This window comes from Alteromonas sp. G4i35 (assembly GCF_054960375.1).
Genome location: NZ_JBHNZD010000011.1, coordinates 115,343 through 158,270 on the forward strand (window position 1 = coordinate 115,343; position 42,928 = coordinate 158,270).

A 42,928-nucleotide genomic window follows, 5' to 3' on the forward strand; every position below is an offset into this window, starting at 1 on the left:
GAAGCGGGTGCTCAAGCGGTAGGTCACTAGTCTATGCGCGGAATCATTCACAGCATTAGCCAATGGGCAGAGCACAAGTCTTCATGGCTTGTGCTTTTCGCCACGTCATTGGCATTAGAAATTGCTGCGCTTTACTTTCAGTATGGCATGGGTTTAAAGCCGTGCATTATGTGCATTTATCAACGAACCGCCATGTACGGTATTGTGTTGTCAGCACTTATTGTCGTTATTAAAAACAATGGCTTTACACGCATGCTTGGTTTCGCTGGTTGGGCTGTATCTGCAGGATGGGGCTTCTTAATTGCCAAAGAACACGTTGGCATTCTCAATGCTGCGAACCCATTTTTTGCCAGCTGCGAAATTGTGCCAAACTTCCCTTCGTGGTTACAACTTCACGAGTGGCTACCCGCTGTATTTGCTGCTGAAGGTGACTGTTTAGAGGATTCATGGCAGTTTTTGTCTATGGGAATGGCTGAGTGGATGCAGATTATTTTTGCTGCCTACTTTGCTGTATTCGCTATTGTGTTTGCATGTCGATTATTGGATAAGAAACCCTTTTGATCGACTTATCCATTCTACCTTCTCGCCTACCTCCAATACATACGGAACAAGGCCCCGTTTCCATTCAGCGCATTGCGGAGAAACACTGCTATGCGCTTTGTGAGGCTGGACAACAGTCTATCCATCACGTAAAACCTTGGTTTGGTTCAGCGGTTTGCCCTGTTACACCTGCACTGTCCAAGCAGTGCATCACCAACATGGAAAAGGCACGAGATACAGGGTATGGACTTACCTACTTGCTAATGCACGAAGAAAAATGCTTAGGCATGGGTATTATCAACCATATTCACCACACACACCTTACTGCCAATCTTGGCTATTGGCTTAGGCCAGACGCGTGCGGAAAAGGTTTAGCTACCGCTATTTGTGAAGCATTAAAAAAGCTCGCGTTCTCTCAAATGAATTTGCATCGATTGGAATGCTTTGTAGAGCCTAATAACAAGGCCAGTATACGTGTGGCAGAGCGAATTGGTGGTACAAAAGAAGGGCTTTGTCGCAAACGCGTATTCGGGCGCGATGCGCTGCTTTATGCCATTGTTAATGGCGATTAACGCGCGTTCTGCGCGTTAATCTAAGTCTTCTAAAGGCCAAATGGCAATATAGTCTTCGAAGTTATTCAAATCTACATCGGTTTCAAACACGGTCTTATTGCGTACCGACATTCCCTTTGCGTGCATCACGTGTTTCTTCCCCTTGTTTAACAATGGGTGCCACGACGGTATGCCCCTTCCCTCATAAAGGCGACGATAGGTGCAGCTATTTGGCATAAAAAAGATATCCTTCAGATTCTCTTTTGTCAGCTTCACGCAATCAGGCACCAGCTCCGTACGCCTTTCATATTGGGTACATTCACATTTTTTTGTGTTCAAATACGTACACACAATATTGGTATAGTGAATCTTCTCATTATCGTTAATGTGATCGGTCACTTCGTATTCTTCTACCGCGTCATCATCGATAAATTTTTGCAGACAACATTTACCACATCCATCACAAAGTGATTCCCATTCCTTTTGGGTCATCTCCTCTAAAGATTTGGTTTCCCAAAACGCTGCCGTCATTCTGCTATTACCTCGGTTTCCACGGTTAAATGATTGTCTAGCGTTGCAACAATCGTATCTTGCGAGCAAAGCTTACCTACCCCTTTGGGCGTGCCCGTTAGGATAACGTCGCCGCTGTCTAACGTAAATATAGATGACATATGAGCGATAAGTGGGATGATTTTGTGCAGCATCAGCTCGGTATGTCCCTGCTGTCTAACCACCCCGTTTATGGTTAAGGTAAAACGCAGGTCTTCCAAGTTTTCTATTTCACTTAACTGCACAAAGCCTGACAGCGGTGCACTGTTATCAAAAGACTTCGCTCTTTCCCAAGGCTGGCCTTGCTTTTTAAGCTCGGCTTGAACCTCGCGAAGGGTTAAATCGAGACCAAGTCCAATACCCCATATCGCGGCTTTTACGTCATCTACACTCGCATTCTTCAATGATGATTTTAGCAGCACAGCGACTTCAAGCTCGTTGTGACACTCGCCTTTGTCGGTAGGAATGGCAATAGGCTTCTGCATATGACATAAGGCAGCCTTTGGCTTCATAAACAGCAAGGGTGCTTCAGATACGGTAGAATTCATTTCTTGAATGTGGTCGAGGTAATTTCTACCTATACACACTACTTTACTAACGGGTAGTGATATTTCATTGCCTTGAGAATCGATGTGACGATAAGCCATTAGTAACCTCGTTTTATCCGCTCTGATAAATACCCAACCGAAACGCCAAAGTATGACGAGCGGTTCCACTTCATCAGTGTGTGAAAATTGTTATACACCAAGTAAATTCGGCCTTGCTCACCATCTGGCATAATAAGCGATGCACTGATTTCTGCATTGGGGAGTTCATTTCCGTTGTAGCGCTTGACGCCATTCTGCTGCCAAAAGGCCAACGGCTTCATGTTAGATTTCGCTAACCCTGAAAAAGGTACTGGTTTGGTTAGTATTACTTGGCGTCCCCACGTCCCTTCACTATCCCAACCTTCAGATGATAGATAGTTGGCGATTGACGCAAATACGTCTGCCTTGGTCCCCCAAATATCCTTTCTGCCGTCGCCGTCGTAGTCCACTGCGTAATTTAGAAAGGATATGGGCATAAACTGTGTTTGTCCCATCGCACCGGCCCAAGAGCCTTTAAGCGCCTCTACAGAGATATGCCCTTCATCTAGAATCTGAAGTGCCGCAAAAAAATTGTCTTTAAACAGCTTTTCTCTTCGCCCTTCATACGCCAAAGATGCCAGTGCAGACAGCACACTAAAGTTGCCCTGAATTTTACCAAAGTTAGACTCATTACCCCACAGCGCAACAATAAAGCGGGCCTGAACCCCATATTTTTGAGCAATTTCGTCAAGCAGTACTTTGTGTTCATTGTACTGCTCAACCGCCTGCTTCACTTTCCAGTCGGGCACTCGCGTTGCTAGATAATCATCTAACGTAATTTTTTTCTCTGGCTGGCTTTTGTCAGACTTGACCACCGTGGGCCTGAAAGTAATGTCAGCAAACGCTAAATCTAATTTAGTCTTATCTATGCCCTTTTCGGCCGCTTCTTTTTTCAGTTGAGCAACGTAGCTTTTGAAGCCCGTCTCACTAAGCCCACTGTCATTACTTGGCTGATTTTCGGCATGAACTGTCAGTGAAAAGCTTAAGGTTATACTCGATAAAACTAGGGCAATATTGCGCGGTTGAGGAAATAAGCTACGGTTTTTACGCTTAGCTATAAAGGTAATTCGGTTAACTAAGCGGTTTAGAGTCTTTAATAACATGGAAATTTAAAACTTCTTATCGGGCGTTTTTGACAGCCCAAGAGATTCACGGTGTTGCTCTAGCAAGTTATCTTCTTTTGGCGGCATTTGAAGGTAAAAGCCTTTTTCATTAAGCTCGTCGATAAGTTTTTGCTTATCAACCATGCCAAGTTTCTCGCGCTTTTCTAGGGCGATGATAGTCACTAGCTCTGGACGACCAAACTTTGCCATAAGCGGCTCTGGCACGTCTTCAAAGTGGTCTTTCTTTGGCACGTACAAATACATGCCGTCTTTCTTTCGCGTTTTATAAACTGCGCATAACATAGAATTTTTACTCTTTCTTAATTCGTTTGTTTAGTTCTTTTGGGGTCACTATGCAGATTGAATTGGCCAGAGAACATACACCTCCCACCAATACTGCTACCCATATTGCTTTTAAGGCACTATTGGGCCGGAGCGTCGCCAAGTAGACGAGTTACGTGAGAGCGAAACAATGGCTCTCTCCACGTCGACAGTACATCGGGCATTAGTCCCTGCACGCGGGTCTCATCAACCGAAAACCAGTACCATTTTAACAGTTGATTCAGCTGTTTTTTAGAGGCAATAACATCACTATTTACAGTATTGTCTTTCGCTATCTGGTCGCTGATAACTTTAAGCTCGGCCAGCGTTTTTTTGTACTTGGCGATATCAATTAACCGCAGCACAACCGGAAGTCTGAGCTTTTCTGGTGTTTGCGCGTACTTTGCTCTCGCCTCTTCAATTAGCGTGATGATGGTGTCGCCGTAGCGGCGTACCGATTGATGATTCACGCCGTTAATACGCGAAAGGCCAGATTTACTATCGATAAGACGCTGCGCCGCTTCAAACAAATGCCCTTCTTTGAACACGAAGTTTAGGGCCAGATCTTTTTTTCGTGCGGTATTCAAGCGCCATGCCGCTAGTGCCTGTAATACGGTGAGCTGCTCGCTGTTCAATCGCCAGTTATTCTTAATGCTTAAGTACGCAAAATCTTCAGGCATTTGAGCGCGCTTCTTATCAACTAGCAAAGCGATCTCTTGGTAAATCCAGTGCACTTTCCCCGCCTCTTGTACTTTACTGGCTAACTGTTGGTAGCAAGGCAGTAAATACAGCACATCATTCGCTGCGTAGCTAAGCTGCGCTTCACGTAGAGGTCTGGCTAACCAATCGGTTCGCGACTCCCCTTTGTCCAAACTGATATCACACAGCAACTCTACAAGCTTTGCATAGCCAAGTGACGGTCCCATGTCCAAAATACTTCCCGCAAGCTGCGTGTCGAACACAGGCGTTGGTACGGTATCAAAGGCGGTAAGGAACGCCTCAATGTCTTCAGAACACGAGTGCAGTACTTTTACGACTTCGGTATTCTCCATGAGATCGATAAATGGCTGCATATTGTCTATGGCGAGCGGATCAATGAGTACCAGCTGATGGCCATCATAGAGCTGGATAAGGCCTAAATGAGGAGTGAGGGTTTTCGTTCTTACGAATTCGGTGTCTAAGGCTACCGCCTCTTGACGCTGTGCGGCAGTGCACACTTTTTCGAGTTGTTCAGATGTTGTAATTAATTGATATTGCATATTTTTGCACAGTAATAAAAAAGCCGGCTTACGCCGGCTTTCACAAAACTATTTCAACGAAATTAGTCTCGAAGCTCCCGACGCAGTATTTTACCTACATTGGTTTTTGGTAAGTCGTCTTTGAAAACAACTTGCTTAGGCACTTTGTAACCCGTTAAGTGATTACGGCAATGTGCGATAACGTCTTTTTCAGTAAGTGAGTCGCTGTTTCGAACTACAAACAATTTCACAACTTCACCACTGACTTCATGAGGAACCCCAACCGCAGCTGCTTCAACAATGTTTTCATGCATTGCAGCCACTTCTTCAATCTCGTTAGGAAACACGTTAAAGCCTGAAACTAGGATCATATCCTTTTTACGGTCAACAATATAGAAGTAACCTTCATCATCTACCGTTGCGATGTCACCTGTGGCTAACCAACCGTCTTTTAGAATTTCTTCTGTTGCTTCTGGTCGGTTCAAATATCCTTTCATTACCTGAGGGCCTTTCACCCACATTTCACCAGGCTCGCCCTTTTCGACAGGGTTACCGTCGTCGTCAAGGAGCTTGATGTCTGTAGAAGGGACCGGCATACCGATTGCACCTTTATAAGCTTCAATCTGTGGCGGGTTAACCGCTACCACAGGCGAACACTCTGTTAGCCCATAGCCTTCAAGAAGCACAGTACCGGTGACCTTTTCCCACTTTTCTGCAACAGGGCGCTGAACAGCCATACCGCCACCTAAACCAAACTTAAATTTGCTGAAATCAAGTTCACTGAATCCAGGCGTATTTAACAGGCCATTAAACAATGTATTTACGCCAGGTAAAATGGTAAACGGATATTTGCTAAGTTCGTTTACAAAAGCCGGCATGTCACGTGGGTTGGTAATAAGCAAGTTACGGCACCCGTATTTAACGAACATCAAGCAGTTCGCCAGTAGCGCAAAGATATGGTAAAGCGGAAGCGCGGTAACAACAAAGTCTTCGCCTTCTTCAATCACTGTTTCTAAAATTCCCGAGACCTGCTCAAGATTAGCCACCATATTGCGATGAGTAAGCATGGCACCTTTAGAAACACCCGTTGTGCCACCTGTGTATTGAAGAAACGCTAAATCGCCGCTATCGATATCTGGGCGTTTATATTCAAGAGATTGCCCTTTTTTAACCGCAGACATAAACGATGTCGTTTCAGGTAGATTAAACGAAGGCACCATCTTTTTAACGTACTTCACTACTGCGTTCACGATCCAGCGCTTAGGTGCCGGAAGCATATCGCCTAAAGCGGTCAGAAAGACTTCTTGTAGATTTGTATCTGCGATGACTTCTTCTAGAGTACACGCAAAGTTTTCAACAATAACGATGGCTTTTGCATTAGCATCATTTAGTTGGTGCTTTAACTCACGAGCTGTATAGAGAGGATTTACATTAACCACAACCATCCCTGCGCGCAGAATACCAAACATGGCAACAGGGTATTGAAGAAGGTTGGGCATCATAATTGCCACAGCATCACCGCGTTTTAGTCCGCTTGCCTGCAAATAAGCGGCAAACTGAGCTGATAAAGTATCTAACTCTTCAAACGTGATTGAATGCCCCATATTAATGAAGGCTTCTTTGTTTTTAAACTTCTTTACCGACTGCTCGAAAATGTCTACTACAGATGCGTAACGATCGGCATCAATTTCTGCGGAAACGCGAGGGTCGTAATGCTTAAGCCAGGTTTTTTCCACCAAAACCTCCTCTACTTTATTCTTATACTATTTTATAAGCGCATGGGGAGCTGCACTTATATAACTGGTCTGATAACTTGCGAATAGTATAGGATGTGTAAAAAAAAATAAACGGCACAATTTACAATTGCTCAACAAAATGACGAATTAATACCCCTACATCGTCAGTATTTTCCATGTGAATATGGTGGCCGCCTACTAATTGTTCGTATTGCGCATTTAAAAACCACCCCTTGCGATTGGGGAAAACAGTCTCAAGGTTTTTAAAACTGTTAGATGCACCAATAAAAAGAATTGGGCATACAATAGCACGCATTAGCGATTCTGCCTGCTTTTCTGTGAGTCTTAGTGTAGATTTTGTACGAAGCTTCGGGTCGCTCGACCAGAAGCAATGTCCCCCTGCATCTTGGGTCAAATTTCTCGATAAAATAGAACGCGCGTGTTCGGCAGGAATATCTGATACCTTGCACCTGGCTTTAACTGCGTCGTCTAAATCAACGATTCGCAGTTTATTTCGCGACTTCGCGTGACGACTCATTATTGCGTCACGCATTTGTGCTGCGGTTGTTTCTTCAGTTTCGGTAAGCGGCCCACAAGCATCAATACTTATTACAGCAGTGACTTTTTCCGGAAAAAGTGCGGCGAAAAGGCTCGCTAGTATTCCGCCGAGAGAGTGTCCTAATAAAATGACTTCTTCCCACTCTTGAGATTCTATTAGCGCATAAAGGTCTTGCAGGTAATCAGCTTGATTGTAATGTGCGCCTAGTGCACGGTGACCAGAACGACCATGACCAGCTAGGTCTAGCGCAATAAAACGGTGAGTTTGTAGGTAGGGTGCTAACAGCCGTAAGCTCTCTGCGTTATCCAAGTAGCCGTGTAAACCAAGTACGACTTTGCCGGCACCTTGATTATCTAACGCAGCTAAATGTAATGCCCCAATGTTAAATTCTGTTTCAATCATCTTTCATCCTTTGCGGCAATAAATCGCCGCGCGCTTTCCATGACCGTCCTAAAAATAAAAAAAAGGCGGCAATATTATGCCGCCTCCATGATGAGATTTTTACTTCGCTTTATCCTGCCTTGCGGGCTGTATCGTTGCCTTTGTCTTGCTTCGTGTAGACTTAGATTTAGAAGGAAGCGTGGCCTTGCTCGGCGCATTTTCGTAACGAATTACGCGCGTTCGATTAAAATGCGGATACATCCAAGGGCCATTGAAGCGATAAAAAGGTGAATACCAACCTGTGTGGTAATTGAAGAAGTAAGTATTTACATCATAAACCTCTTGCTTCCTCCACATGTGGTAGTCATCGGCAATGATCGTCGGATAAATGTAGGGCTGCTCACCCACCATGCCCGCAGTTGGAGCGGTAACTGTACCTAGAAACGTTGCCGCACGCCCTTCTTCAAAAACAATTGGGTCGACGAAGCCATCAATTTGTACTTTGAATCGACCCGACGTCTCTCCATTTGTTGAAGGCTTGCCATAATGATTTAGCGGAAAATGAGCGAGTTCAATGAACGTTTTGTTGGGCTTATTTTCAACACCAACAATCATTCCTCCCCATCTGGCCTTTTGGCCTTGCGCGTTCGCCCCCGACGTAACCGCTTTCGAATAGCTAACTAGCTGCGTTCCTTCAGGCACTTCTATGCTATCTGGGACTATTGTGCAGCCCGCAAATAAAAAGACTGTAAGTAAAACTAAATACCGAGACATCGACGAGCTCCTATAAATCCTAGAAAATGCTGCGTTTGAATAAAAGTCAGTCTACAAGCACTGGGTTGTTTAAAAAATACAGTAAAATTTCGATTACAACCCGCCTCTACTTTCATGTATCTCTTTATGAGAAAAAGAAAAACCGAATACCAACAACCAAACATTAGCATTTATACGAATGGACAACCACTGCCGTTCAAACACTATGTCGCTTAAATGAGATAGATCATCCCAACCAACAATTTGTAGAGTATACACGGTAAGCTTTTGTTCAAAATACACAGCGGGTTTTAACAATTTGTTAAATTTATCTACGGTGTGAATTATGGTGCTTGGAATTGAACTACGCGTAGATGTCCACGCCGAACATAGATTGAATAGACTCGCGTTGCTGCTGCTTTTCAAAGCTTGTGTATGACGCTATGGCATTTTGAGAATACGTGTTGCCATCTTCACGAATAAATTGTTGGTACGCTTTGGCGTTATCCGTTCCCTGTTCGTCGGGCGCAACAACAATCGCCCTAGCAGACGATTCGCTTTGCCCTTTACTTTGCTGTTCAGGGTCTTTGTTAATTTTAGCGACACGGCCTTGCGAAGGTTCGGAAGACGGTACAGCGAAATTATTATTGATAATCATACAAAGTTAACTGAGGCAAGAATCGTACCATTGGGAAGCGAGCTTTAACCTTAAGACTCGCTCCTCTTTTCCCGTTGCTCGATTTATTTATTGTTAGTAATGGGCGCCCAATATTTGGCGGCGTGTCGTTACTCTCTGCCAGGTAATTTTTTCCACGTAACTTTATCGCGCAGATATACAGGTTCTACATTCACAGCGTCAGATACTTCGCCTTTACTATGTGCATCTATTGCAAGTTTAAGCATGTATTGCGCGTTTGGAAGTGTGATGTCAGACGCTACCTCACCACATACTTCAGACTTCCAGTTATCAAGCTCCTCGTAGGCAGACCAGCCGGTGCCAGCTGCAATTACAGTCGCGCCGTTTTCTTCTCTAAGTACTTTTAGCTGTTCAATAGCCAATTCGGGCGGACAAACTTGCTCTTCAGTGCAAAGTACAAGCCCATTTTGCGACTGAGAGTAAACCGCGAAGTACACTTCACCCATACGCGCATCAGACGCGACGGCAATCAATGCATCTTTATGCTGAGTTTTAGACGCTACTTCAAACGCCATAGCTTCGAGCGTACTCACGCCCGCTACTTTTAAGCCTGTCCCTAACGCTAAACCTTGAATCATTCCCGTCGCTATGCGAACACCGGTAAAGCTGCCTGGGCCTCGACCAAAAGCCAGTAAATCTAGGTCGCCCAGCGAAACCTTTGCTTCTTTTAACACCTCATCGACCATGGGAAGAAGTCGCTGACTATGCTGCTGAGGGCATATCTCGAAACGCGTTATGACGGTGTCTTTGAATTGAAGCGCAACCGAACAAGCTTCGGTTGCGGTATCTATAGCTAAAATGTTCATGTTTATCTCTTATTTCATATAAGCTGAAAACGGGGCTAATGGCGTAATACACGCTTACCGCTTTTTCAGTGCTTTAACTTAGGCTTCATCAATGCCGGCTAAAAATTTTTCCACTTCGTCCAAGCTTCTTGTTCTTTTCATATCTGGCAAGCTTCCGACGAAGGTTTTGGCGTAAGGCTTCGTCACTAATCGATTGTCACATATAACCAGCACGCCTTTATCTGAAGGATCTCGGATGAGTCTTCCCGCGCCCTGCTTTAACGCAATAACAGCTTGGGGAATTTGAATAACACCAAACGGGTTTGCTCCACGTTTTTTTACATCTTCCATACGGGCTTGAAGCAGCGGGTCATCAGGTGACGCAAAGGGCAGCTTATCAATCATCACGCAAACCAAGTCGTTGCCGCGCACGTCTACTCCTTCCCAAAACGCGCCTGTGCCCATTAATACCGCTTTTTCATCTGCAAGGTACGCATCCAGCAATGCTTGCTTGGTGGTAGTCCCTTGCACCAGTAGCGGATTATCTATCTCATCTTCTAACTTCTGCGCAATTTCTCGAAGCATAGCGTGACTAGTAAACAACAAGAAACATCTCCCGCGACTTGCTTTGATTAGCCGTTTGGCTGTTTCTAGCAAAGTTTCGCGCATAGCGTAGCTGTTTGGTTCTGGTAAATAGCGGGGCACGCACAGCATGGCCTGTTCAGGATAATTAAACGGGCTATCTAATCCTAACGTTTCTGCGTCTTCTAAGCCCATGCGGCGCTGAAAGTGATCAAAACCGCCGTTTACCATTAAAGTTGCAGAGGTAAAAATCCACCCGCGCGGCGGCGATGATACGAAACGTCTGAATTTAGCGGCAATTGATAAGGGCGTTAAATGCATAATGAGGTGGCGCTGAGTAGTTTCATACCACAAACTTACATTTTCTTGCTTATTGTCGCTTAACGCATCTAACTGCTCTCTTGCAGCCACAACACGTTCGTACATGTTGTCTAAATCTTTATCGCGGCCAATATGTAGCTTACACACTTCATGCAGTACACCTAGCGCTTCGGCCAGTTTGCCCACCTGCATGCGCACGTCGTCACGATCTAACGCCTCAGCCCAGTTGCCGCGTTCAGCCGTATCTGGGAATAATAACCGTAAGTCAGAGGCAATCATCCTGCATTTGTCAGCCGCTTTATCTAGCTGCCCAGCATCTTTTAGCACTGTTCTAAACAACAGCGTGATATCTTTCGCAATATCGTGAATTTGTCTTGTCGAAAGTGACTCGCCAAAGTAATCGCTGGCAATATCGGGAATTTGATGAGCCTCATCAAAAATAATCGCATCAGCTTCTGGGATAAGTTCGCCAAACCCTGTGTCTTTCAGTGCCATATCAGCAAAGAAAAGGTGGTGGTTTACCACAATAATATCAGCATCCAGCGCCTTTCTGCGCGCTTTTACCAAGTAGCAATCTTCATAATCTGGGCAATCGCGGCCCAAGCAGTTATCCACTGTAGAGGTAACCAGCGGTAAAACACGGGCATCTTCGGGAAGGGTTTTAAGCTCCCCCATATCACCTGTTTTCGTAGTACTAGACCAACGTTTCACTTCTGAAAGCTGACCCAATACCTCTTTTTCAACCAGCGTAGAGTTGCCGCTGTGCTGCGCTACACGGTGTAGACAAAGATAGTTTGAACGGCCTTTTAACAGTGCAGTTTTTCGCTTGCTGCCTAAGGCCTTTTTTACCAGCGGTAAGTCGCGGTGAAATAGCTGCTCTTGTAAGTTTTTAGTCCCTGTAGAAACAATGGCTTTTCCGTCGCTCAACAATGCCGGAGCGAGATAAGCGAAAGTCTTTCCCGTTCCCGTACCGGCCTCTACTATTAAACTACCTGTGGTATCAATAGCGCGCTTAACCGCCTTTGCCATTTCAGTTTGAGCTTCGCGAGGTACAAACCCCTTGATAGCACCTGCAAGGAGGCCATCTGAAGAGAATACGTTATTTATTGTGGGCATGGTTTAAGCGCTGTCATTACTTTTCTACTTTAGGCCGCGCATTATGCCAAAAAGCCTATGGAATGCCCATTAAAGGTTTGCATTTTAGCGTCAGCATTTGCTACCTGACGCCTTTTAGAGTCAAAACAATTGTTAAATTTTTGATGAAAAGAATTTGTCTTCTAGAACAAAAAAATTAGCTTTTTAATCTTAACACTTAGGCGCAATATCCAGCTCGTAAATGTTTATACTCAACTATTAAACGAGGTAATTATGAAAGGTTTACGCTTTATAGGTTTAGGCTTAGTAGGTTTAAGCGCAATGGCGTTCTCTGTAATTGCAGCAGCATCAGACGAAGCACCTGCAGAGCTGGTAGCGGAATTAACCCAGTTCTGTAAAGAAATCGCTGAAGAAGAAGGCACAAAAGGCAAGTCGGAAGACGTATTTGTATTAGAGTGCGTAAATGATGAGCTAGAAGCTGAAGGTTACCAGAAACTGAAATCTTTAAACTGATCTATTAAGGTGAGTTACTGATTCACTTTAACTGAATGAATGATAAAGCCTCGCCAGAAATGGCGGGGCTTTTTTGTGCTCTGCTTTTGAAGTGCCTTTTCGAGTTCCCTAGCATTGTATATAGCAATGCATGCAAAGGTGGCTTTAGTTGAACGCATCAGCGTTCGAAAAATGCATCAACCAAATCGGCGAGCGACTCCTCTAGCTCTTCTTCGAAAGCATCGATATCAATACCAAAGCTATCCATATACTTAGCCGCATTGTCACGGGAAAGTACGGCATTTTTTATCTGGAATTCAAGCTCTGGCAGTGTCTTGTCGTAGCGGGGCTTAATGGTCCATCGCAAACAATGACCATGGTTGTCTTTTAGCTTTTTTTTGGCAAATACACAAAACTCCTCGACGTAGTCAGCACCTTGCGGCCCAAGACATCCCGGTTCTATGCGGTACATTACCAGCAGCTTTTTATATAGCGGAAGTCGCGTTTCCATCACATCTTCAATTAGCTTAAAGAGTTGATTATCGGAAAGTTTGGAGGATTTTGCCAGCCAAGTAAGGGGAGATTGCGAGAAATTTCACACTCCCCCGTGTCATTACTCTGCAAGTTCAGGATCTTTTATGAACAAGATATCCATGATGATTGCAGGATCCCATTCGCGCATTTCTGCTTCGCATTTCAATCGAATTTCGTCTAACTCACTGATCGTTGCAATCGAGAATGCGTCATCCACGATAATATGGACTAACAGATAGACATCCCTACCCCGCTTACTAATTCGCACTTCCACATGTTCGTATGGGACGTCAGCCAACGTTTTTTTGAATTTTTTCTCGATTACCGCCGAGATAGCTTCAGGCGGCGCTTTGTTAATTACTTCATTAAGGCTTTCACGCAAAATCTTAAAAGGCACCGGCAACATTGCCGAGCCAAGAATAATCAATAAAACAGGATCAACGTACGGCGACAGCGTTCTATATTCCGTCAACTCCAACGCGTAGGCCAAAATAAAAGCGAACAAGATGGATGCACTTAGCACGCCGTCTATCATCCAAGTGTGAGAATCCACTTTTACTAAATCGGACAGTAAATGCTTACCTTTTACTCGCATGTACAGAGAGATACTAAAACAGCCAACCGTTGCCACAACACCGTAGACCATACCAATACCATACTCAGCTGCGTGCCCACCTGCTAATAAACTCTGAACAGAGCTCGCGACGGCATACACACACGTGGCAATGATAATAAGCGACTTAAACATGTTTAGCGTAGGTTCAATTGCCGTGTAACCAAAGTGAAACCGGTCATCGTCAGGACGTTGAACCAAATTGGCCACTTTAAGCGTTAGCATTGACATAACAAAAGCGATTAACGAGTACGCGGCATCAAATAAAATAGCGCCTGAGCTCGTTAAAATGGCAAAACCAAGCGCAATAATGACAAATGCGCCGGCAATATAAAAAGAAAGCGTTAATAGACGCTTTTCTTCAAGGTGATGGAAGCCAATGTCCATGAAAATCACTTCGAAATTAAGGTGCGCGGATTCTACTCCGATATTTTAAAAAAAATAGTGCTTTAAATAAAATATTGCTATTTTTTTAAGCAATTCAGTGATACATAGCGCCTATATTATTTCGACTCAACGCACTGCGTTTTTAGCACCCGTTTTAAACTATGAAAATCGTTACCCATCCTTCTATAAAAAGTTACTTTGATGCTGATGAAAGCCGGCAGGAAGTCGAGCAAGCATTCTCTCGAGGGCTTGCTTATGCGGGCCATTCCCTAATGGTGCCAGAGAAGTTTAGCTATCAAGTACTGCCTCACTTTAACGACCGTTATGCGTTGTTTAATCAAGGAGAGAATTATGAACTTATATCCAATGTTTGCTTACATCGACAAGCTCAACTTCTTGAAGGGCAAGGCCGGGCACGCAGCATAGTTTGTAAACTTCACTGCTGGGGCTATGACAATACAGGCCAGCTGAAAGGTGCGCCCCACTTTAAGGATGCCCCTAGCGGTCAGTTGAAAAAGGAATCATTGTCAGTGTGGAACGGTCTTCTATTTCGAGGGCGATCTCCTAATATGGACTTATCTGCCCTTGGGCTTGAGGACTATCTCGACTTTACCGATTACTTTTACGCCGGTTCTGAAACCACGGAATATCAATTTAACTGGAAGACATTCATCGAAATCTATCTAGAGAACTATCACGTGTACTCCATGCACCCTGGGCTTCGCCAGTTTGTTAAACCCGATGATTTAGAATGGTCGTTTGGCGATGATTTTTCAGTTCAAAAAGTTGGGCTAGGCGACCAGCTTACCAAGCGCACAACACCGCGTTACAGAGAGTTCCAAGACGCATTATTGGCACGATTCGGGCAAACACTTCCTCGCTTTGGCGCAATATGGTGCTTTTTGTACCCTAATATTATGATTGAGTGGTACCCAGATATTATTGTCGTCAGCACGATTTACCCCAAGGGTGCGAGCGCATGTGTAAACCACGTTGAATTTTATTATCCCGAAGCACTTTATAAAGATATGCCAGACTACTTTGCAGCGGAAAAAGCGGCCTATATGGAAACAGCGGTAGAAGATGAAGAAGCCTGCCTATTGCTAGAAAAAGGTCGACGAGCACTTTATTTATCAGGCGAAGAAGAACACGGTCCCATAGAACCGTTTTTAGAAGCGGGCGTGGCGCACTTTTACGATTGGCTTGCTAAACAGTAGCAATCTTAGTGCTCTAAATAGTGTTATTTCACAAAAAAGGAGTTTTGATGAACAATTACAAAGGGTCTTGTTTGTGCGGTTCGGTAACTTTTAAAATTGAGGGTGATTTTGACAGTTTTTATCTGTGCCACTGCAAACATTGTCAAAAGGATACAGGTTCGGCCTTCGCAGCCAACCTGTTTTCAAGTTCGGCTATGTTAACTTGGGCATCGGGTGTTGACGCTGTAGTCAACTTCACGCTCGAGAACACGCGTCATAGCAAAAGTTTCTGTAAAATCTGTGGTTCAGCCCTTCCGTGTACTCAACTCGGTGACATTCTAGCCGTACCCGCTGGGTGTCTGGATACAAAACTACTGATTAAACCTACTGCACATATCTTCGGCGTAAGCAAAGCTGCGTGGGAAGAAAACTTAGAAGCCATTACAAAATTTGAACGTTTACCGTAACAAACATTGAATACTCATTCGAAACCTAATGGCTTTATACTAAACAAAATTCGCTGCTTGAATAACGGCAGGTCGATTGCTGCTCGCATTCACAGCATTCTCCGCTTAACGTGTTCCATTTTTGTCAAAAATAGCGAGTAACTTTTTCAGAAAATTCTATAGATCTCACAATTCCGCATGTCGTCACTCAACCTTTCAAAAAACATAAGCCAATGATCTAAAGATACTTTATTGAAATGGCATATGCTGTGAATAACTCCATGTGAATACTCTCCTCCGTTTTTAAGCAGTATGGAGGCCGAAAAACCAAGGAGTTAGATATGAAAAAGTTAACAATTGCTACACTAATCAGCGCCGCACTTTCGACTGCCGCGTTTGCCGGCAATGGTATCGAAAAAATAGACACCACATTTGCCGATTTGGATAACGATGACAACGGCTATATTTCACGAGAAGAAGCTGACGACGATGAGATTTATGCGCACTTTTCCAAAATTGATACCAATTCAGACATGCAGCTTTCAATTAAAGAGTTCAATGCTCATGTAACGAAGCACCCTCAACATTTCGATGACGACGTGCTTGCAACGGTAAAATCGATGAAAGAGAGTATGGGTACAAAAGGTACAATGGAAACGGAAGTTAAAGTTGATACTGATGTCGATGAAGTGGTTGCCGCGACGAAAGACAAAAGGCTGACTCACGAACTAAGAGCTAAGACTGAGTTGAAGGCTAACGGAAACTTAGAAAAGACAAACGTTGACAACGTCGCTGAAGATACTGTTGTTCACGATAATACGGTTATCGCAGATGAAGCGGTCATTGCGCGCAGTAAATTTGAGATGATGGACGCTAACAGCGACGGTAAGCTTACTAAAGCTGAAGCCTCGCGAAGTGGTGTAACACGTGATTTTGATAATATTGACGCAAATGACGATGAATTAATTACGCGTACGGAATTTAAGCGTTATCAGAGTAAGTCTGAAAGTAACTCAAGTGATAGTTCTGAAGAGTAATGACTAAGTTGTACTAGCTCAGATTAGATCTGAGCTAGATTCTTTAGCATCTAACTTTCGGGTGTTGACTTAATCACTTCCTCGATTTCACTGTTACCACTCAAGCGTGCGAGATCGATAAGATAACCTTTTTCTAGCTTATCCAAAGTGTGTCCTTCAAGTCGCGCTTTTACCTCTTCAACATCACCATTGGCAATAGAAGTTTTAAGCGCTGCATGATTATTTAACGAGCGGTCTTCTGTTTTTTCAGCTGAATCATTCACAGTCATCGTTCATCCTTACTTTTCACTTAGTAAAAAACATTAGTGCTTTTTACCTTTTGTAGTTAAAGATGACACTAAACGATCACACCGTTATGCCACCCATATCTCGAACTGCCAAGGCGTGAGTTTACACACTGAATCAGCTCCGAAGATTTTCTTTTCGTCGCGCTCCCAGTGCGCATACTCACCTTCAAACAATGGTTCTTCAAACGTTACATCAAGCTGCTCATTTGAAAAGTTAATCACAACGAACACTTTTTCATTTTCATTACAACGTACAAAACTAAAAACCTTATCCATCTTAGAGTTTGGCACCTGTATCATTCTTGCCCCGTACTCTCCGTTCCCTAGCACGGCTTTGGACTTTTTAATAGCAATTAGCTTGCGGTACAAGTTGCCTATTTCATGTTTTTGCCAGTGTATTGGATCGCGCTCAAAGAACGCTAAACGCTTGGTTTCCCCGGCTTCTTGTCCGTTGTGAATGAGCGGCATACCTTCACCTACCACAGACAACGCAATGCAGGCTTCAAGCGCATCACCAAATTGTTCGCGCTGAGTGCCATCCCAGGCATTTTTGTCATGATTACTAACGAAGGTCATTCTGTAAGCGGAGTGAGGCCAGCTGCGTTCGTTCCACGAATAATACTTGCGCAACCTATCCAGCGAACATTGTCCGTGTGCGAGTTCGTGTAGCGTCTCGTTCCAACTCCATGCGTATGTCATATTGAACGCATTTTCGTGAAGATCTCGATTCTCCCATTCAGCCAACATGAAGACTGGTCTGATTGCGCTTAGCGTTTGCACTGCTTGCTGCCAAAAATCGTTGGGGACATACCCCGCTACATCACAGCGAAACCCATCAATGTCGAACTTTTCAACCCAATAACACAACGCGTTAATCATGTATTTGCGAAGGCCAACGTGTTCATAATCAAACTCTATGATATCGCTCCAATCCCACCACGGAGATGGACGAAAATCTCCTTTGTAGTCTTTGGCGTACCACTCGGGGTGCTGTTCAACCAAAGGATTATCCCACGCACTGTGATTTGGCACCCAGTCTATGATGACTTTTAGCGAAAGCTTGTGCGCTTCATCCACCAGCGCTTTGAAATCCTCTTCGCTACCAAATTCAGGGTTAATGGCCAGATAGTCTTTTACTGCATAGGGACTTCCAAGCTCTCCCTTTTTATTCTTTTCACCAATAGGGTGTACAGGCATAAGCCAAACAATATCAGCGCCAAGTGATTTAATGTGGGATAACCCCTTTCTCACTCCTTCAAAATTACCTTGCTCTGAAAACTGTCGTGTGTTGACCTGATAAATAACAGCGTGAGATGACCATTCTGGCTGAAGCACGTTATATCGTTTCTTAGGAACAGGATTGATATCCATATTATCTTTCCTTATCGAGATTAGCGTTTAGAAGAAGAATCTGGTTCTGCGTCGCGTTACTTTAGGCTTCAAATTGCAGCGAGCTGGGCTTTTAACTGCCGCAAGCTCGTGGCTTAAAGAATAGGTAAACTTGTAACACCTAAAATTAGTACCCAAATACCGAAAAAAAGTTTTAGACGCTGAACCGAAAATGCTAAAACAACAAACTTTGCAATCGTTCCACCGACTATTGCACCTGCCCCAGCAAACAAAACAACCTGCCATACCACAGACTCGCTTATAAAAGCGTGATATGGCAATGCAGACCACACAGCAAAAGCCGACAAGATAACCGCGCTGGCAATAGACAAAGTTACATTAAACCCTCGAATTATGAGGTAAACAGCGACTAACTCTCCTACTCCTACCGAAAGCCACGCGGTGATAATGCCGCCTAAAAAACCAATGAAAGGTAAAAGCAAAAGATCTTTCGTATGTAAGTCTTTTTTGAAATGGGTACGCTTCATTAGCGGAATAGAAGCAAATATTGCGATTGCTAATAGAATAGAAAAACTACCAAAAGCGATGTGAAGGTTATTGGCCCCCCCCCACAAATGCTCTAGAAGCCTTGTACTTTGAGAAGAATACTGAGCGAATCCTATGCCGCATATTGACGAGGGAACCGTTAACATCAGTACACTGGGTAATGCCTTCCAATACTGATCATACTTGTGTTGGTGTTTATAATACGCGGCCCAAGTTAGTGCCCCCGCGGTCATACCACAGCATTGGATGGCGAAACTCGTTGCCACAACGCTTTGCGCAGAAAATGACAGGTAGTTAAAAAACGGAACGAAAACCACGCCACCGCCAGCTCCAGTGGCATTCGCAAATATAGCACCAATAACGCCAAGAACGCTGAAAAGCCCGAACTCTTTAACAAGCTCAATAGGGGCTGGTTGCGCTAGCAAACTGCCGATCCATAAAAATAAAAGTACTATCAACGCTGTTTTACCAGCGTTTTGCTTGATGAGAGAAATCACATACGTCCTTAAGGCAGAAAATACGGCAAGTTACACGGCATGACTTTTCTAAGTACGCAGCCAACTAGCACCTGTACAATTTTCAAACTATTGTTATCCCACTACGTATAAGGTTTTACTTACACAGATATCATATACAGCATTTTAAAAAACATGGTTGAAGTATCTACATTTGAGCACCAGGTGCAACTGCATCTTTCGCCAAACCGCTCAGCAACATGGCAACAGACAAAGCACCTTATTGCAGCTTTTGCCCTTTTTATCAGCTCGATAGCTATTGCTTGGTCACTGGCCGGTGCGTGGGTCATATTACCTTTTGCAGGATTGGAGGTCGGGTTACTGGCACTGATTATGTATTTGGTTTCTAAAGCAACATACCGCTGGGAGACGCTCTTAATTTCATCAAACAGCATTCAAGTCACTAGCTCAAACGGTATCAGCATAGAATTCTTCCGCCCTGATACGTCCTTGTACTATAAAAAAGACTTGAGCTTAAAATGTGCGCCACAGCTTGTGCTACAAGCCCCTCTGCAGCAATTTGAAGTGGGATCATTTTTAAATTTAGAAGACAAAGAGCGTGTTCATGAATGTATGCAAAAGGCGGGGATCGCAGTATGTTCGAATAAGTGGTGGTAATTCGTGTTGCTTTGAAATGCAACCAATGCGTAAGGCTCCTTATCGTGTATGACACAAAATTAATGATCATTGTGGCTATTTTCGACTAATTAGATATAAGACGCAGCTAAAACGAGTTGCGACCTAATGAGGGTTACACTATGAACTTATACATCGAGTCACTAGAAGGCGGCAATTACCTCGCATCAACCGGTATGGGCGCCTCACGCACCTTGGTTCGCGACAACAAGTCGCAACCTAAAACGTTTCACTGTTTGAACGAGATTAGGGAGCATTTTGACTCTCAAGCCTTTGAGAAAGTTTGGCTCCGTCAAAGCACACCGTATGAAGAAATGGTTGGTCAAACCGATCATCCCGGTGCGTTAGAGCTTGAAATTGAGTGGTAGCGACTTGCAGGTGTACTAGCAAGTAAGACCAATAGTTTTCAATGTTCCATGCATCACTTAGCACGTTTTTTGCGTACAACTAATGTGACGTAAATTAAAACGGTATTTTATTGAATTAGAAACAGTAAGAATGGTCTTCTTCTGTAGTTAATAAAATACCTACATGCTAAGGAGAATTGCATGAAAATAAGTAAGTTAGCTATTAAATCTGTGTTTGTGGCTGCCGTGTTAGCCTTGACGGCGTGCGCTTCGATGGGCGACGGAACTGTTGCTGAAAAGCGACAAGCTATTTTAGATATGCAAGATAACGCGCTTGCCCGCCTTTATTCTGAAAAGCCCGATACGCGCTCTCAGGTAAAAGACGCTGCCGGCTACGCCGTATTTACCAATGCTAACATCAACGTATTCTTTGTGGCGGCGGGCACAGGCTATGGTGTTGTAAACAATAATGTAACCGGCGCAAAAACATATATGAATATGGCCGAAGGTGGCGTAGGCCTTGGCTTAGGCGCAAAAGATTACCGAATTGTTATGGTTTTCCACACACAAAAAGCGATGAATCACTTTATTGAAAATGGATGGACCGTAGGTGGTAACGCGGATGTAGCAGCGAAAGCCGGTAACAAAGGTGCATCTGCAGAAGGCGAAGGCTACTTGGGTAACGTCACAGTGTATACTATGACTGAAAGCGGCCTTACATTACAGGCCACTGTTAAAGGCACGAAATTTTGGGTAGATAAAGAACTAAACTAATTCTGCCCTAACTATTCCTAACCATATTAGCGATTAGCGCTCCAACACACCGAAGGCCTCTTAAATGCAAGAGGCCTTTTTATTTTTTCTGCACAACTGCCCGCTACCGCTCTAAATCTTTAGGCTGTCTGAATCACAGTAATAAGCAGTGTCGTGTTCCCATAGCTTCTCTTACCACCGCCGTGTATACGAAAGTCTAAATTTAGGGGGAAACCCTCATAACTGAATTGAACACTCGTGACTACGCTTTACTTGTAAAAGGCTCGCTTAGCAGCACGCTAAGCCATAAACGAGGGTTTCATCATGCAACCACACAACAACAAAGTGATAAGAGCAGTAGTAAGAACAATATTAACGAGCGCATTGTTCGCTTCGGCGACGGTAGGCTTTTCAACTAACGCGGCAATTATAGGCAGCAGTTATGGGAATGCAGTCCATGTCGATCTTTCCATTACAAGTAATGTAGGAGGTATGGTCTCTGCAATCGCTAACTCAACTATCAACTTAGCTCATACCAGCGGTAGTGCTCCTGAAAATTATTCTCAGATTGACACTATCATTGGCGCAAGCTCAGATGCTTCGGGTACGTTGGGCAGCCCCATCGACGTTACAGAGTTTGATGGCGCGCTATCCACCGCCATTATTGAAGGTGAATCTCAATCGTCTTTAACGAGTTTTGTTCCGGCAAGCTTTTTTACGTCAGGCCGCGGAACCATAAACGACCTTAATCTTGACTTATTTTCAGACTTACTTGGAATAAGTGGCTTTTTAACGCTAAGTGCTGATGTACTTTCCACAATCTCGCAAATTGACGGAAACGCCACGACCGGCTCAAACGTGAATCTATCTACAGCAGGTTCATCAGACATCGTGGATGTGGAAGTGAATCTTTGGGGAAATACCGTAACGGCTACTGCACTTGAAAATCAGTCTCTCTTTGCAGGTTTGAATATCGCTGACTTTGGCTTGGGAATATTTGTTAATGAAGTCGAAAAGTCGTGTTCCAACACCTCTTGCACAGAATCACGCAACGCGGTTAGAGTATCTTTTGATGATTTCTCACTAAATGCATTTTACGATGCACTATTCCCTGCTGGCGGGCCGTTAACCGGGCCTGTGTTTAACTTGACCAACAACCCGATTGTCAACGGCGAGATCATTTTAGCTAGCTCGTTTGCTACAACCTCTTCTTCAACTGAGGTAAGTGCACCCTCTACATTTGCAATTTTTATTTTCGCAGTAAGTTTATTGAGTGCAAGAAGATTTAATAAACACAAAATGCTACAGAAATAACGTTTGAAAATCTCAAGGCAGAAGGAGCAAGTCTACGGTTTCTCTCTTTCTTGCCTTGAGAATCATATCGCTCACATTTTACTGAGCACGGTTTTCCTCAATCTGCATCCACTGTGCTCTTGTACAATTCTCGAGAAGCTCAAATGCTTCAACAACCACATCTTCTCCTTGTATAAATGGATGTGCCTGATTATCTTTCCTATCCGTTAACGCCTTAAGCTTATCTCTTGTTCCGTCTCTTCCAGGGTGATTTGACAAAAATACATCAATATTTTGTTCTTTCACCAACGCTTTCATTGCATTGGCCGAGTTTGTATAAGACTTTATTCTTGCGACATCCGGACCATAATTGAGCCCTGTGCCGCCCCATAATACAGCGCGATGCCGTTCATCTCCATCGATCACAGGGAGAACGATAGTAAGCGTACCCGGTGTATGTCCAGGCGTTACATAAAACGCTAACTCAGTGCCATTCACGTTGAGTACATCCCCATCTTCAATCAGTAAATCTTTTTCAGGTTTTGCTCCCCAGCGATAGCTTGCAAACGCGTCGTTTTCTAACACGTGCCACTCAATTTCACTCATCACAATACGTGGACTATAAACTGATTTAATCAGCCCAAAACCACCGTAATGATCGCCGTGTCCATGAGATATGATTAGATGGGAAACAGGCTTATCTCCCAACCCCAGTGCCGAAAGTCCATTAAGAATATACTGTTGAGCTTGTTGGTTATTATTTAGCGCGTCTACTAAAACTATACTTTCGCCCGTATCAATTGCCCAACTTGCTACGTTGCCAGCGCCGACATAATAAAGGTTATCGAAGACCTGTTGAGGTGGAATTTGACGACGGACTTTAGCATTTCCTTTTACTTCGCTAACACCATTACTGCGCTTGGATCTCTCGCGCCTATTTTCGCTAATAACGAACATATTCCGCGGCTCTTGACTAATATCGCAAAGACTCGCCAATCCAGGAAAATGCTTAGCACTTTTCAATCCTTTATCCGCGTAATATTGCGCAGTGTATGCATCGGCTGAGTAAGTATTATTGGACATCCAAACCGCCAGAAGCATTATTGCAAGCTGCCATATAGACTTTTTTATATTAACCATAACGCTTTCCATTCTAGGTATATAAAACCACGTTGTTTTACGATGTTGATTTTTTCACTGTTTGGGACAACTGTATTCAGTTTGCATTAAACCATAAACAATATTTTGCATAAGCACTTTTAATTGGGCATATTTTAAACACAACTGACGAAGGGATTTCTTATGATAATCGTGGTGTTTAATCAAAAAGGCGGCGTAGGCAAATCGACCATTAGCACCAATTTAGCTGCGCAAAGCGCTAAGCTGGGTCATAAGACCTTATTGGTAGACTTAGACGCTCAGGGAAATAGTACTCACTACGTGGGATTTAACGCCAGTGAACAAAGCCTTACCGTGGCCGATATGTTCAAACAAGTAGTTGGCATTTTCAGAACAGCCAAGAAGCCTAACGCGTTCGTGCATGCAACGCCTTATGAAAACCTCTTCGTTATGCCTTCTTCTTCTGCGTTGGCAGAAGTCGAGCGAGAGCTCGAGTCACGATACAAAATTTTTAAACTTAAAGACGCGTTAAAGGAGTTAAAAGACGAATTCGACAACATTTTTATCGACACGCCTCCTAATTTTAATTTTTATTCTAAAGCGGCACTTATTGCTGCTGATGGCTTTTGCGTCCCTTTTGATTGCGACGACTTCTCGGCACAGGCGATTGAGCGTTTACTTGAAAATGCGATGGAACTAAAAGAAGACCACAACCCTGAACTGCGTTTGTTGGGTATTGTTGTTAATCAATTCAATAGCCAAGCAAAGCTTCCAAGAGAGTTAATTGAGACACTTAAGCAGCAAGATTTGCCAGTGTTAGAAAGTTATATAAGTGCCACGGTAAAAGTGAAAGAGTCTCACTCTAAGCGAATGCCGCTGCCTTTTTACTTATCTAAGCACAAAGTGACGAATCAAATTGCGGCTTTATTTGAAGAACTCAATGCGAGCAAAACCTAACGCTAACAAGTTTCGCTAAACATCAATATCAATATGCTTAAGCCCACCCTCGCTGTTACCTCGCTCTTTATCTTTCGAGTTTTCAGCTGATTTTTCGATAATCTCAGTTCGCTTCACGTCTTGAAACTGATCGCGCTCTTCTTCACTGAAATGCTCGGACTTTTTGGTCTTTTGCACTTTCTTCACGCGGTCGTCCGTCTCAATCGGCACTTTTGTGTTGCGAGGCAAAATGGGAAACAGTAGATCGTTGCTCATACGCCCTCCAGAAGTTTGCATTTGTCTCTATAACTTATCGGCAACGAGTTGCCTAAAATTACGGTTCAAAACTAATTCATAACGAATTGTTTTATTATATACACATTAAATTAGAGTTAATGTGCCAAAAGAGTTCACTTTAGCCTTGCAAATCCTAATTCAAAACGCTAATGTTTCAGCCGTTCGAAATTAGGAATTAAAATTTTCAAAATGATTAACTGCGCGACGAAACATCACCATCACCACAAAGCATAACCTTTCAGGTTCGTGCTGGAAGGTCTATGTATCCTTCCAGTGGCGCAGATAAAACAAATTCTCGACCCTCGGAAGGAAACTTCCGGGGGTTTTTCGTTTTAGGCGCAATCAAAAGTTAAAACACAACGTGTAAGGAACGTTTCAATGAGTAACAGCAAAAGACTTCGAATTGCCGTACAGAAATCAGGTCGATTGAGCGATGACAGCATTGCCCTACTGAAAGCTATAGGCATTAAACTCAATATTCGTGATCGCCTGCTGATTGCGCATTCTACGAACCAGCCTATTGATTTGCTTCGCGTGCGTGACGACGATATTCCAGGTCTTGTTATGGATGGTGTAGTAGACCTAGGCTTTATTGGCGAAAATGAGCTAGAAGAGAAAATGCTAGAGCGTAAAGCTGCGGGCAAGCCATTCGAATATGAAGTATTGCGTCGTCTAGACTACGGCGGCTGCCGCCTGTCTATTGCGGTACCTAATGAGATGGATTATCAAGGAATCCAGTCGCTAGAAGGCAAAAAAGTAGCAACAACTTACCCCTACCTACTTGAGCGCTACTTCAAAGAACAGGGCATAAATGCAAAGGCTGTAATGCTACAAGGTTCTGTGGAAGTGGCCCCACGAGCAGGTGTAGCTGACGCTATCTGTGACCTTGTATCTACCGGTGCAACCCTTGAAGCTAACGGTCTTGTTGAAAAAGACGTTATTTTCCGCAGTAAAGCGGTACTTATTAAGCGCGCTGATGGCGAGCTTAGCGACGAGAAAGAAACACTGGTTAACCGACTAATGCCACGTGTTGATGGCGTATTACTAGCAAAAGAAAGCAAGTACATCATGCTACACGCACCAAAAGCGTATTTAGAGCAGGTGAAAAGCCTACTTCCAGGTGCTGAAAATCCTACGGTTCTACCACTTGCTGGAAATGAAGAACAAGTAGCTATCCACGTTGTTTCTACAGAGACCTTGTTCTGGGAAACCATGGAGAAACTTAAAGCCCTTGGTTGTAGCTCTATTCTTGTAATGCCAATCGAAAAAATGATGGGCTAAAAGGCAGGCAATTATGATTACTTGGTCATCTCTTTCGGTAAATGAGAAAAAACAGGCGCTAGCCCGCCCGGCTATGGCCAATAGCCAACAGTTAAAGCAGACCGTGGGCGACATTATCGCCCGCGTTGAAAAAGAAGGCGATGAGGCAGTACTTGATTACACACGTAAATTTGACTGCCCAGACTTAACTAGCCTTGTACTTTCACAAGAAAACATTGATGCTCTTGCTGCGAAGGTAACGCCAGAGGTAGCAAGTGCTATCGATACTGCGTTCAACAACATAAAAATGTTTCACGAAGCGCAAATGCCTAGTGATATCGCGCTAACCACAACGCCTGGTGTTAAATGCGAGCTGCGCTTCACCGCCCTTGATGCAGTGGGTCTTTATATTCCAGGCGGCAGCGCGCCGCTTCCTTCTACCGTATTGATGCTAGGCGTACCTGCATTGGTGGCGGGCTGCGAAAATAAGCTACTTTGTACTCCACCAAACAAAGAACAGCTTATCGCGCCTGAAATTGCGTATGCGGCCAGAAAATGCGGCATCGACAAGATCTTCTTGTGTGGTGGTGCCCAAGCAATCGCCGCTATGGCCTTGGGAACAGACAGCGTTCCTCAAGTAGATAAGATTTTTGGCCCGGGTAACAGCTTTGTGACTGAAGCTAAACAGCAAGTAAGCCAACGTGCTGATGGTGCAGCTATTGATATGCCGGCCGGCCCATCAGAAGTGTTGGTACTTGCTGATGAGTTCGCAAACCCTGAGTTTGTAGCGGCCGACCTGCTTTCCCAAGCCGAGCACGGTCCAGACTCGCAGGCTATTTTGGTGTCTAACAGCGCTACACTTATTGAAGAAGCAAAAGCCGCGGTTGAATGTCAATTAGCAACCCTATCACGCGCTGAGATTGCACGCCCTGCTATGGAAAATGCGCGTTATATTTTGGCTGATTCCATTGAGCAAGCCATTGAAGCAAGTAACGCCTACGCTGCTGAGCACTTAATTGTACAAATAGAGAATGCCCGTGATTATTTGCCACAAATTAAATACGCAGGCTCTATATTCCTAGGCCCGTGGTCACCAGAATCTGCAGGTGATTACGCGTCGGGCACTAACCACGTACTGCCAACTTATGGCTATGCTAAGAATTACTCTAGCCTTGGATTATTAGACTTTATGCGTCGCTACACTATTCAAGAACTAAGCGCAGACGGCATGCGTAATTTAGGCCCTGCGATTATGGCACTTGCAGCTGCCGAGGGCTTGGATGCACACGAACAGGCCGTTGCACTTCGCATGCAGGCACTTAAGCAAGGAGACGCCTAATGTCGGCACTTATCGATAACCTAATTAACGAAAATTTAGTGCCGCTAAAGCCGTATGAATCGGCTCGTCGCTTGTTTTCAGGCGGTCAAGACTGGCTTAATGCCAACGAGTCACCTTATGCCAACGAATACAGCGTAGATAGCAGTAACTTTAACCGCTATCCGTCATGTCAGCCCGAAGCGGTAGTGAGTGGTTACGCTAACTACGCCGGGTTAGACAAATCGCAGCTTATAGTTACCCGCGGCGCAGATGAAGGCATTGAGTTGCTTATTCGCACCTTCTGCACGCCGGGTAAAGACAGCATTCTGATATGCCCGCCTACCTACGGTATGTACGCAATCAGTGCTGAAACCTGTGATGTGGGCATTAAGAAAGTGCCGCTTAACGACGACTTTAGCCTTAACGTGAATGCTGTATGCGCTGAAGATGACGTTAACGTGATTTTCATCTGTGCGCCCAACAATCCAACCGGTACGCCAGTTGCTCGTGAAGATATTAAAACCGTGCTCAATCACTTTGCCGATAAAGCACTGGTTGTTGTAGATGAAGCGTATATTGAGTTCGATGCCGACAATACGTGGGCAAATGAGATTAACAACTATCGAAACTTGGTGGTACTTCGTACGCTGTCTAAAGCGTTTGCTCTTGCCGGTCTTCGCTGTGGTTTTACACTTGCTCAGGCACCCGTCATCCAGGCACTACTTAAAGTGATAGCGCCCTATCCCATTCCAGAGCCAGTAGCGCAGATTGCTGCACAAGCTTTGTCGGCTGAATCGCTAACGTTACTTGAGCTTCAGGTGGCTACCATTAACCGGGAAAAAGAGGCCCTAGCCGAAGCGCTGGAATCTATCGAAGGCTTTGAATTAGTGGGTGATAGACGAGCAAACTTTATCTTATTCCGCTACGCAAAAGCGCAAGCCCTAATGCAGTACTTGGTAAGCCAAGGCATGCTTATTCGCGATCAATCGAAACAGCTTAACTTACAAAACTGTTTACGCGTAAGCATAGGCACTGAAGAGCAAAACCAGCGTTTAATGCAGCTAATTAACGAATTCAAAAATAATGAGGACGCGGCATGAGTCAGCAAGCCATTTTATTTATTGACCGCGACGGTACACTCGTAGAAGAGCCGCCAGTAGATAAGCAATTAGATAGTTTAGAGAAGCTTGTTTTCGAGCCAAACGTTATTCCTGTGCTACTTAAACTTAAGGCAGCTGGGTTTAAACTTGTGATGGTAAGTAACCAAGACGGCTTGGGTACAGACAGTTTCCCGCAAGAAGACTTCGACAAGCCACACAATGCCATGATGGCCATTTTCGAAAGCCAGGGTGTAGTGTTTGACGACGTGCTTATTTGCCCGCACTTCGATGCTGATAACTGCACATGCCGCAAACCAAAGCTTGGCTTAGTACAAGAATACCTACAGCAAGGCAAAGTGGACTTCACTCGTTCGTTTGTTATTGGTGACAGAATTACCGATGTACAGCTTGCTGAAAACATGGGTATTCGCAGCTTTCAGTACAACCGTGAAAGCTTAAACTGGAACGATATTCAGAAAAGCTTGTTAGCGTCTTCACGTATTGCAGAAGTGGTACGTACCACCTCTGAAACCGACATTCGCGTGCGTGTAGATTTGGATTCGCAGGCTAAGTCGACAATTCAAACCGGCATGGGCTTTTTTGACCACATGCTTGACCAAATTGCGACCCACGGTGGCTTCGAGCTAAACCTGACTACCGATGGCGATTTGCACATTGACGATCACCACAGTGTAGAAGACACCGCGCTTGCCCTTGGTGAAGCGCTTAAAAAGGCATTAGGCGACAAACGCGGTATTGGTCGCTTTGGTTTCGCGTTGCCAATGGATGAATGTCGTGCGGAATGTATTATGGACATTTCTAACCGTCCACACCTTAAGTTTGACGCTAAATTTAGCCGCGATCAGGTAGGTGAAATGGCCACCGAAATGGTACCGCACTTCTTCTATTCGCTTGCACAAAGCATGGGGCTATCGCTACACCTTTCCACCAGCGAAGGTAATGCACACCACCAAGTAGAAAGCCTGTTTAAAGTATTTGGCCGTGCGCTACGTCAAGCCATTACGCGCCACGGCGACGCGCTACCAAGTAGTAAAGGAGCCCTGTAATGTCAGTGGTAAACCCCAGCCAGCGACAAAAAATAGTCATAGTAAATACCGGCTGCGCCAACATCTCATCGGTACGCTTCGCCCTTGAACGCTTAGGCGTTGAAGTGGACGTATCTGACGATGTAAACGTGATTAAAAGCGCTGATAAAGTGTTTTTGCCCGGCGTAGGAACAGCGGCAGCAGCGATGGCAAGCATTAAGCAAAAAGCGCTAGTGGAAACCCTGCAGTCGCTTACCCAACCTGTGCTAGGTGTATGTTTAGGCATGCAACTTATGGTTGAAACCAGCGCTGAAGGTGGTTTTCAAGGCACAGGCAACATCGACTGTTTAAACCTAATGCCAGGTCATGTGGCTCGCATGGAATCAAAAGGCGTGCGCTTACCTCATATGGGTTGGAACACAGTCTCTCATAAAGAAGAAAGTCTATTTAAGGGCATCCCACAAGATACCTACTTTTACTTTGTGCACAGTTTTGCCGTTCCTGAATACGAGCACACGCTTGCAAGCTGCACTTATGGTAATACGTTTTCAGCAGCTATAAATAAAGACAACTTTTACGGGGTGCAATTTCACCCAGAGCGTTCTGGCGAGGCCGGAGCACAATTACTGACTAACTTTGTGAACCTATAATGATTATTCCAGCGATTGATCTTATTGACGGACGCGTAGTACGCCTTTATCAAGGCGACTACGAGCAGAAAACCCAATACGAACTGGACCCAGTAGACGTGGTTCACGACTATGCCGACCAAGGTGCAACCTGGCTGCACATTGTTGACCTAACAGGCGCTAAAGACACCAGTAAACGTCAGCTTTCACTAATTAAGTCTATGGTCGATACCAAGCGCATGAAGTTTCAAGCCGGCGGCGGTATTCGTAGTGAAGAAGAAGTAGCGCAATTACTAGAAACGGGCGTAAGCCGCGTAGTGATTGGTTCTTTGGCGGTAAAACAACCCGAGCTTGTAAAGTCTTGGGTAGAAAAATACGGCCCAGAGCACATTGTATTGGCCCTTGATATCAATATTAGCGACAGCGGTGAAAAGCTTATTGCTACCCACGGCTGGCAAGAGAATTCTGGCGTAGCCCTTGAAGGCTTGCTTGAAGACTTCGCTACAGTAGGCGCAAAGCATGTGCTGTGTACCGACATTAGCCGCGACGGCACGCTACAAGGTGCGAACACTGAGCTGTATCAAGAAATGGCAGCCCGTTTCCCACACGTTAGCTGGCAAGCGTCTGGCGGTATTGGCAGCATCGCTGATATCGAAGCGCTAAAACCCACAAACGTTGGCGGCGTTATTCTTGGGCGCGCACTACTTGAAGGTAAGTTTACGGTGAAGGAGGCTATCGCATGCTGGCAAAACGCATAATACCGTGCCTAGACGTACGCGACGGCAAAGTTGTTAAGGGCGTTCAGTTTAGAAACCACGAAATTATTGGTGATATTGTACCTCTTGCTGAGCAATATGCGAAAGCAGGTGCCGACGAACTAGTATTCTATGATATTACCGCGAGCTCTGATGCCCGCGTAGTAGATAAAAGCTGGGTAAGCCGTATTGCACAGGTTATTGATATCCCTTTTTGTGTTGCTGGCGGCATTAAGAGTATTGAAGACGCTGGGCGTATTTTGGAAATGGGTGCAGATAAGATTTCGATTAACTCCCCTGCGCTTAATAATCCAGACCTTATTAACCAGCTGCACGACGTTTATGGACAACAGTGCGTCGTGATTGGTATCGACAGTTTCTATAACGAAGCAACCGACCAATACGAAGTGTACAAATTCACTGGTGATGAAGCGCGAACGCAAAAAAGCCAGTGGCAAACCATCGATTGGATTAAAGAAGTTCAGTCGCGCGGTGCTGGTGAAATTGTACTGAACTGCATGAACCAAGACGGCGTGCGCAAAGGCTACGATGTGAAGCAGCTGAAAGCCGTGCGCGATGTCTGTGAAGTGCCGCTAATTGCGTCGGGTGGCGCAGGTGAAATTGCCCACTTTACGGATGTGTTTCAACAGGCTGACGTAGATGGCGCGCTTGCAGCATCAGTATTTCACAAAGGCATCATCAACATTGATGAGTTGAAAGCAGAGTTGACCAGCAATGGCGTTGCCATGCGTAAGCGTCACGGATTAACGGCGCAAGCAGAAGGAGTAAACCCGTGATCATTACTAACGAAAACAGCAATAAATTAGCTTGGGACAAAATGGACAACCTACTACCCGCCATTGTGCAAGACGCACTGTCTGGCAAGGTATTAATGCAGGGCTACATGGACCAAGACGCATTGGCGAAAACCCTTGAAACGGGCAAAGTGACATTCTTCAGCCGTTCAAAACAGCGTCTTTGGACCAAGGGTGAAACATCTGGTAACACGCTAGATTTAGTGAGCGTTGCTTGTGACTGCGATCAAGATTCACTGTTGGTACTTGCCAACCCTAACGGCCCGACATGCCACACTGGTGTTGAAAGCTGTTGGTTCGACGGCAACACACCAGCCTTTACGTTTCTTGCAGATTTAGAGCGTGTATTGGCTTCCCGTAAAGACGCTGATCCTAAAAGTAGCTATACCGCTAGCCTTTACAACAAAGGCATTAAGCGCATAGCGCAGAAAGTGGGCGAAGAAGGTGTAGAAACCGCATTGGCTGCGACTGTACACGACAAAGAAGAGCTTAAAAACGAAGCCGCTGACTTGTTGTACCACTTGACGGTACTGCTTCAGGCGAGCGATATGTCCCTTAACGATGCACTTAACGTGCTGCGTGAGCGTCATAAATAATAATAGCAACAGCGATCTACGCAAAAGTTAACATCAAGGCCTCTAAACGTTCACGTATTAGAGGCCTTTGAACTCCTAAATACATCTCCCAACGCTCCTCAAAAAGCTAAACATCGCTCTAAAATTGTCCACTTTTTTTACAATGAGTTCGTATTCGCAGAAAAAATCTCATACTTTCAATGTGATTACCTGAAGGCATGGATAATGCTTACACTGTGATTGTTTAATTAACAATGTTCACTAACCACATAAGGATATGTAATGAAAAAAGTACTTTCATGCTTTTTGCTTTTAGGAAGCTTCTCGTCTTTTGCAACAGTCATTGAGTACAATGATTTCTCCGACACTACGGGGCTTACGCTAAACGGCAACACGCAGGTAGTAAATAACAACCTGCAGCTAACGAATAATATTGCGTGGCAAGGCGGTTCAGTTTTTACCACAAATGCAATCTCTCTCATCAACGACTCTTCATTTGCGACAAGCTTTTCTTTCAAAATAGACAATAACAGTTTAGGCGGTGATACTGACGGCTTAGGAGCAGACGGTCTTGCTTTTGTAATACAGACACAAAATGCAAACGTGGGCGGTGCTGGTGGTGGTTTAGGATATCAAGGTATAAATAATTCAGTTGCGGTTGAGTTTGATACCTTTAATAACACCAGTTGGGATAATAATAACGGCAACCACGTTGGCATAGGTATTAACGGCAACGTTAATACCTCTAATAACGTCAATGAACCATTCCGATTCAATGAAGGCGATGTTTGGAATGTTCTGATAACTTTCGACGGAATTAGCAAGCTTTTCGATGTTTCTTGGTCCATGGAAACCGATTCAACGAAAGGAGGTAGCATTTCACGAATTTTAGATGTGGCCTCTATTTTAGGTTCAACCGATGCATTCTTGGGATTCACATCCGGAACAGGCTCCTATGCAAGTACTCATGAAATACTTTCGGCCACGTTCACAAATACATCCTCAATACCAACAAACACTCCTGTAAACGCTCCAGTAACCTTTAGCTTAATGATGAGTGCTTTAGCTTTTTTAGTTTTTCGAAGAAAAAAGCAAATTTTGAGGTCTTAACTCTCAAAGTGCAGTAATGTTTCTACTTTCAACAACTCGGTAACTAGCGTACTGATTAAGGCGTTGATTTAAATTACATTCTTATATAAAAATGCCCTTCTCGTTTTCTACACGAAGGGCATTTTTGTATCGCAGAGCTTTGCACTTTATTGAAATTAACACTGCTTAGCCTGTCTAACAATCGAACAAAAAGTGAGCCCTCGGTTAAAGAAACGCGACTAGCGCGGCGTTCCCAATATCCAATCGATCCCTTGGATAGCAACGGTGGGAAACACGCTCGCATGTGACGCACCGCCGATAACATGCAATTGTAGTGTTATGTTTTGATCTGCCTTAGCGTTGATTTTACTTGCCAATGCTTTGCTCCCCGCAACCATATCTTGACCCTCGCCAAACTCAGGCGTTTCTAAGCTTCCCACACCAATGTAAACACGCTTGGGCGATTGAGTTTCAGCCATTTCTAAGGTTAGTAAGTAATCGTCATTAAACCACACTGAAGGGCTAACAAGCACATAGTTAGAAAAGGTTTCAGGAGATTGCATGAGCACGTAGCCGCCAAATAGCCCGCCTAATGAATGCCCAATAAAAGTCCGTCGATTGGCGTCTACTCGATATGTAGACTCAATAAATGTTAATACATCTCGTCTAATAAATGACAGATACTCAGCAGCAAGACCGGTTTCCAGTTTCCAACTATTGGCTATGGCAGGAGTGTAGTCCCTTACTCTACTCTCTACGCCTTTTGATTCTAGGGAATAAGACAACCCCACTATGACCGCTTCTTCCATTTGGCCTACGTTTACTGGCATTCGCATAGAGCCTACGATAATAGGAAAACTGTAAGGCGCATCTGTTGTGTATATTACGGGGTAATCCTTGGAAGGAGATGTGTTATAGCTTTTTGGCAACTGTACAAATAACGTATATTTACGTGCAGTTTCCGTATCTTCTATTGTCACCATTTTGCTTCTAGGTAACGAAACAGACGCTTCAGAAATGATAGGTTTAATGATTGATTCAGCAAAAGCACATGAAAATGCACTTCCGACAAGAATTATTGTTGTTAGAAAGCGAAGCACCGTAACCCCTTAGTGGTTTAAACGGCATGTTATAACGCAGCTAATTTCAATTAACCACTGTTTGCACACCAAGGGGCACTTTTTGACTTCTCTATTTCTCGATTTCCCTTACCACTTGGCCATAAGCCAGCAGCGCGAACAGCCCCGTTCCGCCCACAATATTTCCTAGTAATGTTGCACCAATTAGTGAGAGTGTTTCAAGAACGCTTATTTTATTTTGCAGTGCTAACAAGAAAAGTTCTGTTGAACCGGCTATCACGTGCGTAAAATTTCCTATAGCAATTAAATAAGTAAAAATAACTATCATCAATATTTGAGAATGCTTAACCGAAGGCTTCATCCAAACAATAGCGGCAATGATAAACCCGGACGTAATGCCGTATGAGAAAGCGTCTGATGGTGATAGCTTGGCATAATGTTCAGAAATAGCGGTCATCCCTTCAACCAGCTCTGGTGGAACAGATTGCAGCGAAAAGCTGAAAAACGCAGCCAAAAAGGTGCCGAACATATTGGCGGTGAAAACGATGAACCACAGGCGCGCAATGCAAAAGCCCATATTGAACGAAGGTTTACTCAACAAGGGTAGAATGACCGAAAGCGTATTTTCGGTAAACAATTGAAGTCGACCAACAATCACCAGCACGAAACCAACCGTATAGCCCAGGTTTTCGATAACAAACTGATTGGGAGAGTTTGCAAAGAGGTGATGCAGAATTCCTTCAGCAAGAATTGAAATCGAGATGCCAATGCCTGCCGCCACACCAGACCACCACAATGACATCATAGGACGCTGAAGTTCTTCTAACCCTTCCCTGTGGACAATGGCATACAAAGAAACAGAATTTAAGCTCTGATTATCTCGTACATCTTTTTCTTCAGTATGACTAAGGGCAACGTCTTGCTCCCTATGCCCAGACTCCTTCACTTTTTCTGTCACTCATGCCTCCTGCAACTCTTTGCTTAACTAGGACGTTTTCCTCAATTACATAGTATTTGGTCCACGACACAGCTTTTTGGCAGGCATCACCAGACCACCCTATTCGGTTACGTTGATTAAGCACGTTTTTGGTCACAATAATTTTGTCTATTTCAGATATAGCACTCATTTTAATAAAAAAGCCCGCGTGAACGCTGTTCACACGGGCTTTGATCTTATTAACGGCCGTTATAATGCTCGCAAAACGTAAAACATGAACTAAGGGTTCAGCAAGGTTGGTTTCCCTAACCCAAGCACATCTAAACGTTCGAACTGGGTATCTTTGTCCCCTACTATCAAATAAATCATTCTATCAGGATGTACATATTTACCGTAAAGGCGCTTTATCTCACCAACGGTTAACGCTTTTACCTCAGCTTCTTGCTGTAAAACGTAATCATTGGGCAAGCCAAAGTCGCTAATTTCGCTAACCATATTCAATTTAGCGCCTAACGTTTCAAACGCCCTAGCGCCAGATTTAAGTGTAAACCCTTTCGTAACGTCTAAATCTTCATCTGAATAGTTTGTGCCAAACGCTGCAAATATATCCATGATAGCTTGCGTTGCTTCTAAGGTAACGTTCGACCTTACGGCGCTTCGTATGGTGAATTCACCCGTGTATTGATCGCTAGAAAACGACGAACGAATGCCATAGGTGTAGCCTTTGTTTTCACGTAGTTCCTGCATAAGCTGTGAGGCGAAACCGCCCCCGCCTAAACGATAATTCATCACACTGACTTTATAAGCATCATCATGAGTAACATTCGGGGCGGAATGGCCGAAATAAAGCACTGACTGTTTAGCCCCAGGAACGTCATAGAAAAAGAGTTGGGCGCTTTCTGGCAGCTTGGGCTCTGGTACCTTCGCAAAAGTAACATCTTTTGGTAACCATCGCGCATTAAGTGACGCTAGGCTTTTTACAACGTTCTGTTGTTTGATGTCTCCCACAACATGGAACTTTGCCAATGACGGTGTGAAGTATTTCTCGTAATACTTCTTAACATCTTCGAGCGTTGTGTCATCTACAGTTTGCTTATCTCCAAGAACCGTTTGAGCAAACGGATGCGCCTCTCCGTAAAGCAGTGTTTTAAACTCAACCGATGCAATGGCATTAGGGTTCGCTTTTATTTGTTCAATCTGGTTGATTGTATCGTCTTTAGCTAATTCAAACTCTTGTTCATCAAAGCGAGGAGAAAGTATCACTTCAGTGACGAGCTGCATTAAGTCACTGTAGTGCTTAGACAATACCGTTCCGCTAATAGTAATGTCAGTTTCAGAAGCACTGGCCTCCAGAGAAGCGCCTAAAAGCTCAATTTCCTGTTCCAGCTGCTCGGGTGTTTTTTCCGCCGTACCTTTAAGCAAGGTTGCGGCAAGTAAATTGGCGGTTCCTGTTTTACCTTCTGAGTCTAGAAGCATGCCACCATCTAGCTTTAACTCAAACGCGACCAATGGCACTTCGTCATTAGCAATACCCGTTATTTTGATGCCAGACGACAGTGTATTTTGCCAAACCTTAGGTGGTGTAATTTCTATTGATTCACCATAAGCAGGCTCTTTCGTGCGATCAAACGATGACGGAGTACGTTCGTATTCAGCCGCAACTGACGCATCAAAGCTCTCTTCCGCCCCCGCGACAATTTGCTCCTCCACTACATTAGCTTCAGTAGAGCCGCTTAACACCAACTCTTGCTGTCCCTTAGGTACAAAGCTAGAGGCGACAAACGGTTTATCCTTGATATAGGTGCTATAAACACGCATTACATCTTGTTGTGAAACGCCCAGAATTTTCTGAACATCTTGGCTGATAAATTCAGCCCCGCCCGCAAAGATTTCGTATTGCGCCAATTGAAAACCTTTACCTAAGACGCTTGAAAGTCCTTGATAAAATTCTGTTTCTTGACCTGCTTTTATGCGCGCCAAATCCTTGGAAGAAATCCCGTCTTTCTCAAAGCGGGCGAACGCTTCGTTAACTCCATCTGCAACAGTGTTTAAGTTCACGCCATTAAATGCCATAACCTGCAGCTGTAGCTGTCCAGCGATCTCAGCATCATAGCCATAAAGATAAACATCACTGGTGAGCTTCTTCTCGTCAACAAGCACCTTGTTCAGCGGAGCATTTTTGCCTTGGCTTAAGTACTGAGAAAGTACTTGAAGTGGATAATAGTCATCGTGATATTCAGGTACGGTTGGCCACACCATAGTTAAAAGTGGCGCTTGTGCAAAATTATCTATATGGAATCGTTTTTTAGTCTCATTGAGCTTCGCAGGTTGAGGCGGTAATTTATTGATTTGCTCTCCCGCAGGAATTTCATCGAAATACTTTTTAACCCACGCTTTAGTTTGATTTACGTCAATATCACCCGCGATGGTAAGCACCACATTATTAGGTACATACCATTTTTTGAAAAACTCTTTCACGTCAGCAAGCGTTGCGTTTTGCAGATCATCTAACGACCCAATCACTTGCCAACTATAAGGATGCCCTTCAGGGTAAAGGTTTTTATCAATCACATATTGATTGTGACCATAAGGACGATTATCCACACTCTGGCGCTTTTCGTTTTTCACCACCTGCTTTTCTTTGGCGAGCACAGGGTCTGTTACGGTATTGATGAAAAATCCCAACTTATCGGCTTCAGCCCAGATCATTTTTTCTAAAGCATCAATGGGTACAGTTTGGAAGTAATTGGTACTATCACGACTCGTCGAGCCATTTGCACCTGAGCCGCCAATTTTCGCACTGAGTTTATCAAGACCGCCTTTTCCCAAGTTCTCTGATTCGAGAAAAAGTAAGTGTTCAAACAAGTGCGCAAAACCTGTTCGCCCTTCTTTTTCTCTGGCTGAACCCACATGCGCAGTGAGGGCGACAGCAGCAATGGGATCAGACCTGTCAACGTGCAGTACAACGGTGAGCCCGTTATCCAGAGTAAAACGCTCGTAGTCCACGTTGAACAGTGACGTATTTAGGGAAGCAGTACTATTATCTGCATTAGCGGTTGTTTCGCTGGTTATATCGGAAGCAGTTCGTACATTTTGTGGATCATTGGTGTTATGCGTACACCCTGTCGAAACTGCACTTAGTGTTATTAGAGCAATTGCAGTGTACATTCTTGTTCGTTTGAATGTTTCAAGCATTATATATGTTCTTTGCCAGTCAAAAATGTAACAAGTACCACAAGTGCACCACCAGTGCCATGACATTCCTTTTTCAGACATTTTTAGCATGCCTAAACGGGCGGCGTTCATCTTTTACAGAGTGCAATATAAACATATGATTGATATGAGTTTTATTGCTTTTTTTTCAACGCTCAATACCCTGTAGCTAGAGCAACCTTAATTAGCTACCGACATAGTTCGTTACATTTTCCACACCTCAATTTTGAACAAATTAGGTAATTTACAATCTACATCTATTACACAAGCCATGTCGTGATAAAACTTTGATCTAACGAGCAATCTACGAAAAGTGAGAACCGAAGCCGTGTTAAATCTAAAACAGAGCGTTAAGAACAACCTGCCTTTCATTTTATTTATGGTTTTGCTTTTCTCGTTTCGAAGCAGTGTTGCTGATTGGTATCATGTCCCTACAGGCTCTATGGAGCCCACCATTCAAGTAGGCGACCGCGTAGTGGTTGATAAATCAGCCTACACGCTAGAATTACCGTTCACAGACGTTGTTGTCGCGAAAACTGGTAACATCAATCGCGGTGACATTGTAATTATTGACAGTAATGCAGCTGATACCAGACTCATTAAACGTGTGGTTGCCATTGAAGGTGATAAGGTCAAATTAGAAAACAACGTTCTTTTTATCAATGGTGAAAAAGCAACGTTAAGCGTCAAAGGTCACAATCTTTATTCCGAGCAGATTTTAGGGCAAACACGAACCATAGCGCTTAACCCATTACCTAGCCCTGCGAAAAACTTTAACTTGATCACTGTGCCCAGAGATCACGTGCTGGCAATGGGGGATAATAGGAACAATAGCGTTGATTCTCGTTATTATGGCTTCATTCCAATTGAAGAAATTCAGGGCAAAGCCAGCTCTGTAGCATTTTCACTAGATCCGGACGATATGTATTTACCGCGAAAAGACAGGCTTTTCACATCACTTCACTAGGGCTGAACAGTATCCTTACTTGCAAAAAGGCCAAGCTAGACCTTTACTTGCGTTCAATTTTTCGGCAAAAAAAATCTGGTCAGATCTGATAAAGCGGTGATATTCACGTATATAAAGAAAAATGTAGGAGCAATTGCATATACGTAAATTCTTACTAATGAATTACAAATAGCGGCCTTGTTCCTTATCAAATTCCCACTTCCTCAACACCAATTAACTAAGCCGCAACCCTCTATTTTTACGCTGTTTTTAGTTTAACTTCACGGCCGCTTCATCCCGCTTCACATTTAAAAAAGTAATACATGGTTTACACACTTTGTAACCAAGTGTCACATCTTTCGTGTTTTCCCCTATTGCAACTTAAGTATTAGGAGTGCTATTCATAATTTTGCAACATCATCGTGTTGCAAAAACACACAACAAGTAAAATGGAAATAAGGAAATAACAATGAAACAAGGTCGTAAAGTAAGTGCAATTGCAGTGGGATTAGCACTTTCAGGATTAACCTCTCTATCTCCTGCGTATGCACAGCAAGCTGACGAAGAAGCAGCCAACCTTGAACGAATTGCAGTCACCGGTTCTCGTATCAAACGTACAGATATGGAAGGCCCTTCACCTATTCAATCAATAGATGCAACAATGATTGAAGGCATGGGCTATGAAAACCTTCAACAATTACTCGAGCGTATGCCGGCCACAGGTGCGGGTACCTTCTCGACACGTAATAACAGCCAAGATTCAACAGCCAATGGCGCGGCAGCGGTATCCCTCAGAGGTATGGGACCAGATGCAACGCTTGTTCTAATAAACGGACGTCGCGTGGCAATAAGTGCCTTTGCTGAAAGTATCACTAACTCATTTGTTGATATTAACTCTATTCCTGTATCTGCCATCGAACGAATCGATATATTAAAAGATGGCGCTTCTGCGATTTACGGCTCAGACGCTGTTGCTGGTGTAGTAAACGTAGTACTGAAGAAAGACTACGAAGGTCTAGAGATTAATGCAGGTTATGGTGGTACAACAGGCCCAAGCTATGATGAGACCACCGCCAGTATTCTATGGGGCTCTCAAAGCGAAAAAAGCAGTGCTACAGTTATCATCGACTATTTCAACAACAGCACGCTTGGCGCTGACGAAATGGGTCGTTACGGTACAGCCAACCAATCTCCTTATGGCGGTATGGACTTCCGTTCGTCACGAGGTTACCCAGGCTACTTCTACGTAGACGGCGTTAAAACTATCGACCCTGACTGTCCTGAAGATAGCGCAACGGCATCTGGTAGCTGCTTGTTCGATTATGGCCCATTCGGTTTAACCATACCGGCATCTGAACGCGTTGGCTTTATTGGTCAGTTCGACTATAAAGTTGGCGATGAAACCACAGCATTTATGGAAGTTGCAATGCAGCACAATACGTCTGAAGCAGGTGGTGCAGCAACACCTCTTGATGAAGATGCCGGTTTAACCGTTCCGGGTACTCATCCTGATAACCCGTTTGGACAAGACATTGAAATTGGTCGCTACCGCCCTGTTGATGCAGGTGCCCGTCGCTGGGATATCGAATCTGACACCCTTCGTTTAGTCGCTGGCCTTCGTGGTACATTCAATGATTATGACTGGGAAGCGTCTGTACAAAAAGGCCGCAGCCGTTCAGAGCAAAGCGGTGATCAATCACAAGGGTGGGTTCGCGTTGACTGGCTTCAGGAACAAATTAACCTTGGTAACTACAACCCGTTTGGTGGCGTTACTAACCCACAAAGTGTAATTGATGATATTACTACAAGTCTTGTACGCCGTGGTGAATCTCGAATGACCAGCGTTGACGCCCACATTACCGGTGAAGCATTCAGCTTCGGCGACGATGTTGTCATGATGGCAGCAGGTGTTGAATATCGCGAAGAGCAAGTATCTGACGTTCCTGATGTTCAGTTCCAGCGCGGATTAATCTTCGGTACTGAATCGGTTTCAGCCTCAGCTGAACGCGACCAGTATGCAGCATACTTAGAGCTTTCTATACCTTTAGCTGAACAGCTTGAGCTTCAACTAGCTGGTCGTTACGACCATTACAGCGACTTTGGTAGCACTACTAATCCTAAAATCGCATTACGTTGGGCGCCAAGTGATGAAGTAACCGTGCGCGGTTCATGGGCTCAGGGCTTTAGAGCGCCGTCTCTTGCACAAGTTGGCCTTGGTCCGTCACAGAAAAGTGTTTTCTTCGTAGACAAATACCGCTGTGATGCAACAGGTCAAGATTGTGAATCGTTGGATTACAATATCGAGTTTGCGGGTAACCCTAACTTAGATGCAGAAGAGTCAGAATCTTGGAACGTAGGTGTTATCTACGCACCTATTCAAGAATTAGGCCTGAGCATTGATGTGTGGAGTATTACGCAGGATAACAAAATTGATGAGCAGCAATTCGGTTTAGTTTACGACGCGGAATGTAATAACCAAGACAGCACAATCTGTGTTCGCTTAGATCCGCAGCCAGGCGAGTCATTAGGTGTAATTCAAAAGATTTTCAACACCTACCAAAACGTATCATCTCAAGAAGCGTCTGGTGTTGATTTCAGCGCTAACTACCGCATGGAGTTGCAAGAGTTCGGTAACGTACGCTTTAACCTTGATTGGTCTTACATGAACGAGTTCGAAAAAGACGGTCTTGAGTACACTGGCGAATATGGCTATCCAGAACACCGTTGGTTATTCGGCACAACCTGGTCTAAAGGTGCGTTCGATGCCAACTTGAACATTAGCTTTGTTGGCGAATTTGAAGACACGCCTGACATTGATTTCGACGGTGTATTGGATTTTGAAGAAAATACCTCTAGAACGGTTGATTCTCAAATGTTGGTGGACTTGCAGTTTGGTTACAACTACAGCGACAACCTTCGCCTTGTAATTGGTTCAAACAACTTGCTTGACGAAGAGCCTCCATTTGCTATTGGAGATGGTGATGGTGACTTATACGGTTATGTAGGCGGCGTTCACAACCCGCGTGGCCGCTTCGTATACTCTAAACTAACTTACCGCTTCTAAAAGCCTGTAAGACGAAAAAGCGCTCAACGGCATTGCTTCACAATAGCGTGCCTTGAGCGCTTTTTAAGTTTCGATTCAACGTTTTCTAAAAGAACAAATATTCAATAAGAACCGTAGTGGGCCATGCGAGAGTCACAGGCAATACAATCATCACATAGACCATAACCTCAGCCCCAACCTTTTCGGCGCGCCATGCCTCCATCATCTTCACTTTAAACCTACGCTTCAGCAAGTAGGTGTAAAAAACTAGAAATACCAAAATTATAAGAATCTTTAGCATTTAGACTCCAACCGAATTGGTTAAACGGCCAAACAGGACAAACTCTTAGGTGGCAAAAGTTCCGTCAAGTCGCTTCGTTGCGTTTTTTTCTCTGTTGCAGGGACTATACCTTCGCAATACACACAGCGAACCTGTCCTCAATATCTGAATTAGCTCAACCTGATTGGAAATGAGGTAAAAAAAATGCCAGCTAAGCTGGCA

At 44.2% G+C, this 42,928-nt stretch carries 45 protein-coding genes and 1 other annotated feature (1 of these 46 only partly in view); of the genes, 23 read left to right on the forward strand and 22 right to left on the reverse strand.

Features of this window, described 5'->3' with window-relative positions:
• The 3 genes in view from nhaB to ACFI6L_RS08895 are tightly spaced (at most 3 nt apart) and all read left to right on the forward strand, a layout consistent with a single transcriptional unit that may run on beyond the window.
• Positions 1-30: the end of a sodium/proton antiporter NhaB gene (gene nhaB, locus ACFI6L_RS08885; protein WP_014949997.1), read on the forward strand. 1,545 nt of this gene lie to the left of the window's left edge; 30 of the gene's 1,575 nt are visible here — the last part of the coding sequence; the start codon falls outside the window, past its left edge; it ends in the stop codon at positions 28-30.
• Positions 31-33: 3 nt separating this feature from the next.
• Entirely contained in the window at positions 34-561 is a 528-nt protein-coding gene (gene dsbB, locus ACFI6L_RS08890) for a disulfide bond formation protein DsbB (RefSeq protein WP_014976923.1), read from the forward strand.
• Positions 558-1,112: a GNAT family N-acetyltransferase gene (locus ACFI6L_RS08895; protein ID WP_462573815.1), complete on the forward strand. Its 555-nt coding sequence runs from the start codon at positions 558-560 to the stop codon at positions 1,110-1,112. The genes dsbB and ACFI6L_RS08895 overlap by 4 nt, the downstream gene beginning before the upstream one ends.
• Before the next feature lie 15 nt (positions 1,113-1,127).
• Here the strand turns inward: ACFI6L_RS08895 and ACFI6L_RS08900 are convergent, their stop codons facing one another.
• The 11 genes from ACFI6L_RS08900 to ACFI6L_RS08950 all read right to left on the reverse strand — a co-directional run bounded on the left by ACFI6L_RS08900 (position 1,128) and on the right by ACFI6L_RS08950 (position 11,858).
• Positions 1,128-1,622 (reverse strand): YcgN family cysteine cluster protein, encoded by a 495-nt coding sequence (locus ACFI6L_RS08900; RefSeq protein WP_014950000.1) that lies wholly within the window; start codon positions 1,620-1,622, stop codon positions 1,128-1,130.
• Positions 1,619-2,287: a fumarylacetoacetate hydrolase family protein gene (locus ACFI6L_RS08905; protein ID WP_462573817.1), complete on the reverse strand. Its 669-nt coding sequence runs from the start codon at positions 2,285-2,287 to the stop codon at positions 1,619-1,621. Before ACFI6L_RS08905 ends, ACFI6L_RS08900 begins: the two co-directional genes overlap by 4 nt.
• On the reverse strand, positions 2,287-3,369 hold the full coding sequence (locus ACFI6L_RS08910) for a lytic murein transglycosylase (RefSeq protein ID WP_239301782.1): 1,083 nt from the start codon (positions 3,367-3,369) through the stop codon (positions 2,287-2,289). The genes ACFI6L_RS08905 and ACFI6L_RS08910 overlap by 1 nt, the downstream gene beginning before the upstream one ends.
• A 6-nt stretch (positions 3,370-3,375) precedes the next feature.
• Positions 3,376-3,672, reverse strand: coding sequence for a YcgL domain-containing protein (locus ACFI6L_RS08915; RefSeq protein ID WP_239301781.1), 297 nt, complete (start codon positions 3,670-3,672; stop codon positions 3,376-3,378).
• A gap of 119 nt (positions 3,673-3,791) precedes the next feature.
• Complete coding sequence (rnd, locus tag ACFI6L_RS08920) at positions 3,792-4,949, reverse strand: ribonuclease D (RefSeq protein ID WP_462573819.1); 1,158 nt, start codon at positions 4,947-4,949, stop codon at positions 3,792-3,794.
• Between the two features lie 62 nt (positions 4,950-5,011).
• On the reverse strand, positions 5,012-6,664 hold the full coding sequence (fadD, locus tag ACFI6L_RS08925; RefSeq protein WP_014950005.1) for a long-chain-fatty-acid--CoA ligase FadD: 1,653 nt from the start codon (positions 6,662-6,664) through the stop codon (positions 5,012-5,014).
• A gap of 121 nt (positions 6,665-6,785) precedes the next feature.
• Positions 6,786-7,625: an alpha/beta fold hydrolase gene (locus tag ACFI6L_RS08930; protein ID WP_014976929.1), complete on the reverse strand. Its 840-nt coding sequence runs from the start codon at positions 7,623-7,625 to the stop codon at positions 6,786-6,788.
• Positions 7,626-7,724: 99 nt separating this feature from the next.
• On the reverse strand, positions 7,725-8,378 hold the full coding sequence (locus ACFI6L_RS08935; RefSeq protein WP_014950007.1) for a Slp family lipoprotein: 654 nt from the start codon (positions 8,376-8,378) through the stop codon (positions 7,725-7,727).
• 343 nt (positions 8,379-8,721) lie between these two features.
• Positions 8,722-9,015: a hypothetical protein gene (locus tag ACFI6L_RS08940; protein ID WP_014950008.1), complete on the reverse strand. Its 294-nt coding sequence runs from the start codon at positions 9,013-9,015 to the stop codon at positions 8,722-8,724.
• 128 nt (positions 9,016-9,143) lie between these two features.
• The gene (tsaB, locus tag ACFI6L_RS08945) at positions 9,144-9,860 is read right to left on the reverse strand and encodes a tRNA (adenosine(37)-N6)-threonylcarbamoyltransferase complex dimerization subunit type 1 TsaB (protein WP_014976930.1); all 717 of its coding nucleotides are present in this window, start codon (positions 9,858-9,860) and stop codon (positions 9,144-9,146) included.
• A 78-nt stretch (positions 9,861-9,938) separates the two neighbouring features.
• On the reverse strand, positions 9,939-11,858 hold the full coding sequence (locus ACFI6L_RS08950; RefSeq protein ID WP_039225219.1) for an ATP-dependent DNA helicase: 1,920 nt from the start codon (positions 11,856-11,858) through the stop codon (positions 9,939-9,941).
• 252 nt (positions 11,859-12,110) lie between these two features.
• On the opposite strand from ACFI6L_RS08950, the gene ACFI6L_RS08955 reads away from it, so the two are divergent.
• Positions 12,111-12,350, forward strand: coding sequence for a hypothetical protein (locus ACFI6L_RS08955; protein ID WP_014976932.1), 240 nt, complete (start codon positions 12,111-12,113; stop codon positions 12,348-12,350).
• Between the two features lie 157 nt (positions 12,351-12,507).
• On the opposite strand, the gene ACFI6L_RS08960 is transcribed toward ACFI6L_RS08955, so the two are convergent.
• Together ACFI6L_RS08960 and ACFI6L_RS08965 are read right to left on the reverse strand one after the other, a co-directional pair.
• Entirely contained in the window at positions 12,508-12,840 is a 333-nt protein-coding gene (locus ACFI6L_RS08960) for a hypothetical protein (RefSeq protein ID WP_014976933.1), read from the reverse strand.
• 102 nt (positions 12,841-12,942) lie between these two features.
• Entirely contained in the window at positions 12,943-13,863 is a 921-nt protein-coding gene (locus ACFI6L_RS08965) for a cation diffusion facilitator family transporter (RefSeq protein ID WP_014950013.1), read from the reverse strand.
• A 161-nt stretch (positions 13,864-14,024) separates the two neighbouring features.
• Here ACFI6L_RS08965 and ACFI6L_RS08970 point away from each other — a divergent pair, with 161 nt between their 5' ends.
• The 3 genes from ACFI6L_RS08970 to ACFI6L_RS08980 all read left to right on the forward strand — a co-directional run bounded on the left by ACFI6L_RS08970 (position 14,025) and on the right by ACFI6L_RS08980 (position 16,542).
• Positions 14,025-15,080 (forward strand): aromatic ring-hydroxylating oxygenase subunit alpha, encoded by a 1,056-nt coding sequence (locus ACFI6L_RS08970; protein ID WP_305763467.1) that lies wholly within the window; start codon positions 14,025-14,027, stop codon positions 15,078-15,080.
• 47 nt (positions 15,081-15,127) lie between these two features.
• Positions 15,128-15,526 carry a GFA family protein gene (locus ACFI6L_RS08975; RefSeq protein ID WP_462573820.1) on the forward strand — a complete coding sequence of 133 codons (399 nt, stop codon included), beginning with the start codon at positions 15,128-15,130 and terminating at the stop codon, positions 15,524-15,526.
• A gap of 320 nt (positions 15,527-15,846) precedes the next feature.
• Positions 15,847-16,542, forward strand: a complete 696-nt coding sequence (locus ACFI6L_RS08980) for an EF-hand domain-containing protein (protein ID WP_462573821.1) — start codon at positions 15,847-15,849, stop codon at positions 16,540-16,542.
• Between the two features lie 50 nt (positions 16,543-16,592).
• Here the strand turns inward: ACFI6L_RS08980 and ACFI6L_RS08985 are convergent, their stop codons facing one another.
• From ACFI6L_RS08985 to ACFI6L_RS08995, 3 genes are all read right to left on the reverse strand, one after another.
• Complete coding sequence (locus ACFI6L_RS08985) at positions 16,593-16,811, reverse strand: hypothetical protein (RefSeq protein WP_110288592.1); 219 nt, start codon at positions 16,809-16,811, stop codon at positions 16,593-16,595.
• An 84-nt stretch (positions 16,812-16,895) separates the two neighbouring features.
• A complete protein-coding gene (locus ACFI6L_RS08990; RefSeq protein WP_462573823.1) occupies positions 16,896-18,200 on the reverse strand; it encodes an alpha-amylase family glycosyl hydrolase in 1,305 nt (434 codons plus the stop codon).
• Positions 18,201-18,313: 113 nt separating this feature from the next.
• On the reverse strand, positions 18,314-19,222 hold the full coding sequence (locus ACFI6L_RS08995; RefSeq protein ID WP_462573824.1) for a sulfite exporter TauE/SafE family protein: 909 nt from the start codon (positions 19,220-19,222) through the stop codon (positions 18,314-18,316).
• 153 nt (positions 19,223-19,375) lie between these two features.
• Between ACFI6L_RS08995 and ACFI6L_RS09000 the strand changes: the two genes are divergently transcribed.
• The 4 genes from ACFI6L_RS09000 (at position 19,376) to ACFI6L_RS09015 (ending at position 22,290) form a co-directional block, all read left to right on the forward strand.
• The gene (locus ACFI6L_RS09000) at positions 19,376-19,858 is read left to right on the forward strand and encodes a DUF2244 domain-containing protein (protein WP_014950020.1); all 483 of its coding nucleotides are present in this window, start codon (positions 19,376-19,378) and stop codon (positions 19,856-19,858) included.
• Positions 19,859-19,974: 116 nt separating this feature from the next.
• Positions 19,975-20,244 (forward strand): DUF6482 family protein, encoded by a 270-nt coding sequence (locus ACFI6L_RS09005; protein ID WP_257721543.1) that lies wholly within the window; start codon positions 19,975-19,977, stop codon positions 20,242-20,244.
• A 180-nt stretch (positions 20,245-20,424) separates the two neighbouring features.
• Positions 20,425-20,997, forward strand: coding sequence for a lipid-binding SYLF domain-containing protein (locus ACFI6L_RS09010; protein WP_014950022.1), 573 nt, complete (start codon positions 20,425-20,427; stop codon positions 20,995-20,997).
• A gap of 303 nt (positions 20,998-21,300) precedes the next feature.
• On the forward strand, positions 21,301-22,290 hold the full coding sequence (locus ACFI6L_RS09015; protein ID WP_462573825.1) for a hypothetical protein: 990 nt from the start codon (positions 21,301-21,303) through the stop codon (positions 22,288-22,290).
• A 78-nt stretch (positions 22,291-22,368) separates the two neighbouring features.
• Here the strand turns inward: ACFI6L_RS09015 and ACFI6L_RS09020 are convergent, their stop codons facing one another.
• Positions 22,369-23,409 carry an MBL fold metallo-hydrolase gene (locus ACFI6L_RS09020; protein ID WP_462573826.1) on the reverse strand — a complete coding sequence of 347 codons (1,041 nt, stop codon included), beginning with the start codon at positions 23,407-23,409 and terminating at the stop codon, positions 22,369-22,371.
• Between the two features lie 162 nt (positions 23,410-23,571).
• Here ACFI6L_RS09020 and ACFI6L_RS09025 point away from each other — a divergent pair, with 162 nt between their 5' ends.
• Positions 23,572-24,345, forward strand: coding sequence for a ParA family protein (locus ACFI6L_RS09025; RefSeq protein WP_462573827.1), 774 nt, complete (start codon positions 23,572-23,574; stop codon positions 24,343-24,345).
• A 15-nt stretch (positions 24,346-24,360) separates the two neighbouring features.
• Here ACFI6L_RS09025 and ACFI6L_RS09030 read toward each other — a convergent pair whose 3' ends face one another.
• Positions 24,361-24,600, reverse strand: a complete 240-nt coding sequence (locus ACFI6L_RS09030; protein ID WP_014950026.1) for a hypothetical protein — start codon at positions 24,598-24,600, stop codon at positions 24,361-24,363.
• Positions 24,601-24,830: 230 nt separating this feature from the next.
• Positions 24,831-24,949, forward strand: a sequence feature (His leader region).
• Between the two features lie 50 nt (positions 24,950-24,999).
• Here ACFI6L_RS09030 and hisG point away from each other — a divergent pair.
• The 9 genes from hisG to ACFI6L_RS09075 all read left to right on the forward strand — a co-directional run bounded on the left by hisG (position 25,000) and on the right by ACFI6L_RS09075 (position 33,229).
• Positions 25,000-25,902, forward strand: a complete 903-nt coding sequence (gene hisG / locus ACFI6L_RS09035) for an ATP phosphoribosyltransferase (RefSeq protein ID WP_014950027.1) — start codon at positions 25,000-25,002, stop codon at positions 25,900-25,902.
• Positions 25,903-25,915: 13 nt separating this feature from the next.
• Entirely contained in the window at positions 25,916-27,220 is a 1,305-nt protein-coding gene (gene hisD / locus ACFI6L_RS09040; RefSeq protein ID WP_462573828.1) for a histidinol dehydrogenase, read from the forward strand.
• Positions 27,220-28,299, forward strand: coding sequence for a histidinol-phosphate transaminase (hisC, locus tag ACFI6L_RS09045; protein ID WP_110288587.1), 1,080 nt, complete (start codon positions 27,220-27,222; stop codon positions 28,297-28,299). The genes hisD and hisC overlap by 1 nt, the downstream gene beginning before the upstream one ends.
• Positions 28,296-29,366: a bifunctional histidinol-phosphatase/imidazoleglycerol-phosphate dehydratase HisB gene (gene hisB / locus ACFI6L_RS09050; RefSeq protein WP_462558015.1), complete on the forward strand. Its 1,071-nt coding sequence runs from the start codon at positions 28,296-28,298 to the stop codon at positions 29,364-29,366. The genes hisC and hisB overlap by 4 nt, the downstream gene beginning before the upstream one ends.
• The gene (hisH, locus tag ACFI6L_RS09055) at positions 29,366-29,995 is read left to right on the forward strand and encodes an imidazole glycerol phosphate synthase subunit HisH (RefSeq protein WP_039225202.1); all 630 of its coding nucleotides are present in this window, start codon (positions 29,366-29,368) and stop codon (positions 29,993-29,995) included. The genes hisB and hisH overlap by 1 nt, the downstream gene beginning before the upstream one ends.
• Entirely contained in the window at positions 29,995-30,732 is a 738-nt protein-coding gene (hisA, locus tag ACFI6L_RS09060; protein ID WP_039225201.1) for a 1-(5-phosphoribosyl)-5-[(5-phosphoribosylamino)methylideneamino]imidazole-4-carboxamide isomerase, read from the forward strand. Before hisH ends, hisA begins: the two co-directional genes overlap by 1 nt.
• On the forward strand, positions 30,714-31,526 hold the full coding sequence (gene hisF, locus ACFI6L_RS09065) for an imidazole glycerol phosphate synthase subunit HisF (RefSeq protein ID WP_014950033.1): 813 nt from the start codon (positions 30,714-30,716) through the stop codon (positions 31,524-31,526). Before hisA ends, hisF begins: the two co-directional genes overlap by 19 nt.
• Positions 31,523-32,140 carry a bifunctional phosphoribosyl-AMP cyclohydrolase/phosphoribosyl-ATP diphosphatase HisIE gene (gene hisIE / locus ACFI6L_RS09070; RefSeq protein WP_239301769.1) on the forward strand — a complete coding sequence of 206 codons (618 nt, stop codon included), beginning with the start codon at positions 31,523-31,525 and terminating at the stop codon, positions 32,138-32,140. Before hisF ends, hisIE begins: the two co-directional genes overlap by 4 nt.
• A 261-nt stretch (positions 32,141-32,401) precedes the next feature.
• Positions 32,402-33,229, forward strand: a complete 828-nt coding sequence (locus ACFI6L_RS09075) for a lectin-like domain-containing protein (RefSeq protein ID WP_462573829.1) — start codon at positions 32,402-32,404, stop codon at positions 33,227-33,229.
• A gap of 218 nt (positions 33,230-33,447) precedes the next feature.
• Here the strand turns inward: ACFI6L_RS09075 and ACFI6L_RS09080 are convergent, their stop codons facing one another.
• The 4 genes from ACFI6L_RS09080 to ACFI6L_RS09095 all read right to left on the reverse strand — a co-directional run bounded on the left by ACFI6L_RS09080 (position 33,448) and on the right by ACFI6L_RS09095 (position 38,419).
• Complete coding sequence (locus ACFI6L_RS09080) at positions 33,448-34,308, reverse strand: alpha/beta hydrolase-fold protein (RefSeq protein ID WP_239301767.1); 861 nt, start codon at positions 34,306-34,308, stop codon at positions 33,448-33,450.
• A gap of 91 nt (positions 34,309-34,399) precedes the next feature.
• Complete coding sequence (locus tag ACFI6L_RS09085) at positions 34,400-35,245, reverse strand: formate/nitrite transporter family protein (RefSeq protein WP_039225192.1); 846 nt, start codon at positions 35,243-35,245, stop codon at positions 34,400-34,402.
• Positions 35,214-35,414 (reverse strand): hypothetical protein, encoded by a 201-nt coding sequence (locus tag ACFI6L_RS09090; RefSeq protein WP_462573831.1) that lies wholly within the window; start codon positions 35,412-35,414, stop codon positions 35,214-35,216. Before ACFI6L_RS09090 ends, ACFI6L_RS09085 begins: the two co-directional genes overlap by 32 nt.
• An 89-nt stretch (positions 35,415-35,503) precedes the next feature.
• Entirely contained in the window at positions 35,504-38,419 is a 2,916-nt protein-coding gene (locus ACFI6L_RS09095; protein WP_462573832.1) for a M16 family metallopeptidase, read from the reverse strand.
• 331 nt (positions 38,420-38,750) lie between these two features.
• On the opposite strand from ACFI6L_RS09095, the gene lepB reads away from it, so the two are divergent.
• Entirely contained in the window at positions 38,751-39,404 is a 654-nt protein-coding gene (gene lepB / locus ACFI6L_RS09100) for a signal peptidase I (protein ID WP_039225189.1), read from the forward strand.
• A gap of 448 nt (positions 39,405-39,852) precedes the next feature.
• Positions 39,853-42,447: a TonB-dependent receptor gene (locus ACFI6L_RS09105; RefSeq protein ID WP_462573833.1), complete on the forward strand. Its 2,595-nt coding sequence runs from the start codon at positions 39,853-39,855 to the stop codon at positions 42,445-42,447.
• Positions 42,448-42,928 lie beyond the last annotated feature (481 nt).

Excerpts from the sequence above, each read along its gene's own strand:
- ACFI6L_RS08965 (WP_014950013.1), bottom strand. The coding sequence starts at position 13,863 with ATGGACATTGGCTTCCATCACCTTGAAGAAAAGCGTCTATTAACGCTT.
- ACFI6L_RS08990 (WP_462573823.1), bottom strand. The coding sequence starts at position 18,200 with ATGGATATCAATCCTGTTCCTAAGAAACGATATAACGTGCTTCAGCCA.
- ACFI6L_RS09105 (WP_462573833.1), top strand. The coding sequence starts at position 39,853 with ATGAAACAAGGTCGTAAAGTAAGTGCAATTGCAGTGGGATTAGCACTT.
- ACFI6L_RS09000 (WP_014950020.1), top strand. The coding sequence starts at position 19,376 with ATGGTTGAAGTATCTACATTTGAGCACCAGGTGCAACTGCATCTTTCG.
- ACFI6L_RS09075 (WP_462573829.1), top strand. The coding sequence starts at position 32,402 with ATGAAAAAAGTACTTTCATGCTTTTTGCTTTTAGGAAGCTTCTCGTCT.
- hisG (WP_014950027.1), top strand. The coding sequence starts at position 25,000 with ATGAGTAACAGCAAAAGACTTCGAATTGCCGTACAGAAATCAGGTCGA.
- hisF (WP_014950033.1), top strand. The coding sequence starts at position 30,714 with ATGCTGGCAAAACGCATAATACCGTGCCTAGACGTACGCGACGGCAAA.
- ACFI6L_RS09015 (WP_462573825.1), top strand. The coding sequence starts at position 21,301 with ATGCAACCACACAACAACAAAGTGATAAGAGCAGTAGTAAGAACAATA.
- dsbB (WP_014976923.1), top strand. The coding sequence starts at position 34 with ATGCGCGGAATCATTCACAGCATTAGCCAATGGGCAGAGCACAAGTCT.
- ACFI6L_RS09010 (WP_014950022.1), top strand. The coding sequence starts at position 20,425 with ATGAAAATAAGTAAGTTAGCTATTAAATCTGTGTTTGTGGCTGCCGTG.
- rnd (WP_462573819.1), bottom strand. The coding sequence starts at position 4,949 with ATGCAATATCAATTAATTACAACATCTGAACAACTCGAAAAAGTGTGC.
- ACFI6L_RS08900 (WP_014950000.1), bottom strand. The coding sequence starts at position 1,622 with ATGACGGCAGCGTTTTGGGAAACCAAATCTTTAGAGGAGATGACCCAA.
- ACFI6L_RS08955 (WP_014976932.1), top strand. The coding sequence starts at position 12,111 with ATGAAAGGTTTACGCTTTATAGGTTTAGGCTTAGTAGGTTTAAGCGCA.
- ACFI6L_RS08905 (WP_462573817.1), bottom strand. The coding sequence starts at position 2,287 with ATGGCTTATCGTCACATCGATTCTCAAGGCAATGAAATATCACTACCC.
- hisD (WP_462573828.1), top strand. The coding sequence starts at position 25,916 with ATGATTACTTGGTCATCTCTTTCGGTAAATGAGAAAAAACAGGCGCTA.
- hisC (WP_110288587.1), top strand. The coding sequence starts at position 27,220 with ATGTCGGCACTTATCGATAACCTAATTAACGAAAATTTAGTGCCGCTA.
- ACFI6L_RS08975 (WP_462573820.1), top strand. The coding sequence starts at position 15,128 with ATGAACAATTACAAAGGGTCTTGTTTGTGCGGTTCGGTAACTTTTAAA.
- ACFI6L_RS08985 (WP_110288592.1), bottom strand. The coding sequence starts at position 16,811 with ATGACTGTGAATGATTCAGCTGAAAAAACAGAAGACCGCTCGTTAAAT.
- hisA (WP_039225201.1), top strand. The coding sequence starts at position 29,995 with ATGATTATTCCAGCGATTGATCTTATTGACGGACGCGTAGTACGCCTT.
- ACFI6L_RS08970 (WP_305763467.1), top strand. The coding sequence starts at position 14,025 with ATGAAAATCGTTACCCATCCTTCTATAAAAAGTTACTTTGATGCTGAT.
- ACFI6L_RS09020 (WP_462573826.1), bottom strand. The coding sequence starts at position 23,409 with ATGGTTAATATAAAAAAGTCTATATGGCAGCTTGCAATAATGCTTCTG.
- ACFI6L_RS09095 (WP_462573832.1), bottom strand. The coding sequence starts at position 38,419 with ATGCTTGAAACATTCAAACGAACAAGAATGTACACTGCAATTGCTCTA.
- ACFI6L_RS08960 (WP_014976933.1), bottom strand. The coding sequence starts at position 12,840 with ATGGAAACGCGACTTCCGCTATATAAAAAGCTGCTGGTAATGTACCGC.
- ACFI6L_RS08935 (WP_014950007.1), bottom strand. The coding sequence starts at position 8,378 with ATGTCTCGGTATTTAGTTTTACTTACAGTCTTTTTATTTGCGGGCTGC.
- tsaB (WP_014976930.1), bottom strand. The coding sequence starts at position 9,860 with ATGAACATTTTAGCTATAGATACCGCAACCGAAGCTTGTTCGGTTGCG.
- ACFI6L_RS08930 (WP_014976929.1), bottom strand. The coding sequence starts at position 7,625 with ATGATTGAAACAGAATTTAACATTGGGGCATTACATTTAGCTGCGTTA.
- ACFI6L_RS09025 (WP_462573827.1), top strand. The coding sequence starts at position 23,572 with ATGATAATCGTGGTGTTTAATCAAAAAGGCGGCGTAGGCAAATCGACC.
- ACFI6L_RS08980 (WP_462573821.1), top strand. The coding sequence starts at position 15,847 with ATGAAAAAGTTAACAATTGCTACACTAATCAGCGCCGCACTTTCGACT.
- ACFI6L_RS08950 (WP_039225219.1), bottom strand. The coding sequence starts at position 11,858 with ATGCCCACAATAAATAACGTATTCTCTTCAGATGGCCTCCTTGCAGGT.
- hisH (WP_039225202.1), top strand. The coding sequence starts at position 29,366 with ATGTCAGTGGTAAACCCCAGCCAGCGACAAAAAATAGTCATAGTAAAT.
- hisB (WP_462558015.1), top strand. The coding sequence starts at position 28,296 with ATGAGTCAGCAAGCCATTTTATTTATTGACCGCGACGGTACACTCGTA.
- ACFI6L_RS08940 (WP_014950008.1), bottom strand. The coding sequence starts at position 9,015 with ATGATTATCAATAATAATTTCGCTGTACCGTCTTCCGAACCTTCGCAA.
- ACFI6L_RS08910 (WP_239301782.1), bottom strand. The coding sequence starts at position 3,369 with ATGTTATTAAAGACTCTAAACCGCTTAGTTAACCGAATTACCTTTATA.
- ACFI6L_RS09030 (WP_014950026.1), bottom strand. The coding sequence starts at position 24,600 with ATGAGCAACGATCTACTGTTTCCCATTTTGCCTCGCAACACAAAAGTG.
- ACFI6L_RS08915 (WP_239301781.1), bottom strand. The coding sequence starts at position 3,672 with ATGTTATGCGCAGTTTATAAAACGCGAAAGAAAGACGGCATGTATTTG.
- ACFI6L_RS09090 (WP_462573831.1), bottom strand. The coding sequence starts at position 35,414 with ATGAGTGCTATATCTGAAATAGACAAAATTATTGTGACCAAAAACGTG.